This is a genomic window from Streptomyces sp. MUM 203J (assembly GCF_022414595.1).
GTDB lineage: Bacteria > Actinomycetota > Actinomycetes > Streptomycetales > Streptomycetaceae > Streptomyces.
Genome location: NZ_JADWYO010000026.1, coordinates 1 through 57,671, shown reverse-complemented (window position 1 = coordinate 57,671; position 57,671 = coordinate 1). Strand labels below are relative to the sequence as shown.

At 73.6% G+C, this 57,671-nt stretch carries 43 protein-coding genes and 1 pseudogene (1 of these 44 running past the window's edge); 34 read left to right on the top strand and 10 right to left on the bottom strand.

The features are described from left to right. From I3F58_RS15635 to I3F58_RS15590, 10 genes and pseudogenes are all read left to right on the top strand, one after another. On the top strand, positions 1-5,048 hold the 3' portion of the coding sequence (locus tag I3F58_RS15635) for a type I polyketide synthase (RefSeq protein WP_240109205.1). The gene continues 673 nt to the left of window position 1, outside the view; the window shows 5,048 of its 5,721 coding nt (coding positions 674-5,721); its start codon lies off the left edge, out of view; its stop codon occupies positions 5,046-5,048. Between the two features lie 14 nt (positions 5,049-5,062). Then, positions 5,063-6,634 (top strand): annotated as a pseudogene (locus I3F58_RS15630) (fatty acid--CoA ligase); the annotation flags it as partial. Between the two features lie 117 nt (positions 6,635-6,751). Beyond that, complete coding sequence (locus tag I3F58_RS15625) at positions 6,752-7,783, top strand: LLM class flavin-dependent oxidoreductase (RefSeq protein ID WP_240109229.1); 1,032 nt, start codon at positions 6,752-6,754, stop codon at positions 7,781-7,783. Positions 7,784-7,815: 32 nt separating this feature from the next. Continuing rightward, a complete protein-coding gene (locus tag I3F58_RS15620) occupies positions 7,816-8,577 on the top strand; it encodes a thioesterase II family protein (RefSeq protein ID WP_240109228.1) in 762 nt (253 codons plus the stop codon). A gap of 284 nt (positions 8,578-8,861) precedes the next feature. Beyond that, complete coding sequence (locus I3F58_RS15615) at positions 8,862-10,070, top strand: cytochrome P450 (protein ID WP_240109204.1); 1,209 nt, start codon at positions 8,862-8,864, stop codon at positions 10,068-10,070. Between the two features lie 41 nt (positions 10,071-10,111). Next, positions 10,112-11,605: an MFS transporter gene (locus I3F58_RS15610; protein ID WP_240109203.1), complete on the top strand. Its 1,494-nt coding sequence runs from the start codon at positions 10,112-10,114 to the stop codon at positions 11,603-11,605. A 36-nt stretch (positions 11,606-11,641) separates the two neighbouring features. Further along, positions 11,642-12,472 carry an alpha/beta fold hydrolase gene (locus I3F58_RS15605; RefSeq protein ID WP_240109202.1) on the top strand — a complete coding sequence of 277 codons (831 nt, stop codon included), beginning with the start codon at positions 11,642-11,644 and terminating at the stop codon, positions 12,470-12,472. 145 nt (positions 12,473-12,617) lie between these two features. Next, a complete protein-coding gene (locus tag I3F58_RS15600) occupies positions 12,618-13,577 on the top strand; it encodes a diacylglycerol kinase family protein (protein WP_240109201.1) in 960 nt (319 codons plus the stop codon). Between the two features lie 96 nt (positions 13,578-13,673). Beyond that, positions 13,674-14,042, top strand: a complete 369-nt coding sequence (locus I3F58_RS15595; protein WP_240109200.1) for a nuclear transport factor 2 family protein — start codon at positions 13,674-13,676, stop codon at positions 14,040-14,042. Positions 14,043-14,166: 124 nt separating this feature from the next. Continuing rightward, on the top strand, positions 14,167-15,750 hold the full coding sequence (locus I3F58_RS15590; protein ID WP_240109199.1) for an MmgE/PrpD family protein: 1,584 nt from the start codon (positions 14,167-14,169) through the stop codon (positions 15,748-15,750). Between the two features lie 15 nt (positions 15,751-15,765). On the opposite strand, the gene I3F58_RS15585 is transcribed toward I3F58_RS15590, so the two are convergent. Next, positions 15,766-16,503 (bottom strand): ScbR family autoregulator-binding transcription factor, encoded by a 738-nt coding sequence (locus I3F58_RS15585; protein ID WP_240109198.1) that lies wholly within the window; start codon positions 16,501-16,503, stop codon positions 15,766-15,768. A 205-nt stretch (positions 16,504-16,708) separates the two neighbouring features. Here I3F58_RS15585 and I3F58_RS15580 point away from each other — a divergent pair, with 205 nt between their 5' ends. Further along, positions 16,709-17,686 (top strand): ScbA/BarX family gamma-butyrolactone biosynthesis protein, encoded by a 978-nt coding sequence (locus I3F58_RS15580; RefSeq protein ID WP_240109197.1) that lies wholly within the window; start codon positions 16,709-16,711, stop codon positions 17,684-17,686. 26 nt (positions 17,687-17,712) lie between these two features. Here I3F58_RS15580 and I3F58_RS15575 read toward each other — a convergent pair whose 3' ends face one another. Continuing rightward, positions 17,713-18,366 carry a TetR/AcrR family transcriptional regulator gene (locus tag I3F58_RS15575; RefSeq protein WP_240109196.1) on the bottom strand — a complete coding sequence of 218 codons (654 nt, stop codon included), beginning with the start codon at positions 18,364-18,366 and terminating at the stop codon, positions 17,713-17,715. Between the two features lie 37 nt (positions 18,367-18,403). Here I3F58_RS15575 and I3F58_RS29645 point away from each other — a divergent pair, with 37 nt between their 5' ends. From I3F58_RS29645 to I3F58_RS15550, 5 genes are all read left to right on the top strand, one after another. After that, a complete protein-coding gene (locus tag I3F58_RS29645; protein ID WP_240109195.1) occupies positions 18,404-19,672 on the top strand; it encodes an acyl-CoA dehydrogenase family protein in 1,269 nt (422 codons plus the stop codon). Beyond that, on the top strand, positions 19,662-20,324 hold the full coding sequence (locus I3F58_RS15565; protein WP_240109194.1) for an HAD family phosphatase: 663 nt from the start codon (positions 19,662-19,664) through the stop codon (positions 20,322-20,324). The genes I3F58_RS29645 and I3F58_RS15565 overlap by 11 nt, the downstream gene beginning before the upstream one ends. A gap of 66 nt (positions 20,325-20,390) precedes the next feature. Beyond that, positions 20,391-21,911, top strand: a complete 1,521-nt coding sequence (gene miaB / locus I3F58_RS15560) for a tRNA (N6-isopentenyl adenosine(37)-C2)-methylthiotransferase MiaB (RefSeq protein WP_240109193.1) — start codon at positions 20,391-20,393, stop codon at positions 21,909-21,911. Positions 21,912-21,965: 54 nt separating this feature from the next. Continuing rightward, positions 21,966-22,361 carry a hypothetical protein gene (locus tag I3F58_RS15555; protein ID WP_240109192.1) on the top strand — a complete coding sequence of 132 codons (396 nt, stop codon included), beginning with the start codon at positions 21,966-21,968 and terminating at the stop codon, positions 22,359-22,361. A gap of 64 nt (positions 22,362-22,425) precedes the next feature. Beyond that, positions 22,426-23,244 (top strand): hypothetical protein, encoded by an 819-nt coding sequence (locus I3F58_RS15550; protein ID WP_240109191.1) that lies wholly within the window; start codon positions 22,426-22,428, stop codon positions 23,242-23,244. Between the two features lie 178 nt (positions 23,245-23,422). Here I3F58_RS15550 and I3F58_RS15545 read toward each other — a convergent pair whose 3' ends face one another. Together I3F58_RS15545 and I3F58_RS15540 are read right to left on the bottom strand one after the other, a co-directional pair. Next, positions 23,423-23,686 carry an antitoxin gene (locus tag I3F58_RS15545; protein ID WP_240109190.1) on the bottom strand — a complete coding sequence of 88 codons (264 nt, stop codon included), beginning with the start codon at positions 23,684-23,686 and terminating at the stop codon, positions 23,423-23,425. Then, the gene (locus tag I3F58_RS15540; RefSeq protein WP_240109189.1) at positions 23,665-23,976 is read right to left on the bottom strand and encodes a hypothetical protein; all 312 of its coding nucleotides are present in this window, start codon (positions 23,974-23,976) and stop codon (positions 23,665-23,667) included. Before I3F58_RS15540 ends, I3F58_RS15545 begins: the two co-directional genes overlap by 22 nt. A 169-nt stretch (positions 23,977-24,145) precedes the next feature. On the opposite strand from I3F58_RS15540, the gene miaA reads away from it, so the two are divergent. The 6 genes from miaA (at position 24,146) to hflX (ending at position 32,329) form a co-directional block, all read left to right on the top strand. Then, positions 24,146-25,084 (top strand): tRNA (adenosine(37)-N6)-dimethylallyltransferase MiaA, encoded by a 939-nt coding sequence (miaA, locus tag I3F58_RS15535; protein WP_240109188.1) that lies wholly within the window; start codon positions 24,146-24,148, stop codon positions 25,082-25,084. 276 nt (positions 25,085-25,360) lie between these two features. After that, complete coding sequence (locus I3F58_RS15530) at positions 25,361-25,789, top strand: hypothetical protein (RefSeq protein WP_240109187.1); 429 nt, start codon at positions 25,361-25,363, stop codon at positions 25,787-25,789. 76 nt (positions 25,790-25,865) lie between these two features. Further along, entirely contained in the window at positions 25,866-26,738 is an 873-nt protein-coding gene (dapF, locus tag I3F58_RS15525; protein ID WP_240109186.1) for a diaminopimelate epimerase, read from the top strand. 174 nt (positions 26,739-26,912) lie between these two features. Continuing rightward, positions 26,913-29,015, top strand: coding sequence for a bifunctional (p)ppGpp synthetase/guanosine-3',5'-bis(diphosphate) 3'-pyrophosphohydrolase (locus tag I3F58_RS15520; RefSeq protein ID WP_240109185.1), 2,103 nt, complete (start codon positions 26,913-26,915; stop codon positions 29,013-29,015). Positions 29,016-29,202: 187 nt separating this feature from the next. Further along, the gene (locus I3F58_RS15515; protein ID WP_240109184.1) at positions 29,203-30,702 is read left to right on the top strand and encodes a M1 family metallopeptidase; all 1,500 of its coding nucleotides are present in this window, start codon (positions 29,203-29,205) and stop codon (positions 30,700-30,702) included. Between the two features lie 121 nt (positions 30,703-30,823). Next, a complete protein-coding gene (hflX, locus tag I3F58_RS15510; RefSeq protein ID WP_240109183.1) occupies positions 30,824-32,329 on the top strand; it encodes a GTPase HflX in 1,506 nt (501 codons plus the stop codon). A gap of 79 nt (positions 32,330-32,408) precedes the next feature. Here hflX and I3F58_RS15505 read toward each other — a convergent pair whose 3' ends face one another. Next, positions 32,409-33,608, bottom strand: coding sequence for a serine protease (locus tag I3F58_RS15505; protein WP_240109182.1), 1,200 nt, complete (start codon positions 33,606-33,608; stop codon positions 32,409-32,411). 307 nt (positions 33,609-33,915) lie between these two features. On the opposite strand from I3F58_RS15505, the gene I3F58_RS15500 reads away from it, so the two are divergent. Together I3F58_RS15500 and I3F58_RS15495 are read left to right on the top strand one after the other, a co-directional pair. Next, positions 33,916-35,256 (top strand): aminotransferase class III-fold pyridoxal phosphate-dependent enzyme, encoded by a 1,341-nt coding sequence (locus I3F58_RS15500; RefSeq protein ID WP_374207979.1) that lies wholly within the window; start codon positions 33,916-33,918, stop codon positions 35,254-35,256. Positions 35,257-35,293: 37 nt separating this feature from the next. Beyond that, entirely contained in the window at positions 35,294-37,264 is a 1,971-nt protein-coding gene (locus I3F58_RS15495; protein WP_240109181.1) for an ATP-dependent DNA helicase, read from the top strand. 66 nt (positions 37,265-37,330) lie between these two features. Here the strand turns inward: I3F58_RS15495 and lexA are convergent, their stop codons facing one another. Continuing rightward, the gene (gene lexA, locus I3F58_RS15490) at positions 37,331-38,131 is read right to left on the bottom strand and encodes a transcriptional repressor LexA (RefSeq protein ID WP_240109180.1); all 801 of its coding nucleotides are present in this window, start codon (positions 38,129-38,131) and stop codon (positions 37,331-37,333) included. Between the two features lie 620 nt (positions 38,132-38,751). On the opposite strand from lexA, the gene nrdR reads away from it, so the two are divergent. Both nrdR and I3F58_RS15480 read left to right on the top strand, forming a co-directional pair. Continuing rightward, entirely contained in the window at positions 38,752-39,264 is a 513-nt protein-coding gene (gene nrdR / locus I3F58_RS15485) for a transcriptional regulator NrdR (protein ID WP_240109179.1), read from the top strand. Between the two features lie 196 nt (positions 39,265-39,460). Beyond that, positions 39,461-42,349, top strand: a complete 2,889-nt coding sequence (locus tag I3F58_RS15480; RefSeq protein WP_240109178.1) for a vitamin B12-dependent ribonucleotide reductase — start codon at positions 39,461-39,463, stop codon at positions 42,347-42,349. A 62-nt stretch (positions 42,350-42,411) separates the two neighbouring features. On the opposite strand, the gene I3F58_RS15475 is transcribed toward I3F58_RS15480, so the two are convergent. After that, positions 42,412-42,960 (bottom strand): TerD family protein, encoded by a 549-nt coding sequence (locus I3F58_RS15475; RefSeq protein ID WP_374207978.1) that lies wholly within the window; start codon positions 42,958-42,960, stop codon positions 42,412-42,414. Positions 42,961-43,044: 84 nt separating this feature from the next. Then, complete coding sequence (locus I3F58_RS15470) at positions 43,045-44,016, bottom strand: DUF1152 domain-containing protein (RefSeq protein ID WP_240109177.1); 972 nt, start codon at positions 44,014-44,016, stop codon at positions 43,045-43,047. 134 nt (positions 44,017-44,150) lie between these two features. On the opposite strand from I3F58_RS15470, the gene I3F58_RS15465 reads away from it, so the two are divergent. From I3F58_RS15465 to I3F58_RS15450, 4 genes are all read left to right on the top strand, one after another. Beyond that, the gene (locus I3F58_RS15465; protein WP_240109176.1) at positions 44,151-44,756 is read left to right on the top strand and encodes a YdbC family protein; all 606 of its coding nucleotides are present in this window, start codon (positions 44,151-44,153) and stop codon (positions 44,754-44,756) included. Positions 44,757-44,852: 96 nt separating this feature from the next. Further along, the gene (locus tag I3F58_RS15460) at positions 44,853-45,767 is read left to right on the top strand and encodes an ADP-ribosylglycohydrolase family protein (RefSeq protein WP_240109175.1); all 915 of its coding nucleotides are present in this window, start codon (positions 44,853-44,855) and stop codon (positions 45,765-45,767) included. A gap of 211 nt (positions 45,768-45,978) precedes the next feature. After that, the gene (locus I3F58_RS15455) at positions 45,979-46,689 is read left to right on the top strand and encodes a ribonuclease HII (protein ID WP_240109174.1); all 711 of its coding nucleotides are present in this window, start codon (positions 45,979-45,981) and stop codon (positions 46,687-46,689) included. Positions 46,690-46,783: 94 nt separating this feature from the next. Next, entirely contained in the window at positions 46,784-47,470 is a 687-nt protein-coding gene (locus tag I3F58_RS15450) for a hypothetical protein (protein ID WP_240109225.1), read from the top strand. Positions 47,471-48,117: 647 nt separating this feature from the next. On the opposite strand, the gene I3F58_RS15445 is transcribed toward I3F58_RS15450, so the two are convergent. Both I3F58_RS15445 and I3F58_RS15440 read right to left on the bottom strand, forming a co-directional pair. Beyond that, on the bottom strand, positions 48,118-48,744 hold the full coding sequence (locus I3F58_RS15445) for a hypothetical protein (RefSeq protein WP_240109173.1): 627 nt from the start codon (positions 48,742-48,744) through the stop codon (positions 48,118-48,120). Between the two features lie 216 nt (positions 48,745-48,960). Beyond that, positions 48,961-51,141, bottom strand: a complete 2,181-nt coding sequence (locus I3F58_RS15440) for a RecQ family ATP-dependent DNA helicase (protein ID WP_240109172.1) — start codon at positions 51,139-51,141, stop codon at positions 48,961-48,963. A gap of 226 nt (positions 51,142-51,367) precedes the next feature. On the opposite strand from I3F58_RS15440, the gene I3F58_RS15435 reads away from it, so the two are divergent. The 4 genes from I3F58_RS15435 to I3F58_RS15420 all read left to right on the top strand — a co-directional run. Further along, positions 51,368-52,927, top strand: a complete 1,560-nt coding sequence (locus I3F58_RS15435) for a DUF4192 domain-containing protein (protein ID WP_240109171.1) — start codon at positions 51,368-51,370, stop codon at positions 52,925-52,927. Positions 52,928-53,041: 114 nt separating this feature from the next. Further along, complete coding sequence (locus I3F58_RS15430; protein WP_374207977.1) at positions 53,042-55,210, top strand: glycogen debranching N-terminal domain-containing protein; 2,169 nt, start codon at positions 53,042-53,044, stop codon at positions 55,208-55,210. A gap of 127 nt (positions 55,211-55,337) precedes the next feature. After that, complete coding sequence (locus I3F58_RS15425; RefSeq protein WP_240109170.1) at positions 55,338-56,108, top strand: NUDIX domain-containing protein; 771 nt, start codon at positions 55,338-55,340, stop codon at positions 56,106-56,108. A 136-nt stretch (positions 56,109-56,244) separates the two neighbouring features. Beyond that, positions 56,245-57,671, top strand: a 1,427-nt coding sequence (locus tag I3F58_RS15420; RefSeq protein WP_240109169.1) for an ATP-binding cassette domain-containing protein, incomplete at its 3' end; no start/stop codon positions are given.

Below are 57,671 nucleotides of genomic sequence, written 5' to 3'. Positions count from 1 at the left end.
TCCCCGTCATGTTCTCCAACGCCCGGATGCTGTCCCCGGACGGGCAGTGCAAGACCTTCGACGAGGCCGCCGACGGCTACGCCCGCGCGGAAGGCTGCGGTGTCGTCGTCCTCAAACGGCTCAGCGACGCCCAGGCCGCCGGGGACACCGTCCTCGCCCTCGTGCGGGGCACGGCGGTCGGCCAGGACGGCGACAGCGCCGGACTGACCGTGCCCAACGGCCCGGCCCAGGAGAAGGTGATGCGCGCGGCGCTCACCGCCGCCGCGCTCCGCCCCGAGGACATCCAGTACGTCGAGGCGCACGGCACCGGCACGCCCCTCGGCGACCCCATCGAGTTCGGCGCCATCGGGGACACCTTCGCGGACTCGCACACCCCGGACGACCCGCTGCTGGTGGGCTCGGTCAAGACCAACCTCGGCCACATGGAGCCCGCCTCCGGCATCGTCGGCCTCATCAAGGCCGTCCTCCAGATCCGCTCCGGCACGGTCTATCCGCACCTCAACCTCACCACGCCGTCCGCGCGGATCCCCTGGGACCTCTACCCGGTCCGCGTTCCCACCGCCTGCGAGCCGTGGAAGGCGCCCGTGCGCCGCGCCCTCGTCAACAGTTTCGGATTCGCCGGCACCATCGGCGCCGCCGTCCTGGAACAGCCGCCCGCCACCGCTCCGCGGACCGGCGAAGGGCCTCACGCCCCCGCACTGTTCACCCTCTCCGCCAAGAGCGCCGCCGCCTTGACGGAGCAGGCGGCCGCCCACCGGCGGTTGCTCGACGAGCGGCCGGAGGCCACGGTCGAGCAGATATGCCACGCCGCCGGCACCGGCCGTTCCCACCATCCCTACCGTCTCGCCGCCCCCGTCACCGACCGTGCCGCCCTCGCCGCGCTCCTCGACAGGGCGGCCGGGCAGGACGCCGAGGGGCCCTCCGGCATCCGCAAGACCGCCTTCATGTTCACCGGCCAGGGCTCCCAGTACGCCGGCATGGGCGCGGGCCTCTACGAGCGGTTCCCGGTCTTCCGTGAGCACGTCGACACCTGCGACCGGCTGTTCGCCCCGCACCTGGGCCGCTCCGTGCGCGCCCTGCTGCTCGGCACCGCCGAGGACCCGGAGGCGCTCGACCGCACCGCGCTCACCCAGCCCGCCCTGTTCACCCTGGAATACGCGCTCGCCCAGCTGTGGATGTCCTGGGGCGTACAGCCCACCGTGCTCATCGGCCACAGCATCGGAGAGGTCGTCGCCGCCGCCGTCGCCGGGCTGTTCACCCTCCCCGACGCCGTCACCCTGGTCGCCGCCCGGGCCCGCCTCATGCAGGCCGTACGCGCCGAGGGCGGCATGGCCGCCGTCAGCGCCCCCGCCGAGGACGTCGGCCCGCTTCTCGACGCCCACCCGGACCTGGCGCTCGCCGCCGTCAACGCCCCCGACCAGTGCGTGCTCTCCGGCGCCACCGCCGCCATCGACGCGGCCACGGCCACACTGACGGACCAGGGTGTGCGCGTCGAACGGCTCGCCGTCTCGCACGCCTTCCACTCCCCGCAGATGGCCGAGGTGTACGAGGACTTCCGCGCGGCCCTCGACGGTATCGCCTTCCACGAGCCCTCCGTCAGCCTGATCTCCAACGTGACCGGCAGACTCGCCCGGTTCCGGGACATCGCCACTCCCGACTACTGGGTCCGGCACATCGGGGAACCCGTCCGGTTCCTCGCCGGGATCCGGGCCGTGGCCCAGCGCGGGAGGCACGCCCTCGTCGAGATCGGCCCCTCCGCCGCGCTCACCGCGCTCGCCCGCCGCTGCCTCGACGCCGACGACCACCTGTGGCTCACCAGCCTGCGCCGCCGCGACCGCGGTACGGACACCACGCTGCGCGCCCTCGCCGCCTACTACACGGCCGGGCTCCCGGTGTCCTGGTCCGGCTACCACGCGCCCTTCGCCACCCCGGAACGCGTCGGCCTGCCCACGTACCCCTTCCAGCGCAAGCGCTACTGGCTGCCGAACGTCACCCACCGCCGCGCCGGCACCGGCGGCGCCGCACACCACCCGCTGATCGGCGGTGAGGAGCGGTTCGCCTGCGGGGTGCGGGAGTTCACCGCCGAGTTCGTCCCCGAGGAGCTCGGCGCCCTCGCGGACCTGGCCGACGGCGACCGGTGCACCCTGCCCGCCGGGGCGTACGTCGACCTGATGTTCGCCCTGCAGGACCGGGTCGAGGGCCACACCCGCGCCGCCGTCCACGACCTCGCCGTCCTCGAACCGCTCCACATGACCGCCGGGGCTCCGGTCGCCCTCACCTCCCGCTGGCGGCCCGTCAAGGACGGCGGCGCGGAGGTGGAGGTCTTCACACTCGTCGGCGGCGAGGAGAACCTGCACGCCACCGCCCGGATCGCGGGGGCCCGTGAACCCGTCGTGCCCGTCTCCGAACTGGCCGAGCTGGACGCGGAGCTGCCCCCCGCCGACCAGGAGATCGACGACCGCGACATCTACACGGACCTCGCCTCCGTCGGCCGCCCGCACGGCCCGCGCATGCGGCTGCTGCTGCGCGCCGCCCGCCACCAGGACGGCCTCGTCACCGGCGAGCTGACCGGCCGCAGCGCCACCGCCGTGGAACACGTTCCCGCCGACCTGCTGGAGGCCGCCGTCCAGGCGGCCGTCGTCCTCGACCCCGAGGGACCCGTCTTCACGCCGCGTGAGATCGCCTCCGTACGGCACTTCCGCAAGCCTCGCGGCGAGCGCCTGCGGGTCCTCGCCCGGGTGCGGGGCGCCCAGGACCGGCGGCTGGCCGACGTGCTCCTGCTGGAGGACGGGCGGCTCGTCGCGGAGCTGCTCGGGGTCGTCCTGGCCAGGCCCGACGGGCCCGCGGGCCGACGCCGGTTCCTGCACCGGCCGGAGTGGGTACGCCGCCGGCTCACCCGCCCGGCGGCCTCGGGCGCCGCCGCTCCGGGTGCCGCACGGCACGTGCTGCTGCTGGACCCCGGCCCGGACCGCGCCCGGGCCCTGGACGGTCACCCCTCCGTCCGGGTAAGCGCCGTCACCGACCCGGACGCCTGGAAGGCCGCGCTGGACGACCCCACCGTCACGGACGTGTGCTGGACCTGGCGGCCCGCGGACGAGGACGGGGCCATGTCGGCCGCCCGGCTGCGCGCCGAGTGCGAACGCAACTACCGCGAACTGCTGGCGCTCGTCGCCGCCCTGGACGCCGCCGCGCCCGTCCGGCCGCCCCGGCTGTGGCTCGCCACCGAGGGCGCCCAGTGGCTGCCCGGCGACCCGGCGGGCGACGGCACGCACCTCGCCGCGGCCACCCTGTGGGGCTTCGGGCGCGTGCTGCTCACCGAGTACCCGCAGTACCGTGTCACGCTCGTCGACACCACCCCCGGCGGCGACGTCCGCGCCCTGCTCGACGAGTGGGCCGCCCAGCCGGCCGGTGAGTACCAGGTCGCGCTGCGCTCCTCCGGCCGCCACGTGCGGCGGCTCCTCGCGGGCGACGCGCCCCTCACCTGGCGCGGCGGCTACGAGCTGCGCGCCCCCGGTTCCGGCGACCTGTCCGACCTGGCCCTGGTCCCCGCCGCCGAGCGGGCACCCGCCGCCGGGGAGGTCCGACTGCGGGTCCGGGCCGCCGCGGTGACCGCCGAGGACGCCCGCGCGGCGCGGGACGCCGAGCGCGCCGACACCGGCGAACCCGGGCCCGTGCTCGGCCGCCTGGCGGTCGGCACTGTCGTGGAGGCGGGCCCCGGCACCCCGTACACCGAGGGCGACGAGGTCCTCGTACGGCACGAGGGGACGCTCGTCTCCACACTCACCGTTCCGGCCGGCACGGCCGGTCCGGTGCCCGGCAGCGGCACCCCGGGCTCGTCCGCCGCGGGCGGGACCTTCCGGCTGGACGAGACCGGCGAGGCGCTGCGCACCGCCGAGGCCGACCCGTCGGCCGAGGTGTGGGTGGAGCTGCCCGATCCGGACGCGGCCGGGACCGAACCCGTCGGCACCCTGCGCGACGACCGCGTCTACCTGGTCACCGGCGGCCTCGGCGGCCTCGGTCTGGTCACCGCCCGCCGCCTGGTAGCGCTCGGCGCCCGCCACCTGGCGCTCGTCAGCCGCAGCGGCCGGGCCGCCGACGAGGCGTCCGGGCTGCTGGCCGAACTGTCCGCACAGGCCGAGGTCGACGTCGTACGGGCCGATGTGAGCGACCCGGGGGACGTGCGGCGGCTCGCGGAGCGGCTGGCGGCCGGGCCGCACCCGGTCGGCGGCGTCGTGCACGCGGCCGGAGCCTACGACAAGAAGCTGATCGCGGAGCTGACCTGGGAGTCGGTCGAGGAGCAGCTGGCCGCGAAGGCGTACGGCGGCTGGCTGCTGCACGAGGCGTCCCAGGAGCTCTTCCCGGAGCTGGATTTCTTCGTCACGTACTCCTCCATCGCCTCCCTCCTCGGCGGTGCCACCCAGGGCCACTACGCGGCGGCCGGTGCCGCGCTCGACAGCCTCACCGAGTGGCGCACCCGGACCGGGATGCCCGGGCTGTCCGTCAACTGGGGCGCGTGGGCGCGGGTCGGCATGTCCGCCCGGCTGGAGGAGGAGCTGAGCCGGGAGATCGAGCGCAGCGGTGTCCGGTTCTTCTCCCCGACCCGCGCCCTGGACACCCTGTCCCGGCTGTGGGGCCGGCCGCGCACCCAGCGCGTGGTGGGCGAGTTCGACTGGGACCGCTATGTGGCCGGGAACCCGACCGGGGACCTGTTCTACGACCGGCTCGCCCGCCCCGACGACGACGGCGGCGACAGCTTCGACCCGGCGGCGCTGTCCGCCCTGCCGAAGGACGAACGGACGGCCCTGATCGGCCGGGTCGTCCGGGACAAGGTCGCGGCCGTACTGCACATGGACGGCGCGGACGAACTGGACCCGCACACCGAGTTCATCGCCATGGGCCTGGACTCGCTGATGTCCATGACCGTCAAGTCCGGTCTGGAGCAGGCGTTCCGGCTGCCGCTGCCGGCGTCGCTGACCTTCGACCACCCGACCGTGCGGCAGCTCAGCGACTTCCTGGACGCCCGGCTGAGCCCCCCGGCCACGGCGTGAGAGAGGAGCACGAGATGCGCGAGGCATGGACACTGAACCATGCGTCCCGGGCCCACGCCGGGAGCCGCCCGGACCATCCGGCGGTCGTCTGCGAGGGACGGGTCACCACCTACGGCAAGCTGCACCGGGACGCCAACCGGGCCGCCCACGCCCTGCGCGCGAGCGGGGTGCGGCGCGGCGACCGGGTCGCCTACCTGGGCCGTGAAGGCGAGAACTACTACCTGACCATCCTGGCCTGTGCCATGGCGGGCGCGGTGCTGGTGCCGGTCAACTGGCGGCTGACCTCCTGCGAGGTCGACCACATCCTGAGCGACTCCGGCGCGGTGCTGGCCTTCGTGGACGACGAGTTCTGGGACACGCTCGGCAGAGTCCGGCCCCGGCTGCCGTCCCTGCGGACCGTGATCCGCAACGACGGTGTCGACCCGGACGGTGAACCCGCCCCCCGTGCGGGCCTGCCCGCCTGGTACGCGAGCCACCCGGACACCGGCCTGGAGCTGAGCGCGGGCCCCGACGACCCGGTCGTGCAGATCTACACGAGCGGCACGACCGGCCTGCCCAAGGGCGCGGTCCTCGCCCACCGCAGCTTCTTCACCCTGCCCGCGGCGATGCGCGAGCACGGAGTCTCCTGGCTGGACTGGCGGGCCGAGGACGTCAGCCTGATCTCGCTGCCGGGCTTCGGCATCGCGGGCATCGGCTGGTTCCTGCACACGTTCGCGGCGGGCGGGACAAGTGTCGTGATGCCGCAGTTCGACTCGCAGGAGGCGGTGCGGCTGATCCGGCGGCACGGCGTCACCATCACCTTCGCGGCGCCCGCGATGCTCCAGATGATGGCGGGCGAGCGGGATGCGGGACCGGAGGCCTTCGCCTCGCTGCGGAAGATCGCGTACGGGGCGGCACCGATGTCCCCGACGCTGCTGGCACGCTGCCTGGAGGTGTTCCGCTGCGAGTTCGCCCAGATCTACGCCAGCACGGAGACCGGCAGCGTCGCGGTGTGCCTGCCGCCGGAGGACCACCGCCCGGACAGCGCGGTCCTCACCTCGGTCGGCCGCCCCTGCCCCGGCAACGAGGTGAAGGTGGTCGGCCCCGACGGCGAGGAGCTGCCGCCCGGGGAGATCGGCCAGATCTGCGTGCGCGCCCCCTCCCGGATGCTCGGCTACTGGAACCTGCCCGAGGCCACGGCGACGGCCCTGGTGGGGGAGTGGCTGCACATGGGCGACGCGGGCTTCCTCGACGCGGACGGATACGTCCACCTGTGCGACCGCATCAACGACACGATCATCGTGGCCGGCCAGAACATCTACCCGGCCGAGGTCGAGAAGGAACTGGCCGCCCATCCGGCTGTGGCCGACGTGGCGGTGGTGGGCCTCCCCGACCCCCAGTGGGGCGAGACGGTCCACGCGTGCGTGGTCCTGCGCCCCGGCACCCGGGTCACCCCGCGCGAACTGATGCTGTCCCTGCGGGGCCGCCTGGCCGACTACAAGATCCCCTGCGCCTACCACGTGATGCGGGACCTCCCCCGCAACCCGAGCGGCAAGATCCTCCGCCGCGCGGTCCGTGACCGCCTCCAGGAGACGGCGTCCGGCCCGGACGGCGGGGCGGCGGACGCGCAGCTGACGCCGCCGGGCGCGAGCACGCCCGGCGGCCGGCCGGAGGCGGGAGGCGGCCCGACGGAGAGGCGTGTCCGACGAGACCGAGGAGAAGACATGTCCGCGACCCTCCGCGAGACGCCCCACGACGGGGCCCTGCGCATCGGCGTGCTGCTGCCGACCCGGGAGCAGGCCATCAGCGGCGCCTACGCCGCCTCCCCCCTGCTCGACTTCGCGCGGCGGGCCGAGGAACTCGGGTTCGACTCGCTGTGGGCCGGGGACTCCCTGACCGCCCGCCCCCGGCTGGACCCGCTCGTCGTCCTCTCGGCCGCCGCCGCGGCCACCCGGCGCATCACTGTCGGCACCGCCGCACTCACCCCCGCCCTGCGCCACCCGCTGATCGGCGCCAACATGCTGGCCGGCCTCAGCCATGTCGCGGCCGGCCGGCTCGTCCTGGGCCTGGGCTCGGGCTTCCCCATGCCGGAGACCGAGGAGGAGTTCGCCTCCGTCGGCGCCTCCTTCGCCGGGCGGGCCGGCCGCCTCGACGAGATCGCCGCGCTGTGGCGTACCGCCTGGCGCTCCGGGGAGGACGGCGCCCCCACCGCCTTCCACGGCAGGCACTGGCAGGCCGAGCGCCTGGACCGGCTCCCCGCCCCCGCCGTCCCCGGCGGCCCGCCGCTGTGGCTGGCGGGCAGCGACACCCCCAAGGTCCTCGCCCGCGTCGCCGCGCTGTACGACGGCTGGCTGCCGTTCCTGCCGGACAGCGAGGCGTACGGGAGGGCCTGGGCCCGCATCGCCAGACTCGCGGACGAGGCCGGGCGCGGCCCCGGCGCGGTCACCCCCGCGCTGTACGCGACCGTCACCGTCAACAGCAGCCGCGCCGCGGCCCGCGCCGAGCTGGAGCACTACATCAGCCACTACTACGGCCGCTCCCTGGAGCAGATGTCGGCCATCCAGGCCTACGGCTGGGGCAGCGCCGAGAGCTGCGCCGAGTGGCTCGGCGGCTATGTCCGGGCGGGCGCCCGGCACCTGGTCATCCGGGTCGGCTCGCTCGACCCGGAACCGCAGCTGAAGGAGATCGCCGAGGTGCTGCTGCCCGCGGTGCGCGCGCTCGGCCCGTCCACCACCGTTGGGAGTACACGACCGTGACCATCACGACCAGTGCCGCGCTCGGCCGGGAGATGTCCAGCGCCGGCCAGTGGTTCCACCCCGCCGAGCCCTCGCCCGACGCGACGGTACGGCTCTTCCTGCTGCCGCACGCGGGCAGCGGGGCCATCATCTACCGCGACTGGGAACGCCTCCTCCCGCCCGGGATCGCCCCCCAGGCCGTCACCCTGCCGGGCCGTCACAACCGGCGCGAGGAACCCACGTTCGAGGAGTTCGACCCGTTGGTCGACGCGCTGCACGACGCGGTGCTGAACGACCTGGACGACCGCCCCTTCGCCTTCTTCGGCCACTGTCTGGGGGCGCAGCTCGCCTTTCGGCTGACCCTGCGGATGGAGGCGGAGGGCGGGCCGTCGCCCGCGCTGATCGGCATGTCCGGCTGGTCGCCCCAGGGCTTCTTCCAGCCGACCGAGGAGCAGAGCCGGATGCCGGAGCCCGAGCTCATCGAGTGGATAAAGAAGCTGGGCTCCTTCCCGGCCGAGATCTACGACAACCCCGAGATGCTGGCCCTGGTCGTCCCCGCGCTCCGCGCCGACCTGCGGGTCGCCGCACAGTACGTCGACGACGGCGGCGCGGTCACCTGCCCCCTGGCCTCCTACGGCGGACGCTCCGACCCGCTCCAGGAACACCCCGACGCGATGACCCACTGGGCGGGCCGCAGCCCGTCGTACCTGGGGCACAGCGAGTACCAGGGCGGCCACTTCTACATCGACGCCCACGCCCAGTCCGTGACAGCTCACTTCGCGGCGCGGCTGCGACGGTTCGCGACGGGGCGGTAGGAGCCCCCGGCGGTTCCTTCCCCCACCGGGACTCGGGACGTGCGTCCCCGGACCCCCTCCGGCGCCTGAGGAGCGGGGGTTCGGGGCGCCGCCCCCGGTCCGGGAAGGGACGGGGCAGGGGAGGGACAACCGCGGCCCGCACGTGTCAGCGCCGTGTCAGCGCCGTGCGGGACAGTGGCATCCGGCAGGGCCCGGGCGGGCGCGTCAGTCACGCGTCAGGGCCGCGTCCGCGCGGTCGGGGAGAGTCGACGGGCGGTCTCCCCAACCCCCGTGGAGGACAAGCAATGGCACTCTCGGACCACACCACCGTCCTTGACTGGCCTTTCGCCAGGACCCCCGCAGGCGACCCGCCGCCGGTCCTCGCACAGCTCCGCACCGCCCCGCCCTGCGTCGTCCGCATCCCGGAGGGCACCGCCGAGTCCCGCCTGGCCTGGCTGGTGACCCGGTACGCCGATGTCCGGCAGGCCCTCGCGGACCCCAGACTGAGCGCCGACGAGCGGCTGCCCGGCGCCCCGGTACGCATCCAGGTGCCGCCCGGTGGCAACCCCAGCTCCTTCCTCCGGCTCGACGATCCCGAGCACGCCCGCCTGCGCGGCATGATCCAGACCGAGTTCACCGCGCGTCGCGTCAAGAAGCTCCGCGCACCGGTCCAGCGACTGGTCGACGAGCTGCTCGACGGCTTCGCGGAACTGCCGCAGCCCGCGGACCTGCACGCCGCGTTCTCCCGTACGCTCCCCACCCTCGTCATCGCCCGGCTGCTCGGCGTCCCGGACGAGGACTCGCCGTTCTTCATCGAGAAGACCCGGGTCACCATCTCCCAGGAGGACCCGGCCGTCTCCCAGGCGGCGTTCGTCGAGATGTCGGAGTACCTCGCCAAACTGGCCCTGCGCAAGCTGGAGGCCCCCGGGGACGACCTGATCAGCCGACTCGCCGTGAACCACCACGCGACCGGTGCCCTCACCCTCGACGAACTCGTCGGCATCGCCCGCCTGGTGCTGGTCGCCGGACACGAGACGACCACCAACCAGATCGCCCTCAACATCCTTGCCCTGCTCCGTGACGACACCCTGCGCGCCCAGGTCGCCGCCGACGACGGCGCGCTCATACCGAAGTTCATCGAGGAGTCGATGCGCTACTGGTCGATCTCGCAGGACGCGATGGTCCGGCTGGCCGTCGAGGACCTCGAACTGGGCGGCGTGCAGGTCTCCAAGGGCGACGCGGTGGTCATCTCCGTGCCCGCCGGCAACCACGACGAGACCGTGTTCCGCTGCCCCCACCGGATCGACCCGCACCGCGACACCGGCGGCCACCTCCAGTGGGGCTACGGCCCGCACTACTGCCAGGGCGCCCCCCTGGCCCGGCTGGAGATGGAGCTGTCGCTGCGCTCCCTGCTCCGGCGCTTCCCGTCCCTGCGGCTGGCGGCCGACCCCCGGACGGTGTTCCGCCGGGACACCGTCTTCCACGGGGTGACCCACCTGCCCGTGACCTGGTGACGGGCACGACCATTGGAAGAGCTCATGAATGAGGGGTCGTCATGACTTCTGAAGCACGTCCGCGCGTCCTCGCCGAAGGGCAGGGCGAAGGGACGGGCGGGGCGGCACCGGACAGCGCACCGGCCGCCGCCCCCTCGGCCGGTACGCCCTCCGCCGGGGCCCTGATCGTGGTGCTGGTGGGCACCTTCATCACGGTGCTCGACTTCTTCATCGCCAACGTGGCGATCCCCGCCATCCAGGCGGACCTCCACGCCACCTCCGCACAGGCCCAGATGGTCATCGTCGGCTACGGCGTCGCCTTCACCGCGGGCCTGATCACGGGCGGCCGGCTGGGCGACCTGTACGGCCGCCGGAGGATGTTCGCCCTGGGCATGGCCGTGTTCATGCTCGCCTCGGCCGCGTGCAGCTTCGCGGGCACGGCGGACGTCCTGATCGTCGCCCGGATCGCCCAGGGCGCCGGGGCCGCGCTGCTGGTGCCGCAGGTCCTCGGCATCATCGGCACCGTCTACACCGGTCCCGCCCGCGACCGCGCCTTCAACGTGTACGGCCTGGTGATCGGACTGGCCGGAGTCTTCGGCCAGTTCATCGGAGGCGCGCTCATCACCGTCGACCTGGCGGGGATGAGCTGGCGGACCATCTTCCTCATCAACATCCCGCTGTGCCTGGTCTCCCTGGCCTTCGTCCGCCGGACGATCCCGGAGTCCCGAGGCGCGGGCGCCCGCCTGGACCTGGTGGGCGCGCTGCTGGTCACCGCGTCCCTGGGGCTCCTGGTGTTCGCGCTGCTCGAAGGGCAGGAGCGGGGCTGGCCGGTGTGGGTGTGGGAGTGCCTCGCGGGCGCGGCCGTGCTGCTCGCGGTGACCGTCCTGCACCTGCGCAGGCGCGCCGCCGCCGACCGGGGGCCGCTGATCGAGCCGTCGCTGTTCCGGGTGCGGCTGTTCTCGGTGGGGCTCACCGCGACGGTCGTGTACTTCCTCGCCATGGGCTCGTTCTTCTTCATCCTGGCCCTCTACCTCCAGCTCGGCCGGGGCCTGAGCCCGCTGGAGTCCGGTCTGCTCTTCCTGGCCGTGGGCGCGGGCTACTTCGGCGCCTCCATCGGCTCGGCGCGGCTCGCCGCGACCGTGACCGCCCGCCGCGTGGCCGTCGGCCCGCTGGTCCTCGCGGCCGGGTACGGGGCCCTCGCCCTGACCGCCGACACGCTCGGCACCAGCGGCAGCGTGCTGTGGCTGCTGCCGCTGCTGCTGGTCGCCGGGGTCGGCATGGGCCTCACCACGGGTCCGCTGACCAACCTGGTGCTGGGCGGCGCGGCGGGCGAGCACGCCGCCTCCGCGTCCGGGCTGCTCAACACCGCCCAGGAGGGCGGTGCCGCCGTCGGTGTGGCCATCGCCGGCACGGTCTTCTTCCCCGCGCTCGCGGGCGGCGCGGCGGACGCCTACCCGCACGCGTTCTCCCTCACCCTCGTCCCGCTGATCGCCCTGGGGGTCCTCGCCGCCGCACTGGTGCTGCTGGCACCCGGCCGCGCCGCCGCCCGGCCCTGACCGCCGGGACCCCCACCACGTCAGGAGGCCCCCGCCATGCCGTACACGACCACCCGGGACGGCACCCGGCTGCACTACACCGACTGGGGCGACGGTCCCGCGGTGGTCCTGCTCGGCGCCGCCATGACCGACTCCCGCATGTGGGAGTACCAGGCACCGTTCCTCGCCGGACACGGGCTGCGCTGCGTCACCTACGACCGGCGCGGCTGCGGGCGCTCGGACAGGCCCTGGACCGGCTACGACTACGACACCCTCGCCGCCGACCTCGCGGACCTGCTGGAGCGTCTCGACGTACGCGACGCGCTGCTGGTCGGCTACGCGGTCGGCGGCGGCGAGGCCGTACGGTACCTGTCCGGGTACGGGACCGGGCGGGTCGCGAAGCTGGCCCTGGTGGCCTCGACGACCCCGTACCTCATGCGGGCCCCGGACCATCCGGACGGACTCGACCCGGCGGTCCTCGACGAGGTGACCGCCGCCATCCGGAAGGACCGGGCGGCCTTCCTCGGCGCCCTGACCGCGCCCTTCTTCGGCGGCCCGGACGCCGACCCGGACGACCTGCCGGTGTCGGAGGAGTTCGCCCGGTGGCTGGTGCACCTGTGCATGGACACCTCACCTCGAGCCGGACTGGAGGTCTTCCGCACCCTGTTCACGACGGACCAGCGCGCCGAGACGGCCGCGCTGCGCCTGCCCACACTGGTGGTCCACGGCACGGCGGACCTCGGCGCCCCGTACGCGCTGTGCGGTGCCCGCACCGCCGAGCTGGTCCCCGGCAGCCGGTTCCTCCCGTACGAGGGCGCGGCCCACGGCCTGTTCGCCACCCACGCCGAGCGTCTCAACGCGGACCTTCTGGCCTTCGCCAAGGAGTGACGCCGAGGCATGTCCCGCCACGTCAGCCGGATGTCAGCCCCGTGCAAGGGGCGGGCGGCAGAGTGAGAGGAGACGCCGGGGCGCGGGGTTCAGCGCCGGCCGGGACGTCCGGCACCGACCGACGGAGACGAAGGAGTACGCCGCCATGGCAGACACCGTCTTGCCCCCGGGTCCCACCCGGGCGTTCGTGCTGGCCAACCCCGCGTCCGGCAGTCACCGGCCCGAACTCGTCCGACAGGTGCAGGAACTGTGCGACAGCGGCCTCGAAGGGCGCACCGAGCTGCACCTCACCACCGCCCCCGGAGACGCCACCGTCGCCGTGCGGCGCGCTCTGGAGCGGTCCGCGCAGACCCCCGACCTGGTCGTCGCCATCGGCGGGGACGGCACGGTACGGGAGGTCGTCCAGGCGCTCGCCCCCGCCGCCGGGCGTGCCGCGCTCGCCGTCGTCCCCGGCGGCACCGGAAACTCCGGCTACCGGATGCTGTGGGGCGACCGCCCCTGGACCGAATCCCTCAAGGCCGTGCTCACCGACTCCGGCACCGGCGGCTCCGCCCGGCTCCGCCGCCTCGACCTGGCCCGCCTGGCCGAGACGCGGCAGCTCGTCTACCTGGGCGCCTGCTCCGGGGTCATCGCGGACGCGCTCCTCACCGCCCGGGACATCCCGCTGACCGGCCGGGAGCGGTACGCCCGCGCCTTCGCGGACACCGCCGCCGGGTACGCCCCCTACCCCGGCCGCGTCACCGTCGACGGCCGGGTCGTCCACGAGGGCCCGACGGTGCTGGCCAACGTCGGCGGAGGGCGCTACCGAGGCGGCCAGTACCTCGTCCTGCCCGACTCGCTGCTGGACGACGGGCTCCTGGACGTCTGCGTGATCTCCGGGGACGTCGCGGCGGCCGACGTCCCCTGGCTCACCCTCACCGCCGCCCACCTGGAGCACCCGTCCACCGTGTACGCCCGGGGCCGGGTCGTCACCGTCGAACGCACCGACGGCCAACGGCTGCCGCTGGAGCACGACGGTGAGTACCAGCACGGCATCGGCGCAGCCGCGACCTTCGAGGTCCGCCCCGGCGCCCTCGCCGTCTGGGCCCCCACGGACCCCGCCTGAGGGCCCCCGAACTTCGTACGGCTCCGGGCGCCCGCGCGTTCGGCGCCGTACGAACCCATAAGAAACCCGCACGTCACGATGTACAAGGAGAAGGTCATGAGCGACCTGAAGGCCACTGTCGACAATTACCTCGCCATCTGGAACGAGGCGGACGCGGACAAGCGCGCCGCGGCCGCCGCCGAGCTGTTCGCCGCGGACGCCCCGTACATCGACCCGCTCGCGGCCGTGCAGGGCCACGAGGGCTTCGCCGCCGTCGTCGCGGGTGCCCGCGAGCAGTTCAAGGGCCTGTCCTTCGAGCTGCTGGGCGAGGTGGACGCGCACCACGGCATCGCGCGCTTCCGCTGGGGCCTGGTGACCGCGCCGGGAGCCGAGCCGATCGCCATCGGCTTCGACGTCGTCGTCACCGGCGACGACGGGCGGATCAAGGGCGTGTACGGGTTCCTCGACAAGGTCCCCACGGCCTGACCCCCCGACGGCGGCGGGGGCGCGCACGCCGGTACCGGTCCACCGGCCGTCCCACGCCCCCGCCGTCCCCCCACCGCACACCGGATGCCGGCGCGAGGAAGCCTGAAAGGCAGGTGCTCAGGCCATGACGGCCGTACTCAGCGAGAGCATGGCCCGAGCCCTGTGCGAGCAGTGGGAGCGCCCCCGCCCCCCTGACCGCCCCCGCCCCGCCCGCCCGGGCCCCGAGCGCCGCCCCGCCGCGGACACGCCCCTGCGCGAGCTGTCCCACTGGGCCGCCGGGCTCCGCCCCCGGGACGTGCCCTGCCGTGTGCTGAAGCTCGCCGCCAGCCAGGTGCTGTCCCAGGTCGCCTCCATCCGGGCCGGACTCCAGCACCCGCTGGGCCGCAGACTGGTCGCCGCCTTCGGGCACCCGATGCAGCGCGATCCGCGCGCCGCCGCCGGGGTCTTCGCCGCGCTCGGTTCCTGGCTCAACCTCGACGACACCGCGTACGCCGGGCACCTGTCCAACTCCACCGTCGCCGTGCCGCTCGCCTTCGCCTACGCCCGTCAGCTCGACGGCCTGTCGCTGCTGACCGCCGTGGTGGCCGCCAACGAGTGCGCGGCCCGGATCACCGCCTCCGCGACCCTGGGGCCGCTGCGCGGACAGAGCGCGGTGCACACCCATCTGGCCGGCGCGGTCGCGGGCCGGCTGCACTGCGACCGGGCCCCGGCCGCACTGTGGGAGAACGCCTTCGGGCTGGCCTTCGCGATGCCCAACTGGCCCCTGATGCGGGCCTTCCTGGCGAGTGACGCCCGGCTGTTCAACACCTTCACCCCGGTCCGTACGGCCATGGACGCCTGCGACGCGGCCGTGGCGGGGCTGCGCGGCGCGCCCGACATCATCGAGCACCGGGACGGCTTCCTGGCCCGGTTCGCGACCGTGCCGCTCCCCGGTGCGGTGGCCAAGGGGCTCGGGCGCCGCTGGCACACCGACACCCTGTCGTTCAAGATGCACCCCGGCGGTCCCGGCATCGACGCCGCCGTGGACTGCGCCGCCGAGATCCACCGGGAGCTGGGCGCGGTGCGCGCGCAGGACGTGGCGGAGATCGTCGTCGAGGCCTCGCTGTACACACTGTTCGCGGGGGAGCGGGCCGCGCACTATGTGAACGGGCCGGGTTCGCCGCTGGGCGCCCTCGTCCTCGACGTCCCGTACCCGGTGGCGACGACCCTGCTGGCCGGCGAGTTCTCGGTGGACGACTTCTCCTCGCCGCACCTCGACGACCCGGACCGCTGGGCGCTGGCCCGGCGGGTGCGTCTGGTGCACGACACGGAGATGACCCGGGAGCTGTTCCTGTCGGACGCGCCCTTCGGCGAGGCCGTGCGCGAGGCGGGGGAGCAGGCCGTGCCGTGGCTGCGGGCCTTCGGCGGGGACGCTCTGGTGGACCTGGTGGGGACGCTCCGGGCGGACGGCCGCGACTTCTCCCGCTCCACCAAGGCGACCGGCGCCCGGGTCACCGTGCGCCTCACCGACGGGCGCACGGTCAGCCGGGGCCGGCTCATCCCGGTGGGCGCGGCGGGCCCGGAGACCCGTGAACGGCACGCGGACATGGTGCGGGAGAAGTTCCTGGCGGTAGGCGGCTCCCGCGAGGTCGCGGACACCCTCGACCGCCTGCACCGGATGCGCCCTAGGGGCGTCCGGCGCTGGATCGAGGCGGCGTTCCTGGACTGACCCCCGGACCGGGGGTCAGGCGGGCTCGGGTGGCGGCAGCACGGCGATGGCCTTGATGAGCTCTTCGAACCGCTCCACGATGTCGGCCCGCTCCGTCTCCACCCACGAGATGTGCTGGGCGCCGAAGACGGCGGCCACCAGGACCCGTGCCAGTGCCTCCGGCTGCGTGTCCTCCGGGAGGTTCCCGGCCGCCTTGCACTCCCGCAGCAGGTCGGTGAACAGTGTGGTGACTCCCGTGTACCGGACGGGCATCTCCGCCTTGATGTAGGGGCGTTCGATCTGCAGGCGGGCGCCTGCCTTGATGTACGCGTCGTCGCGGAACGCTCGGGCGATGTGCATCAGGACGTCGACGACCGTCCTGGGCGAGGTGCGGTCGCCCTCCAGCGCGGGGGCGATGTGCTCCGCCAGCCGGCGGTAGAACTCCTCGGCCACCGCGACCGCGACGGCCTCCTTGTTGGTGAAGTGGAAGTACACCGCACCCTTGGTCATCTCCGCGCGGTCGGCTATGTCCTTGATGGTGACGTGGGGAAAGCCGTGCTGGGCGAAGATCTCGGCGGCACCGTCGAGGATCGTGCGGCGGGTGCGGATCGCCCGCTCCTGCTTGAGGTGCGAGGTGTCGTCGGACTGCTTGGTCACTAGAAGGCGGGGGAGCTGCGTCGCAGCGCTGTTTTCGCTCATGACACCCATCGTGTTCTGGCGGCCCTTGGGGGAAGAGGTCCGCTGGTTGCGGTGCTGGCCCTGGTCGTCTCCCATCGCCAACTCGCCTCCATCAAGGGGTTGTTGGGCGCCTGAGAGCACGGGTTCCGGCTTGCTATATACCTTCCCGAAGGTATATTAATGGCCTACCGAGAGGTGTCTCGCGTCTGTTTGCTCGCATGGTCTGGATCTTCCAGTCGGGGAGGGCGAAATTCAGATGTCTGTCGCGATCGATGATTGCAGTTCTCCGCAGGCGGCAGCAATGGTGACCGCTGTCGGCTCACTCCGCTTCCTCCAGCCCGTGACCCGTGAGCTGGTCCATCGCAGCTCGGTCGCGGAGGTCTTCCTCACCGACGGGGTACGCGTCGGTGACCAGGGCTTCGTCGTCGCGGCCCAGTGGCCGCGCGACCACGCGCTCTACCACCCGGACGAGAACGGGCTCAGTGATCCCCTGCTGTTCGCGGAGACCCTGCGCCAGGGGATGGTGTACGTCGCCCACCAGCACCGCGGGGTGCCGCTCGGTACCCGTTTCGTCTTCCGCTCCCTGGACTTCGAGGTCACCGACCAGGTGCCGCTGCGAGTCCGGGGGGTGCCGCTTCCGGTGCTGCTGGAGGGGGAGTGGGCCTGGGACGGTGACGGCCCGCGCGGGAGGACGGGAGCGCGGACGGACGTCCGGCTCGTGGTGGGCGGCCGGGTGTGCGGCAGGGGCAGCGCCAGCATGCTCATGGTCGACGACCGGCGTTACGGGATGCTGCGCGAGCTGACCGGCGCCGAGGGCCCCGAGCCGGAGGTCACCGGCACGCTGCTGGTGCCGCCGCACCGGGTGGGGCGGCTGCGCTGGAGGGACTGCGTCCTGGAGCGCGGCTGCGGCGTGGACGGCGCGTGGTGGCTGCGGGTCGACCGCGACCACGCGGTGCTGTTCGACCACCCGACCGACCACATCCCGCTGATGGTGATGCTGGAGGGCTTCCGGCAGCTCGGTCACCTGACCGTGCACGAGGCGGATGCCGGGGGTCCGGCCTTCGCGCTGGCCCGGGCGACGGTCGGCTGTTTCGCGTTCGGGGAGTTCCACCGGCCGACCCGGCTGGTGGTGGAGCAGTACGCCCCGGGCGGAACGGAGCGGGAGATGTCCGGCCTGACGGTCGCCGCGGTGCAGGGCGACACGGTGCTGGCCCGGGCGGAGACGTCCTGGGTCCGCGTGGGCAGCAGGGCGCCTGGGGAGTCCGGGGCCTCCTGGTGACCCCCGGGAGGCGCGATCCCGGGGGGTCACGGCCGGGCCCGGGTGTTCAGGGCGCGTGACAGGACCTCCCAGACGGCGGCCACGCTGGGGCCCGGGCGATCCCCGTCGGCCTCGATGCCGTTCCAGAGGACTCCGAAGAACGCCGCCATGATCAGCTCGGTCAGGGGGCTGGTCGGCAGGGAGGGATCCCAGCGGCCGGCCTTCTGCACCTCGCCCACCAGACCCCGGACGATCGCGTGGGTGTCTTCCATGAGCGGCACCGTTCCCGCGGTCGCCTGCGCGGCCTCGACCTGCAGCCGGAGGGCCGCCAGCGCCCTGCGGTCGGTCTCGAAGAGCTTCCCGAGCCTGAGGATCAGGTCCTGGAGGCGCTCGATGGCCGGGGTGGTGGCGGCCCGCGCCTCCTCCAGCAGTGACCGGGCGGTGCGGGTCAGATGGTCCGTCAGGGCGGCGGCCAGCTCCTCCTTGTTCGAGAAGTGACCGTACAGCGCGCCCTTGGTGAGGCTGATCCGGTCGGCGATGCGCTGCAGGTTCGTGTGCGCGTAGCCATAGCGCGCGAACTCGTGGGCTGCGGCGTCCAGTACACGGTCGTAGGTCTGCAGGGCCCGCGCCTGCTTCGCCACACGGATCACCTCCTTCGGCTCGGGCTCGGCGGAGAGGAGCCTTCGGAAAGATTCGTTCACGAAGGAATTCTAATGGACACGCAAAGGAGTGCGACAGGTGCAGCGGTGTCAAACAGCAAGGCCCCAGGGGGCGGACGGAAGCACGGCGGAGGCGTGGGACGCGGGCACAGGCCCGGCCGTGGCGGACGCGGCCCGGTCGGCCGCCGCCCGCGCGGCGGAGGCCGACATCACGGGACGGCTCGCTCCGGAAACGGTGTCGCTCCTCACCCGCGCGGGATTCGCCCGCCACTTCGTGCCCCGCGTGTGGCGCGGACTCGAAGGCACGTTCGGCGAGCTGCTCGCCCGGGTCGCCGCCGTGGGTGAGGGCTGCGCGTCCGCGGCCTGGCTCGCCGCCCTGTGGGCGACGCACGGACGGTACGCGGCGCAGCTGCCGCCACGAGGGCAGCGCGAGCTGTGGGGTGACTCTCCCGACGTACGGATCGCGGCGGCACTGCGGCCGGCCGGCCTGGCCCGCCGGGAGCGCAACGGATGGCGGCTGACCGGTTCCTGGGACTGTGTCAGCGGCGTCGCGGACGCCGACTGGCTGCTGCTGGCGGCGAGAGAGGCGGAGCACCCGGTGCCGCCCGGCTTACCGGGTGAGGCCCCCAGACTGCTCGCGGTCCCCGCTGACGCCGTCCTGGTACGGGACTCGTGGCGGTGCACCGGAATGCGCGGCACCGGCAGCCACACCGCCCAGCTGATGCAGCCGCTCCTGGTCCCCGAGCACCGCACCTGCCCGATGACGGACGTCCTGGCCGGAGCACCGGGCCCCGGGCTCGCCCGCTGCCACACCACGCCCGCGTACCTGGGCACGGGTCTCCTGCTCTGCGCCGCCGCCCTCGGAGCGGCCCGCCGCGCCCTGGAGGAGTGGACGCACTGGGCGGCCCGCGTCCACGCGAAGGCCCGCGCGGCCCGGCAGGACGACCGCGCCCTGCACGGCTCCCTCACCCGCACATCCGACGACATCGACGCCGCCGCCCTCCTCCTGCGCGACGCCGCGGCCCGCGCCGACTCCGGCACCCGCGCGGAACGGGACGTCCTGCGCAACCGCCGCCAGTCGGCCGCCGCCGCGGACCTGCTGGTCTCGGCGGTCGAGCGGCTCTACCGCACGGCTGGCATGCACGCCTGCGGCACCCCCGGCCTCCTCGAACGCACCTGGCGGGACGTCCACGCCCTGGCCGCCCACCAGGCCCTCTGCCGCGAGACGGCGTCCCTGCTGTACGCGAACGCGGTCCTCGCGCCCATGGAGCCCGCGCCCCGGACCCCGTGCGACGGCGCGGCCCACCGGCCGCAGCCGCTCGCGGAGGCGGTGGCCGGTGCCCGCTGACCCCCGCCTCCTGGTGTTCTGCGACGTCGACGAGACGCTCATCCACTGCAAGAGCGTCCTCGACTTCCTCCCCTACTACTGGACCGGCCGCCACGGCCCCGCCGGCACGCGCAGGGCCGAGGCGATCGTCGCCCGGCTGACGGCCATGCTGGCCGGGGGCGCGCCCCGCGAGGAGGCCAACGCCGCGTACCACCGCTCCTGGCGCGGCGAGGACCTCGCGGACGTCGACCTCTGGGCCCGCAAGTGGTTCGACGAGCGCAGCGCCGCCCCGGACTTCTGGGTCCCCGCCACCGCCCGCGCCCTGCGCCGCCACCGGGCCGAGGGCGCCGCCGTCGTCCTCGTGTCAGGCTCCCTCCCGTCCCTGCTGCGCCCGGTCGCGGAGGCGGTGGGCGCGTACCAGGCCCTGGGCGCCTGCCCGGAGCACGAGAACGGCGTCCTCACCGGCGCGACGCGGGGTCTCCCGGCCGTCGGAGAGGGCAAGCGCGCCCTGGTCCGGGAGGTGCTGGCCCGCCACCCCCGCATCCCGCCCGAGGACTGCTGGGCGTACGGCGACCACCCCTCCGACCTCCCCATGCTCGCCTGCGTCGGTCACCCCCGCCTGCTCACTCCGTCCGGAACCCTGATCACCCCGCCCTGCGCGGTCCGCGCCTAGCCGGGGGCCCGCCCGCGCACGGGCGGCCCGGCACGGGCCACTCCGGGCACCGCCTACCCTTGTTCCATGACCAGCAGCGACCGGAGCCAGGCAGTGGACGTCACACGAACCTACGCAGTACGCACCTACGGGTGTCAGATGAACGTCCATGACTCCGAGCGGCTCTCCGGACTGCTGGAGGACGCCGGCTACGTCCGCGCTCCCCAGGAGGCGGACGGCGAGGCCGACGTGGTGGTGTTCAACACCTGCGCGGTCCGTGAGAACGCCGACAACAAGCTGTACGGCAACCTCGGCCGCCTCGCGCCGGTCAAGGCCCGCAGGCCCGGTATGCAGATCGCCGTCGGCGGGTGCCTCGCGCAGAAGGACCGCGACACCATCGTGAAGAAGGCGCCCTGGGTCGACGTCGTCTTCGGTACGCACAACATCGGCAAGCTGCCGGTCCTCCTGGAGCGCGCCCGCGTCCAGGAGGAGGCGCAGGTCGAGATCGCCGAGTCCCTGGAGGCGTTCCCGTCCACGCTGCCGACCCGCCGCGAGTCCGCCTACGCGGCCTGGGTGTCGATCTCCGTCGGCTGCAACAACACCTGCACCTTCTGCATCGTGCCCGCGCTGCGCGGCAAGGAGAAGGACCGCCGTCCCGGCGACATCCTCGCGGAGATCGAGGCACTGGTCGGCGAGGGCGTCTCCGAGATCACCCTGCTCGGCCAGAACGTCAACGCGTACGGCTCCGACATCGGCGACCGCGAGGCGTTCAGCAAGCTGCTGCGGGCCTGCGGGAACATCGAGGGCCTGGAGCGGGTCCGCTTCACCTCGCCGCACCCGCGCGACTTCACCGACGACGTGATCGCCGCCATGGCCGAGACCCCGAACGTGATGCCGCAGCTCCATATGCCGCTCCAGTCGGGTTCGGACACCGTCCTGAAGGCCATGCGCCGCTCGTACCGCCAGGAGCGTTTCCTCGGCATCATCGAGAAGGTCCGCGCCGCCATCCCGCACGCCGCGATCTCCACGGACATCATCGTCGGCTTCCCCGGCGAGACCGAGGAGGACTTCGAGCAGACCCTGCACGTCGTCCGCGAGGCCCGCTTCGCCCAGGCCTTCACCTTCCAGTACTCCAAGCGCCCCGGCACCCCGGCGGCCGAGATGGACGACCAGATCCCGAAGGCGGTCGTGCAGGCGCGGTACGAGCGTCTGGTCGCCCTCCAGGAGGAGATCTCCTGGGAGGAGAACAAGAAGCAGGTCGGCCGGACCGTCGAGGTCATGGTCGCGGAGGGCGAGGGCCGCAAGGACGGCGCCACCCACCGGCTGTCCGGCCGCGCCCACGACAACCGGCTGGTCCACTTCACCAAGCCGGACGAGGACGTACGCCCCGGCGACGTCGTCACCGTCGCGATCACCTACGCGGCTCCGCACCACCTGCTGGCCGAGGGCGCGGTGCAGGCCGTCCGCCGCACCCGGGCGGGGGACGCCTGGGAGAAGCGCAGCGCCGAGGCGGCCGCGAAGCCTGCCGGGGTGATGCTGGGCCTGCCCGGGGTCGGCGCCCCCGAGCCGCTGCCCGTGGCCGCGGCGAGCGGCTGCGGCTGCGACTGACACAGCGCGGATCAGCTGACCGGCAGACAGGACAGGCGGGGGAGTGAGGCATTCGTGTCCGAGGGCAGATGGGGACTGATCGTCGAGGAGGCCGACGGCTCGGGCGAGCGCAAGGTCTGCTCGGCGAACGTGCTGGAGCATGTCATCGGCACCCGGGAGGAGGCCTTCGCCCGTCTGGAGAAGATCGCCCGCCACTACACGCCGCAACACCCGATGAGCCCGAACAGCACCCGGCTCTACCGCACGGCCGAGGGCTTCCTCCAGGTCAACGAAGGGTCGATGCGCAGCTACGGCTGCCGGTTCAGCGTCGCCGAGCTCCTGTACAGCAGCGTGGAGGAGCAGCACGCGGCGACCGCCGCGCGCGAGGCGGAGCGTCAGGCGAAGGCCGAGCGGAAGGCTGCCGAGAAGGCCGCCGGACGGTCCGCGCGCAGGCGTTGGTTCGGCCGCTGACACACCGGGCCGGGCAGCGTCGGGCGGGCCGCCGCCCGCGCCCGCCGGGGTTACGCTGCGGATCATGCTTGTCGCCGCAGCCGTCTGCCCTTCCCCGCCCCTCCTCGTCCCCGACGTCGCCGCAGGCGCCGCGCCGGAGCTCGCCGACGCGCGTGCGGCGTGTCTCGACGCGCTCGGCGTCCTCGCCGCTGCCCGGCCCGACCGGCTGGTCGTCGTCGGCCCGGACCCCGCCGCCGACTCCGCGGCCCGCTCCGCTGCCGGCTCCACGGCGGACCCCTCCGCGGGTCCCGCGGCAGGGCCCGGAGCCGACGGGAGTGTGCCGGCCGGTGTCCTGGCGTATCCGGACGGTGCGGTGGGCGGTTTCCGTGGCTTCGGTGTCGACCTGGAGGTCAGGCTCGGGCCCGGCGAGCCCGACCGGGAGGCGGGCGCCGTCCCCCGCCGGGCCCTGCCCGCCTCCCTCGCGGTGGCCGCCTGGCTGCTGGGACGTGCCGACTGGGCGGACGCCCCCGTGGAGGGGATCGGGGTGCCCGAGCGGCTGGACCCGCAGCGGTGCGCCGCCGTCGGGCGGGAGATCGCCGGGTGGGCGCCGCGGATCGCCCTGCTGGTGATGGGCGACGGCAGCGCCTGCCGGACGGTCAAGGCTCCGGGCTACCTCGACGAGCGGGCCGCCGGCTTCGACGCGGCCGCCGCCCGTGCCCTGGGGGCCGCCGACGCACCCGCACTCGCGGGCCTGGACGCCGAGCTGGCGCACGAGCTGAAGGCGTCGGGCCGGTCCCCCTGGCAGGTCCTGGCGGGTGCCGCGGCCGGGACGGCACCGACGGGGCGGCTGCTGTACGAGGACGCGCCCTACGGCGTGGGCTACGTGGTGGCGACCTGGTCGTAGCCGCGCGCACGGACCCCTGACGGCCCCACGGGGCTGGTGCCGGGGGCCGTCCGGGCGAGGGCGGCGCGGCCCGTCGTCGCCGTCCTCGGAGACGTGCCGGCGGCGGGGGAACGACGGCGGCGGGCGACCGCGGAGCGTCAGGGGCTCCACGGCCGCCCGCCGCCGTCGGCGGGCCCGGTCAGGCGGTCGGAGGCGGCTCCGGCGGTGCGGCGTCGTCCGCGCCGCCGCCGTCGGTCCTGTGCGAGAACCGGTCGTACGCGTGCTTCGCCTTGCCCGTGCCGGATTCGATCTTGTCGCTGTACCTGCCCTTGGTCGTCCTGTCGACCATCCGCGCGGCCCTGTCGATGCCGTGCTCGAACTGGTCGCCGTGCTGGTGGGCGAAGTCGGAGACCTTGTCCTTGGCCGGAGCCAGCTTGGTCTTCAGCGTGTCCAGGATGCCCATGGCCCACCTTCCTCGATGTGGCCTGCCGACCGCTGCCTGCGGGCGCCTTCTCCGGTCTCGCTGTCCGCCGCGTGCCTGGCGGACCGCTGCTTCGGGACGTCCACGCCGTCCGCCGCCGCGCCGCCGCCCGGCTCGCCGTCGGTGCCGCGCTGAGGGTCCGCCTCCCCGGCGGGCCGGGCCCGTGCGACCTCACCCCTCGCCGTGGCCTGGAGGGCCGCTGCCGCCTCGCTTCCCGTCGCAGCGACGGGCCGTTCCTCCTGCCCGCCCTCGACGCTCTTCTCGCCCTTCATTCGAAACCAGTCAAAAACGCCCGTATGCACTCCCACAGCTTACTCGTGCGGGTGAATTCCCGCGCTGCACCGGAGTGTCCGCTTGCGCCGCCCGACCGGCAACGACACCGCATCCACGCCGTCACGTAACCCGTTCGGGTAATCCCCGGAGGTTTGGGAGACTGGCCCGGTGAGCACCGCAACCCCCACCCCGCGCGTCATCGCCGTCGTCGGCCCCACAGCCGCAGGAAAGTCCGACCTGGGCGTCCACCTGGCCCGGCAGCTCGGTGGCGAGGTCGTCAACGCCGACTCCATGCAGCTGTACCGCGGGATGGACATCGGCACCGCCAAACTGACCGAGGGGGAGCGCGGCGGCATCCCGCACCACCTGCTGGACATCTGGGATGTCACGGAGACGGCCAGCGTGGCCGAGTACCAGCGGCTCGCCCGTGCCGAGATCGACCGGCTGCTCGCGGAGGGCCGCACACCTGTGCTGGTCGGCGGCTCCGGACTCTACGTGCGAGGCGCCATCGACGCCCTGGAGTTCCCCGGCACCGACCCTGAGGTCCGCGCCCGCCTGGAGGCCGAGCTGGCCGAGCGCGGCTCGGGAGCCCTGCACTCCCGGCTCGCGGGCCTCGACCCGGAAGCCGCGCACGCCATCCTCCCCAGCAACGGCCGCCGCATCGTCCGCGCGCTGGAGGTCATCGAGATCACCGGCAGGCCCTTCACCGCCAACCTCCCCGGACACGACGCGGTGTACGACACGGTCCAGATCGGCGTCGACGTCGGGCGGCCCGAACTGGACGAGCGGATCGCCACACGCGTGGACCGCATGTGGGAGGCGGGGCTGGTGGACGAGGTACGTGCGCTGGAGGGGCACGGGCTGCGCGAGGGCCGTACCGCCTCCCGCGCGCTCGGCTACCAGCAGGTGCTGGCCGCGCTGGCGGGCGAGTGCAGCGAGCAGGAGGCGCGCGACGAGACCGTGCGTGCCACCAAACGCTTCGCGCGCCGCCAGGACTCCTGGTTCCGCCGTGACCCGCGCGTGCGGTGGCTCAGCGGAGCCGCCGCAGACCGCCGGGAACTCCCGGACCATGCGCTCACGTTGGTCGAACGAGCGATTACAGCCTGATCACGTGATGGCATCGGGACGCTCCGGCCGCCATTCCGGCGGTGCTGCTCGTGCCATCATCGAGCATCGATCGACCAGTGGAACCGACTGAACCCGACGTTGGGAGGGCGCGTGGCGATGGAGGCCGGCCCTCGCGACAGAGAACGGCGGGACACACCGGACGGCGGCACGGACGCGTCCACACCCGGGACGCGCGAGGCAGGAGAAGAGGCACAGGGGGCGCTGGGGGTGCCTGACGGCGCCACAGCCCCACGGGGCCCGGAAGAGCCGGAGGCCATGTCGGAGACCCGCGGAGCGCCCGATGCGCCGCAGCTGAGCCCGGACGGTCCCGAGCTGACCGAGGACGGCGCGCAGGAGATCACACCCGACGAGGTGGAGGTCGAGCTGCGCCCGCCGCGCCGCCTGAGGATCTGGCAGCTGGCCCCGATCGTCGGCCTGGCCGCGCTCGGCTCGCTGATGTTCGCCTTCCCCCTGGCCTTCGGCTCCGGGGACGGCGGCGCCGTCCTCGCCATGCTGGGCCTGCTGCTGAGCGGCTGCGCGGCCGGCTGGGGCATGATGGCCGCCCGTCGCGTCGGCCACACCTGGCCCGGACTCCCCGCCCGCGGCTCCGGCGAGCGCGCGGACTGGCGGGTGGTCGCGCTGTACGCCGCGGTGGTCACCGTGCTGGTGGCCCTGGCCGTCTGGCGCGTGGCCCGCCTCCGCTGAGCGCCCGCCGCGCCGAGCCGTCCCGCCGGTCGGACACGCCCCGCGGGCGCGCCCGGCCGGGCCGTACGATGGGCGCGTGAGCACCGCACCCCTCGCCTTCCTCAAGGGTCACGGCACCGAGAACGACTTCGTGATCGTGCCCGACCCGGACAACTCCGTCGAACTGCCGCCCGCCCTCGTGGCACGGCTCTGCGACCGGCGGGCCGGGATCGGCGGTGACGGGGTCCTGCACGTGGTCCGCAGCGCGGTCCATCCGGAGGCCCGGCACATGGCCGGCGAGGCCGAGTGGTTCATGGACTACCGCAACGCCGACGGCTCGGTCGCGGAGATGTGCGGCAACGGCACCCGCGTCTTCGCCCGCTACCTGGAGCGCGCCGGACACGTGACCGCAGGCGACTTCGCCATCGCCACCCGCGGCGGCGTCAAGCACATCCACCTCGCCAAGAACGGAGACGTCACCGTCTCCATGGGCCGCGCGGTGCTCCCCGCCGACGGCGTCACCGTCACCGTCGACGGCCGCAGCTGGCCCGCCCGCAACGTCAACATGGGCAACCCGCACGCCGTCGCGTTCGTCGAGGACCTCGCCCACGCCGGCGACCTGCTCACCGAGCCCCCCTACGCCCCCGCGTCCGTCTACCCCGACGGAGTCAACGTCGAGTTCGTGGCCGACCGGGGCCCCCGTCACGTCGCCATGCGCGTTCACGAGCGGGGCGCCGCCGAGACCCGCTCCTGCGGCACCGGCGCGTGCGCCGTCGCCGTCGCGACCGCCCGCCGCGACGGCGCCGATCCCGCCGAGACCGGCACCCCGGTCACGTACACCGTCGACGTCCCCGGCGGCACTCTCGTCATCACCGAGCACCCCGACGGGGAGATCGAGATGACCGGGCCCGCCGTCATCGTCGCGGAGGGCACCGTCGACCCGGCGTGGCTCACCCCGGCCGAGGCATAGGACGCCGGTCACCCAGCGCAACACCACCCGCAGGAGCATCCCTCGAATGGGTGATCCCGTTCACGCTGGGCGAGAGCCGGACTGCGCCACGTGGTGGGCTCGGTAGCATCAAGCACCGGCCGGGCGGACACGCCTTGCCCGCCCACCGCCGGTCGACGCAGCCGGAGGTGCCCCATGAGCGCAGAGGCCACCAACCCCAGTGCCCCGCCCGCTGTCCCCAGCCGCAGGCGCGGCCTCGGGCGCCCCAGAATCGAGCTGCGCAGACTCGGCCGCGCCGCCCTGCTCGGCGGTACCGGGCGCGACCGGCTCCCCGATGCCCTGGGCCATGTCGCGGACGTCCACCGCGCCCATCATCCCGACGCCGACCCGACCGTCCTCGGCCGGGCGTACGAACTGGCGGAGTCCTCCCACCGCGGCCAGTTCCGCAAGAGCGGTGAGCCCTACATCACCCACCCCCTCGCGGTCACCCTCATCCTGGCCGAACTCGGCGCCGAGACCACGACCCTGACCGCCAGCCTCCTCCACGACACCGTCGAGGACACCGACGTCACCCTGGACCAGGTGCGCGAGCTGTTCGGAGACGAGGTCGCATACCTCGTCGACGGGGTCACCAAGCTGGAGAAGGTCGACTACGGAGCAGCCGCCGAACCCGAGACCTTCCGCAAGATGCTCCTCGCCACCGGCAACGACGTGCGGGTCATGTCCATCAAGCTCGCGGACCGGCTGCACAACATGCGCACCCTCGGCGTGATGCGCCCCGAGAAGCAGGCCCGCATCGCCAAGGTCACCCGCGACGTCCTCATCCCCCTCGCCGAACGGCTCGGCGTCCAGGCGCTCAAGACCGAGCTGGAAGACCTCGTCTTCGCCATCCTCCACCCCGTCGAGTACGAGTGGACCCGCGCCCGCGTCGAGGAGAACGCCGCCGGTGCCGCGGGGGACGCCCTCACCCGGGTGGCGGACTCGGTGCGCGCGGTGCTCCGTGACGCCGACACCACCGCCGACGTCCTCGTCCGGCCCCGCCACCTCGTCTCCGTCCACCGAGTCAGCCTCAAACGCGGTGAGCTGCGGGGCACCGACTTCGGGCGGCTCCTCGTCCTCGTCGCGGAGGACGCCGACTGCTACGGGGTGCTGGGCGAACTCCACACCTGCTTCACCCCGGTCATCTCCGAGTTCAAGGACTTCATCGCCGCGCCCAAGTTCAACCTGTACCAGTCGCTGCACACCGCGGTCGCCGCCGAGGACGGCGCCGTCATCGAGGTCCTCATCCGCACGCACCAGATGCACAAGGTCGCGGAGGCCGGCGTCGTCGCCCTCGGCAACCCCTACGCTCCCGCCGAGCCCGACGCCGCGGCCGAGGCCGTCGAGGACCGGGCCGACCCCACCCGCCCCGGATGGCTGTCCCGGCTGCTCGACTGGCAGCGCTGCGCTCCCGACCCCGATACCTTCTGGAGCACTCTGCGCGCCGACCTCGCCCAGGACGGCGAGATCACCGTGTTCCGCCCCGACGGCGGCACCCTCGCCCTCCCCGCCGGGGCCACCTGCGTCGACGCCGCCTACGAACAGCACGGCGCCGACGCCCACGCCTGTGTCGGCGCCCGCGTCAACGGCCGGCTCGCCACGCTCGGCACCGTCCTGCGCGACGGCGACACCGTGCAGCCGCTGCTCGCCGGAGACGCGGGATCCGGGCCCTCCCCGGACTGGCTCAGGCACGCCCGCACGCCCGCCGCCCGCATCGCCATCAGCGGCTGGCTCACCGCCCACCCCCCGCAGGACCGCGCCCCCGCCGACGCCCCGGACGCGGACCCGCGCCCCGCGGCCGCTGTCGTCGCGGACCGGCGGCGCAGCGCCAACGCGGTCGTCGACGCCCCGCACACCGCGGTCCGCCTCGCCGGGTGCTGCACTCCCGTCCCGCCCGACACGGTGACCGGCTTCTCCGTACGCGGCGGCGCCGTCACAGTCCACCGTGCCGAGTGCCCCGCGGTGCACCGCATGGAGAACCTCGGCCGCACTCCCGTCGCCGTGCGCTGGGACGGCGCCGACGCCTGCCGGGTCACTCTGGTCGCTGAATCGTTCGGCCGCCCCCGGCTGCTCGCCGACCTCACCGAGGCGATCGCCACGGCCGGAGCGGCCATCGTCTCCGCGACCGTCGCCCCGCCCACCGAACAGCGGGTACGCCATACGTACACCCTGCACCTCACCGATCCCGGGGAGCTGCCGGGGGTGATGCGCGTGATGCGGGAGGTCCCGGGGGTGTACGACGTGAGCCGCGCCTTCTAGTCCGCCCGGCACCCGGGGGCGAGCGCTGCCGAGCACGTCACGCGGCGGGCACCTCCCAGGGCGTGACGAAGGGGGCCTGGGGGAGAGCCCTGGTGCGGGGGGAGAACTGCACGGCTCCTCCCTCGTTCGGGTGGCCCGGGCGCGCGCCGCCCCGCCCCCGGAGGGTCCCGCTGGTAAGCGAAGGGCCATGGCCCACACCTCCCGACGAGCCCGCCGCCTCCGCGCCGGTCTCCGTGCCGCCGGCCTCGCCGCCGCCTCCGCCGGTCTCCTCGCCGCGGCTGTCCCCGCGCCCCAGCCCCTCGGCATCGGGGACCCGCTCTTCCCCCACCTCGGCAACCCCGGCTACGACGTCCTCGCGTACGACATCGCCTTCACCTACAGCGGCGACAACACCAAGCCCCTCGACGCCCTCACCAAGATCGACGCACGGATCACCGACCGGCTGGACCGCATCAACCTCGACTTCGCCCACGGCACCGTGAAGGACGTCAGGGTCAACGGCCTCCCCGCCGCCCACACCCTCACCGGCGAGGACCTGGTCGTCACCCCCGAACACCCCGTCCAGCCCGGCGGCAGGGTCACCATCGCCGTCCGGCACACCAGCGACCCGGCCGCCCCCAAGGCCGTCGGGGGCTGGCTCCGCACCGCCGACGGCCTCGCCATGGCCAACCAGGCCGACGCCGCCCACCGAGTCTTCCCCTGCAACGACCACCCCGCCGACAAGGCGTACTTCACCTTCCGCATCACTGCCCCCAAGGACCTCACCGCGGTCGCGAACGGCCGCGCGGTCGGCCGCACCGTGGCCGGACCCCGGGCGACCTGGGTGTACCAGGGCGTCCATCCCATGGCCACCGAACTCGCGCAGGTCTCCCTCGGCCGCTCCGCCGTCCTCCGCCGCACCGGCCCGCACGGCCTGCCCCTCAGGGACGTCGTCCCGGTCGCGGACACCGAGCGCATGGAGCCCTGGCTGAAGAAGACCCCGGGCCAGATGGAGTGGATGGAGGAGAAGGTCGGCCGCTACCCGTTCGAGACGTACGGCCTGCTCATCGCGGACGCCACCACCGGCTTCGAGCTGGAGACCCAGACCCTGTCCCTGTTCGAGCGCGGACTGTTCACCCACCCCCGGATCCCCGCCTGGTACGTCGACTCGATCATGGTCCATGAGCTGGCCCACCAGTGGTTCGGCAACAGCGTCACCCCGCGCGCGTGGTCCGACCTCTGGCTCAACGAAGGCCACGCCACCTGGTACGAAGCCCTGTACAACGAGGAGCACGGCCACCCCGGCACCCTGGAGGCCCGGATGCGCAACGCGTACGCCTCCTCCGACCAGTGGCGGGCGGCGGGCGGCCCCCCGGCCGCGCCCCGGCCCCCCGCGCCCGGCCGGAAGATCAGCCTGTTCCGCCCGGTCGTCTACGACGGCAGCGCCCTCATCCTGTACGCCCTGCGCCAGGAGATCGGCGCCACCGCCTTCGACCGGCTGGAACGGCGCTGGGTGAACGAGTACGCACACGGAGTCGCCGGCACGGCCGACTTCATCCGGCTCGCCTCCGAGCAGGCGGGCCGCGACATGGCGCCCTTCCTCAAGGCGTGGCTGTACGGCGAGAAGACCCCGCCCATGCCGGGGCACCCGGACTGGAAGGCGAAGGCCCCCCGGGCCGGTCAGGCCGAGGGGCGGAAACCCGAGTGACGCCCGCCGCGCGGCCATGCGACCATCGACCTGTCGGCGTGCCGCCGGGCAGCCGGGAATCATCCGGCGCGGCCGGTCGTTGTGGCTGGCACAAACGAACTTCCATCGACGTAAGGATCCAATGACCTCCTCTTCATCCTTCTCCCAGGACGCGCAGCGCCTCGACGAGCAGAGCCGCACCGAGAGCCTTCGGGCCGACGCCCTGATGGAAGAGGACGTCGCCTGGAGCTTCGAGATCGACGGAGAGCGGGACGGCGACCAGCTGGACCGCGCCGAGCGCGCCGCACTGCGCCGAGTCGCGGGTCTCTCCACCGAACTCGAGGACGTCACCGAGGTCGAGTACCGGCAGCTCCGCCTGGAGCGGGTCGTACTCGTCGGTGTGTGGACCTCGGGGACCGTGCGGGACGCGGAGAACTCGCTGGCCGAGCTGGCCGCCCTCGCGGAGACGGCCGGTGCGGTCGTCCTGGACGGCGTCATCCAGCGGCGTGACAAGCCGGACCCGGCCACGTACATCGGTTCCGGCAAGGCCGACGAACTGCGCGACATCGTGCTGGAGACCGGCGCCGACACCGTCGTCTGCGACGGCGAGCTGAGCCCCGGCCAGCTGATCCACCTCGAGGACGTCGTCAAGGTCAAGGTGGTCGACCGGACCGCGCTGATCCTCGACATCTTCGCCCAGCACGCCAAGTCCCGCGAGGGCAAGGCCCAGGTCGCCCTGGCGCAGATGCAGTACATGCTGCCGCGGCTGCGAGGCTGGGGTCAGTCGCTGTCCCGGCAGATGGGCGGTGGTGGCTCCGGCTCCTCGGGCGGCGGCATGGCCACCCGTGGTCCCGGTGAGACCAAGATCGAGACGGACCGGCGGCGGATCCGCGAGAAGATGGCGAAGCTGCGCCGGGAGATCGCGGAGATGAAGACCAGCCGCGACCTCAAGCGGCAGGAGCGGCGGCGCAACAAGGTGCCCTCGGTCGCCATCGCCGGGTACACCAACGCCGGGAAGTCGTCCCTGCTGAACCGGCTCACCGGCGCGGGTGTGCTGGTGGAGAACGCGCTGTTCGCCACCCTCGACCCGACCGTCCGCCGGGCCGAGACGCCCAGCGGACGCCTCTACACACTGGCCGACACCGTCGGGTTCGTCCGCCACCTGCCGCACCACCTGGTGGAGGCCTTCCGCTCCACCATGGAGGAGGTCGGGCAGTCGGACCTCATCCTGCACGTGGTGGACGGCTCGCACCCGGCGCCGGAGGAGCAGCTGGCAGCGGTGCGCGAGGTGATCCGCGACGTGGGCGCGACGGACGTGCCGGAGATCGTGGTGATCAACAAGGCGGACGCGGCCGACCCGCTGGAGCTCCAGCGGCTGCTGCGGGTGGAGCGGCACGCGATCGCCGTGTCTGCCCGGACGGGCCGGGGCATCCCGGAGCTGCTCGCCCTGATCGACGCCGAACTGCCGCGGCCCGAGATCGAGATCGAGGCGCTCGTGCCGTACACACACGGCGGACTCGTCTCACGGGTCCACGACGAGGGCGAGGTGCTCTCCGAGGAGCACACCGCGGACGGCACACTCCTGAAGGCGCGGGTCCACGAGGAACTGGCGGCGCTGCTCACGCCGTACACCCCGGCGACGGCCTGACACAGCAGAGAGGAAGGCGGGTCTCCCGCGGCCGGTGTGGCCGCGGGAGACCCGCCTTCCTCATGTCCTTCCGGAACTCCTACCGGCCCGCGAACTTGTCGCTGACCGCCGTGTAGACGCCCTCGGCCTCGTCACCGAGCCGCGGCCCGGCCAGCCACCCGGCCGTCAACGCCCCGATCGAGGTGTTCGACACCAGCGCACGCTCACCGTCCTCGCCGGTGTGCACCCAGCCGCCGCCCGACGAACCACCGGTCATGCTGCAGCCGATCCGGTACATCGTCGGCTGGGCGGCCTGCACGGACAGCCGGCCCGGCTTGTCCGCGCAGCCGAACAGCTTCGCTCCGTCGTACGGCGCCGACGCCGGGTACCCGATCGCCTCCACACTCGCGATCCGCTGCGCGGCGGGAGCCTCGAAGTCGACAGCCAGTGCCGAACCGACGGTCTCCTCCAGCGACTTGCCGTTCCCGCCCTTCTCCGGCTTCACATGGATGACGGCGAAGTCGTACGGGGCGCCCTGGCCGCCGCTCCCGGTGCCCTGGCCGATCCACTGCTCGGAGGTCTGTGCCCAGTCCGCCCACCACAGGCCGTACGGCGCGACCTGCTCGCGCGTCGTCTTCTCCAGCTGGGCGGAGGTCAGACCGCTGTCGTTGTACGAGGGGACGAAGGCGATGTTCCGGAACCAGCCGCCGTCCTTGCCCGCGTGGACGCAGTGACCGGCCGTCCACACCAGGTTGGACCTGCCCGGGTTCCTCGGGTCCTTCACCACGGTCGCGGAGCAGACCATCGAGCCCTTGGGGCCGTCGAAGAGCAGCTTGCCGGCCTCCGGCGCGCTCTGGTGGTACGGGGTCTTCACCGGCCGCGCGGTCTTCCGCTCCGGCGCCGGGTCGGTCACGGCGTCGTCGCCGCCGCCGGAGATGTCCTCGTCCTCGACCGGCTCGTTCGGCTCGTCGGCCTCCCGTATCCGGTCGGGGTCCCAGAGGTCCTCGATGACCGGGTTGACGAAGTCCTGGGCCTCACGCAGCCACTTGTCCCTGTCCCAGTTCTTCCACTCGCCGTCCCGCCACTTGTCGAGGTCGAGACCGTGCTCCTTGAGACGCTCCTTCAGCTCCTCCAGGTTCTCCGGGACCTGGACGGGCAGCTTCGCGTCCGGAGTGACAGCGGTGCTCGCGGAGGCGGTGGGCGCACCGCCCGCCTCGTCCTCGCTCGGGCCGCACCCCGTGGCCGTCAGCGCCAGCGCCGCCACGACGGCTGTGGCGAACAGCGGACGAATCCTTCGCATGTGTGTGATCCCCCTGGGACTTACTGTCAAGTGCGTACCGGGCCGGGCACGTTCGGGCGCCCGCGCCGGGAGGCGGGCTCCGGGACGTGCGGCCCCCCACTATGCCGGTGCCCTTGGGGACGGTGTGAGCCAGGTCCGTGGTTCCCGGAGGTGAGGATCTTCGATCGGCCCGTGATCCCCGGCCGGGCCGGTCGTTGGTACGGATGGGGGACGACCTGTGGGCCCCGCAGGGACCTGTGGGGCATGCCGGAACGGCCCACAAGGGCACACAGTGGACACCAGGACCGCACCGGGAGGACGCACGCACGTGGCCGGGACCGAGACAGCAGCTCCAGACGTACCGTCCGCCCAACCCTCGGGACCGCCATCCGGGCCGTCAGGGAACGGACTTGCCGGTCCCGAGGGCATTCTGCGACGGCAGTCGCTGCGGGAACCCGCCGCTCGTACGTACGCCCGCTCGCTGCCCATCGTTCCCGTACGGGCCCGGGGACTGACCATCGAGGGCGCGGACGGGCGCCGCTATCTGGACTGCCTGTCGGGTGCGGGCACGCTCGCCCTCGGCCACAACCACCCCGTGGTGCTGGAGGCCATCAAGCGGGTCATCGACTCGGAGGCGCCGCTGCACGCCTCCGACCTGGCCTCACCCGTCAAGGACGCGTTCACCACGGAGCTGTTCGCCGCCCTGCCCGAGGCCTTCGCCCGGGACGCGCGCATCCAGTTCTGCGGCCCGGCCGACGCGGACGCCCTGGGGGCCGCGCTCGCGCTGGTGCGGAGCGCGACCGGGCGCGACGGGCTGCTCACCTTCGCGGGCGCGCGCCAGAGCACCCCGTACGGGAGCCTGAGGGTGACCCGGCTCCCGTACCCCCGCGACTACCGCAGCCCTTTCGGGACGGGCGGGGTGCGGGGCGCCGAACTGGCCGTCCGCTGGACGGAGGAGCTGCTGAACGACGCCGAGGGCCCCGAGCCCGCCGCGATGCTCGTCGAGCCCCTCCAGTGCGAGGGCGGTGTGCTTCCCGCCCCCGACGGCTGGCTGCGGCGGATGCGGGCGCTCACCGAGGCCCGGTCCATCCCGCTCGTGGCCGACGAGATCGACACCGGGGTGGGACGCACGGGTGCCTTCTGGGCGGTCGGCCCCAGCGGCATCGTGCCCGATGTGCTGGTCCTGTCCAAGGCCGTCGGGGGCTCGCTGCCGCTGTCGGTGATCGTCTACCGGTCGGCGCTCGACGAGCCGCGCGAGACCGGCCCCGGCGGGGGCCGCCAGGCCTCGCGCGGCAACCAGCTCGCCATGGCCGCCGGGGCTGCCACCCTCGCGTACGTACGGGAGAACCGGCTCGATGAGCACGCGGCCACGCTGGGCGCGCGGATGCTCGGGCGGTTGCGCGAGGAGACCGCCGCGCTCCCCTGTGTGGGGGACGTCCGCGGACGCGGGCTCATGATCGGTGTCGAGCTGACCGAACCGGCGCAGGCCGCCGCCGTGCGGCAGGAGTGCCTGAACCGGGGCCTGATCGTGGACGTCTGCGGCCGTCACCCCGGAGTCGTACGGCTCCTGCCGCCGCTGACGCTCACCGAGGAGCAGGCCGCCGCGGTGCTGGACCGGTTCGCGGAGGCACTGGCCGCGGTGGAGCGTGCCGCCGAGACGCTCGGGTGAACCGGTTGTCGGTGCCGACCCGTAGGGTGGACGGGCTATGACGAAGCCATCCCTCCGCGATCTCCTCCATGCCGCCGTCACCGCTGTCGGCGGTGTGGAAAGGCCGGGCCAGGTCACCATGACCGAGGCCGTCGCCCAGGCCGTCGACGACGGTGCGCATCTGCTGGTCCAGGCGGGCACCGGCACCGGTAAGTCCCTGGGCTATCTGGTGCCCGCCCTGGCGCACGGCGACCGCGTGGTGGTGGCGACCGCGACGCTCGCCCTGCAGCGGCAGCTCGTCGAGCGGGACCTGCCGCGCACGGTCGAGGCGCTGCACCCGCTGCTGCGCCGCCGCCCCGAGTTCGCGATGCTCAAGGGCCGCTCCAACTACCTGTGCCTGCACCGGATGCACGAGGGCGTGCCGCAGGAAGAGGAGGAGGGGCTCTTCGACCAGTTCGAGGCGGCCACGCCGACCAGCAAACTCGGCAAGGACCTGCTACGGCTGCGGGACTGGGCCGACGAGACGGAGACCGGCGACCGCGACGACCTGACGCCCGGCGTCTCCGACCGTGCCTGGTCGCAGGTCTCCGTCACCTCCCGGGAGTGCCTGGGTGCCACCAAGTGCGCCTACGGCGCGGAGTGCTTCGCGGAGGCGGCCCGGGAGCGGGCCAAGCTCGCGGAGATCGTCGTCACCAACCACGCGCTGCTCGCGATCGACGCCATCGAGGGCGCCCCGGTGCTCCCTCAGCACGAGGTGCTGATCGTGGACGAGGCGCACGAACTGGTGTCCCGGGTGACCGGCGTCGCCACCGGAGAGCTGACCCCCGGGCAGGTCAACCGGGCGGTACGACGGGTGGCGAAGCGGGTCGACGAGAAGGTCGCGGACCAGCTCCAGACGGCCGCCGAGGGTTTCGAGCGGCTGATGGAGCTGGCCCTGCCGGGCCGGCTGGAGGAGATCCCGGAGGACCTCGGTTACGCGCTGGCGGCGCTGCGGGACGCGGGCCGCAACGCGGTGTCGGCGCTGGGCGCGACCCGGGACCGGTCCGTGCAGGACGAGGACGCGGTGCGCAAGCAGGCGCTGGCGTCCGTGGAGAACGTGCACGCGGTCGCGGAACGCATCCTGGGCGGCAGCGAGTACGACGTGGTCTGGTACGAACGGCACGACCGCTTCGGAGCGTCGCTGCGGGTCGCGCCGATGTCCGTGTCCGGACTGCTGCGGGAGAAGCTGTTCGCGGACCGTTCCGTGGTGCTGACCTCCGCGACGCTCAAGCTGGGCGGGGACTTCAACGGGGTGGGCGCCTCGCTCGGTCTCGCCCCGGAGGGTGTCGAGGGCGACGACCTGCCGGTCTGGAAGGGCATCGACGTCGGATCGCCCTTCGACTACCGGAGGCAGGGCATCCTCTATGTGGCCCGGCACCTGGCCACGCCCGGCCGGGAGGCGGGCCGGGCCGACATGCTCGACGAGCTGGCGGAACTGGTGGAGGCCGCCGGGGGCCGGACGCTCGGCCTGTTCTCGTCGATGCGGGCCGCGCAGGCGGCGGCGGAGGAGCTGCGGGGCAGGCTGGACAAGCCGATCCTGCTCCAGGGCGAGGACACGCTCGGTGAGCTGATCAAGAACTTCGCGGGTGACCCGGAGACCTGCCTGTTCGGCACGCTGTCGCTGTGGCAGGGCGTGGATGTGCCGGGGCCGGGCTGCCAGCTGGTCGTCATGGACCGTATCCCGTTCCCCAGGCCGGACGACCCGCTGATGAGCGCACGGCAGAAGGCCGTGGAGGAGGCCGGCGGCAACGGTTTCATGTCGGTCGCCGCGACCCATGCCGCGCTGCTCATGGCGCAGGGCGCGGGCCGTCTGGTGCGCGCGACCGGAGACCGGGGCGTCGTCGCCGTGCTGGACCCCCGGCTGGCGAACGCCCGCTACGGCAGCTTCCTGAAGGCGTCCCTGCCGGACTTCTGGTACACGACGGACCGCGACCAGGTCCGCCGCTCCCTGGCCGCGATCGACGCCACAGCCAAGGCGGACGGCAGGTAGCCCGAACAGAGAGCAACCCCGGGACCGGCGCAGAGGTCCCGGGGCTGGTAGGAGCCGACGGATGGGTCACACCCGTCGCAGTACCGCCACAACCTTGCCGAGGATGGTGGCCTCGTCGCCGGGGATCGGCTGATAGGCGGCGTTGTGCGGGAGCAGCCACACGTGGCCGTCCTCCCGCTTGAAGCGCTTGACCGTGGCCTCGCCGTCGAGCATGGCGGCCACGATGTCGCCGTTCTCGGCGACCGGCTGGCGGCGTACGGTCACCCAGTCGCCGTCGCAGATCGCGGCCTCGATCATCGAGTCGCCGACGACCTTCAGGACGAACAGCTCACCGTCGCCCACGAGCTGCCGGGGCAGCGGGAACACGTCCTCGACCGACTCCTCGGCCAGGATCGGGCCACCGGCCGCGATCCGCCCCACCAGCGGGACGTAGGAGGCGGCGGGCTTGCCGGAGGTGTCGGTGGGCTGCGTGCTCGGCTGGTCCGAGCCGCGGACCTCGTACGCGCGCGGGCGGTGCGGGTCGCGGCGGAGGAAACCCTTCCGCTCCAGCGCCATCAGCTGGTGTGCCACGGAGGAGGTGCTGGAGAGGCCCACGGCCTGGCCGATCTCCCGCATGGACGGTGGGTAGCCCCGCCGCTGGACGGAGTCACGGATGACCTCGATGACCCGGCGCTGCCGGTCGGTGAGGCCGGAGCTGTCGGCCCGGATGCCGGGAGGTCGTCCGGGCAGTGCCCGCGCGGGCTTCGGCGGCTCGGGGCTCACGGTCGCCTCGTTCGCCTTTTTCACGTTCATGGCATGCACCGGGTCGAATCGGCCCTGGGAGCGTTCCTGGGCGGTGATAGTGGCACTGTCTGCGGTGGTGGTCACGTCGGCGGCCCCTCTCGAATGGTCTCCCTGGCTGGCACAACGGTAGTTGCTTTCGAAAGGTTGCGCCAAACACACGTTCGAGTGAAAAAACCCGAAAACGCTTACGTGTGTACGAGTCGAGGTGTATGGGCGGCCTCTCGCTCCCTGGTGGCCGGGCGGCCTCGCCGGTACTGGATCATGACGAGGCAATTCGCATCATTACGGTAGCGTTCTTTGTCGGCCCTCCCGTTGGCGGGGGCGCGTGGCGCGGCATTCCCGCCGGTTCTGTGCGCGGCGCTCCGGCCTCCGTCCGGTGCCTTTCCCCTCTCCCCGCGGGGGCCGTCCGAGGGGTTCTTCGATGGGGGCGTGTCCGCCCCGCGCCGGGTGACCCGGAATTCGGGCCGCCGGGCTGTGCCGTAGTCTCGTGGCCGGCCGTGATCCGGCGGGACCGCGCGACACGCGCTCCACAGTGAATGAGCGGTCAGACACCACATGTAGTGGTTCCATGGGGCCCGCCGCCCACAAGTTGTGGTCCCTGGTCCGTAGGGGTGCGGCGATCGCCTATGCTGGTGGCTGCTTCGGGAGGCCCGCGAGGGACGGCCGGGGCTGTTCGGTCATGCTGCGAAGGAGGCTTGGGAACCATGCACTGCCCCTTCTGCAGGCACCCCGACAGTCGCGTCGTCGACAGTCGCACCACCGACGACGGGACGTCCATCAGACGTCGCCGCCAGTGCCCCGACTGCTCCCGCAGGTTCACCACAGTCGAGACCTGCTCGCTGATGGTCGTGAAGCGCAGCGGAGTGACCGAGCCCTTCAGCCGGACCAAGGTCATCAACGGGGTCCGCAAGGCGTGCCAGGGCCGTCCGGTCACCGAGGACGCCCTCGCCCAGCTCGGCCAGCGCGTGGAGGAGGCCGTCCGGGCCACCGGCAGCGCGGAGCTGACCACCCACGACGTCGGCCTGGCCATACTCGGGCCGCTCCAGGAGCTCGACCTCGTCGCGTACCTGCGCTTCGCGAGTGTCTACCGGGCCTTCGACACGCTTGAGGACTTCGAGGCCGCCATCGCGGAACTGCGCGAGCAGCGGCCCCCCGCGCGGGAGAGAGGGGCCGGCGAGACCGCCGGGGTCCCGGTGCCCGCGGGTGCCGCCGACTGACCGGCTGATCCGGCCCGGACCGCACCACCGGTGACCGGGCGGACAGCCGGTCACCGACCGGCGCCGCAGGCTGCCCGACGGCGGCCACGGAACGTGTGACGGGCGCTGCCAGCAGCGCTCGTCGCAGCAGACACAAACCGTGCCTTGGGAAGATCTGGGCACATCAGGGCGTTTTTGCCCGTATATGGGAGGCGGCATGACAGAGACGACGAGCGGCCCGGCACGAGGCTCCCGCTCCAAGGGATCCAAGGCGAGCAAGGGCATGCGTATCGAGCGCGTCCACACGACCCCGGGTGTGCACCCGTACGACGAGGTCGTCTGGGAGCGCCGTGACGTCGTCATGACCAACTGGCGCGACGGCTCGGTCAACTTCGAGCAGCGTGGCGTCGAGTTCCCCGACTTCTGGTCGGTGAACGCGGTCAACATCGTCACCAGCAAGTACTTCCGGGGCGCCGTCGGCACCCCCCAGCGCGAGACGGGCCTGAAGCAGCTCATCGACCGCATCGTCAAGACGTACCGCAAGGCCGGCGAGGACCACGCCTACTTCGCGTCCCCCGCCGACGCCGAGATCTTCGAGCACGAGCTCGCCTACGCCCTCCTGCACCAGGTCTTCAGCTTCAACTCGCCGGTGTGGTTCAACGTCGGCACGCCGCAGCCCCAGCAGGTCTCGGCCTGCTTCATCCTGTCCGTCGACGACTCCATGGAGTCGATCCTCGACTGGTACAAGGAAGAGGGCATGATCTTCAAGGGCGGCTCCGGCGCCGGCCTGAACCTCTCCCGTATCCGCTCCTCCAAGGAGCTGCTGTCCTCCGGCGGCAACGCCTCCGGCCCGGTCTCCTTCATGCGCGGCGCCGACGCCTCCGCAGGAACGATCAAGTCCGGTGGCGCCACCCGCCGCGCCGCCAAGATGGTCATCCTGGACGTCGACCACCCGGACGTCGAGAACTTCATCGAGACCAAGGTCAAGGAGGAGGAGAAGATCCGCGCCCTGCGTGACGCGGGCTTCGACATGGACCTGGGCGGCGACGACATCACGTCCGTCCAGTACCAGAACGCCAACAACTCGGTCCGCGTGAACGACGAGTTCATGAAGGCCGTGGAGGCGGGCGGCCAGTTCGGTCTGCGTGCCCGGATGACCGGCGAGGTCATCGAGGAGATCGACGCCAAGTCGCTCTTCCGCAAGATGGCCGAGGCCGCCTGGGCCTGTGCCGACCCGGGTATCCAGTACGACGACACGATCAACCACTGGCACACCTGCCCCGAGTCCGGCCGCATCAACGGCTCGAACCCGTGCAGCGAGTACATGCACCTGGACAACACCTCGTGCAACCTGGCCTCGCTGAACCTGATGAAGTTCCTCAAGGACGACGGCAAGGGCAACCAGTCCTTCGACGCCGAGCGCTTCCAGAAGGTCGTCGAGCTGGTCATCACCGCGATGGACATCTCGATCTGCTTCGCGGACTTCCCGACCGAGAAGATCGGCGAGAACACCCGCGCCTTCCGCCAGCTCGGCATCGGCTACGCCAACCTCGGCGCCCTCCTGATGGCGACCGGCCACGCGTACGACTCCGACGGCGGGCGCGCGCTCGCCGGCGCGATCACCTCGCTGATGACCGGCACCGCCTACCGCCGCTCCGCCGAGCTGGCCGCCGTCGTCGGTCCGTACGACGGCTACGGCCGCAACGCCGAGGCGCACAAGCGCGTCATGAAGCAGCACGCCGACGCCAACGAAACCGCCAGGCGCATGGACGACCTGGACACCCCCGTCTGGGCCGCCGCCACCGAGGCCTGGCAGGACGTGCTCCGCATCGGCGGCAAGAACGGCTTCCGCAACTCGCAGGCCTCCGTCCTCGCCCCGACCGGCACCATCGGCCTCGCGATGAGCTGCGACACCACCGGTGTCGAGCCCGACCTGGCGCTGGTCAAGTTCAAGAAGCTGGTCGGCGGCGGCTCGATGCAGATCGTCAACGGCACCGTGCCGCAGGCTCTGCGCCGTCTCGGCTACCAGGAGGAGCAGATCGAGGCGATCGTCGATCACATCGCCGAGCACGGCAACGTGATCGACGCCCCGGGCCTCAAGCACGAGCACTACGAGGTCTTCGACTGCGCCATGGGCGAGCGGGCCATCTCCCCGATGGGTCACGTCCGCATGATGGCCGCCATCCAGCCGTGGATCTCCGGCGCCATCTCCAAGACGGTCAACATGCCGGAGACGGCGACCGTCGAGGAGGTCGAGGAGATCTACTTCGAGGCCTGGAAGCTCGGCATCAAGGCCCTGGCGATCTACCGCGACAACTGCAAGGTCGGCCAGCCCCTCTCCGCGAAGAAGAAGGAGGAGGAGAAGAAGGCCGAGCCCGAGAAGGCCGTCGAGCCCGCAAGGGTCGAGAAGGTCGTCGAGTACCGCCCCGTCCGCAAGCGCCTCCCCAAGGGGCGTCCCGGCATCACCACCTCCTTCACGGTGGGCGGCGCCGAGGGCTACATGACCGCCAACTCCTACCCGGACGACGGCCTCGGCGAGGTCTTCCTGAAGATGTCCAAGCAGGGTTCGACCCTGGCGGGCATGATGGACGCCTTCTCCATCGCCGTCTCGGTCGGCCTCCAGTACGGGGTGCCTCTGGAGACGTACGTCTCGAAGTTCACCAACATGCGCTTCGAGCCGGCCGGCATGACCGACGACCCGGACGTGCGGATGGCGCAGTCGATCGTCGACTACATCTTCCGCCGCCTGGCGCTGGACTTCCTGCCCTTCGAGACCCGCTCGGCGCTCGGCATCCACTCGGCCGAGGAGCGCCAGCGCCACCTGGAGACCGGTTCGTACGAGCCCGTCGACGAGGACATGGACGTCGAGAGCCTCGCCCAGTCCGCGCCGCTCGCCCAGGAAGCCCCGAAGGCCGCCCCGGCGGTGAAGGCCGAGGCCGGGACACCGGTGCCCCAGCCGCAGGCGCACACCTCGGCGGAACTCGTCGAGATGCAGCTCGGCATCCAGGCGGACGCCCCGCTGTGCTTCTCCTGCGGCACGAAGATGCAGCGCGCCGGCTCCTGCTACATCTGCGAGGGCTGCGGCTCGACCAGCGGTTGCAGCTGACGCCCCTGCGGTGACACGCCGAGACGGGGACCTGTCCACAGGCAGGTCCCCGTCTCGGCGTGTCAGGGCCGCTCGGCGCCCATGAGGCGGGCGAAGGCCGGCGGGTCGGCGTCGAAGCCGTACACGCAGGGGCGGAACCGCCAGGCCCCCGAGCCGTCACGGCTGAACTCCGCGACGGTCGCCGCGGTGGACTCCCGTACCGCGCCGAAGTCGTCCGTGAGCAGCTTCTGGTACCCCTCCCGGACCGTCACCTCGCGCCGTGCCACGTCCCCGAACACGACCCGGCCGCCGCCCTGCTGGATCGCCACGCCCACGACCACGCGCGCGTAGACGGTGGACAGCCGGTACAGCTCCAGGGTCATCGACTCGTCGACCCCGAAGCCCCGTCCGTCGCGGCTGTCCCGGCTGAGGAAGATCGTGCCGTCCGGCGAACGGCTGTCGAAGTGCACCAGGTGGACCGGATCCCCGAAGGGGTCCTCGGTCCGGTACACGGCGGCGATGATGTCCAGGTCGTGAACCGGTCCGCCACCGGTGTTCGGGTCCCACTTGAGGTCCACCTCCACCTTCTCGGACCCCTTGTTCAGGCTGTTCAGGTTGTTCGGACTGCTCATCTGCTCCCCCTCTCTGAGCCCCGCTGAAGCGGAGCGGTCAACTCCGTTTTGTCTCGGCCTCTTTGTCCATGGTGTCACGGAGCGTCAGTGCGGAATCCGGCGAGGGGACCGCTGACGCGCCACGTCGTCCTCCCGGAACTCCGCGATACGGCTGCTCACCTGGCGCATCAGGCGGGTGTCCTCGATCCGGTCGAGATACAGGCACCGGCGGGCCACGCCCGCCAGCTCGAACGTGAAGTACAGCCCCATCAGAGGGTTGATGAACAGCTCGCTGTCACGTGTGCGGGAGGTGAACCGGACGTCCCCGAAGGAGCCGCGCACGGCCTCCGCTATGGAGCCGCTCACGATGCTGGGGCGGTCGGGGGTACGGCTCCGGGCATACGCGACCGCGTCGAGGAACAGCGCGCCCTCGCGCGTGTGGCGCGACACAGAGAAGGCCCCCAGATAGGCTCCCTCCCGCTCCAGCGCCGCGATGTTCTCCAGCACCAGGCCGTGGCTCACTCCGTGATACGCGTCGACCCCGAAGCCGATCGCGGCGACGAAGCACTCGGGCGGGTCCGGGAGGTCCAGCCCGGCGAGTGCGGCCACGCTGGTCAGGTCCTCCTCCGGCGTGCCGAGCCCGGATTCGTCACCCCGCATGAGGATGTCCGTACCGCCGTCGACCAGCACCACCGCCTCGATTCCGTGGTGCTCGATCAGCGCCCGGTAGGCCGCGCGCAGCGGCTGAACACCCGTCTGCGGAAAGGCGTACACGGTGCTCGGCAGCCGGTGCAGCCGCAGCCACTCCGCGAGCACCCGTTCGGGGAAGTAGCTCTGGTGCGGCCCCGTCTCCGGGGTGACCGCCGCGACATCCGGCGCCAGCCAGTCCTCTCCGGGCAGCCCCGCAAGCGCGGCGAAGGACAGGTTCGCCAGATGGACCTCCTTGCCCTGGTCCCGCAGCGACAGGGCCAGAGGCACTCCCGCGAAGACGTCGAAACCGCCGCCCGCGCCCGCGACCAGGATCCGGCGGGCCGAACTCAGGCGGGCGAAAAGGGGGTTCAGGTGCAGCGAGCTCATGGCGGCCATTGTGCCGGGACGGCTCACGCGGGCGCGCCCCGGTTTCCCGGGGCGCCCGGTCACGCACCCGCCCGTGGCGGTACGGCTCCGCCATGGCCGGGACCGGGCGCCTTCCAGGGCCGTACGATGGCGCGGTGCTGGTCAAGTGGATTCGCTGCAGCGTCGTCGACCGCCGGGGGTTCGAACGGGGGCAGCGGAAATGGGCGGGGCTGCTGGGGGAGCCCGGCTTCCGGGGGCAGGGCGGCGGATGGAGCCGGCTGCGCCCCGGCGTGGCGCATGTCTTCTCGTTCTGGGAGAGCCGCGCCTTCTACGACTCCTTCATGGCAAGGTCCCACGACCGGCTGGCCGCCGCGCAGTCCGGCACGTACACCGGTGCCCAGGTCAAACTGTTCGACTACCGCTTCGATGTGAAGACCGGCTTCGAGCCCCGCTTCACCGACGCCGACGTCGTACGGGTCGCCCACAGCAGGATCCGCGAGGACCGGGTCGAGCACTACGCGCTGATGCAGGAGAAGGTGTGGAACCCGGCCATGGCCGGGTCCCCCGGCATGGTGCGCGGTCTCTTCGGCGAGGCGGCCGGGAACGAGTTCGTCGTGCTCTCCATGTGGCAGTCCGCCGCCGAGCACGGAAAGTACCGGGCGGAGCGGGTGGAGCGGCTCGCGCTGCGCGCCCAGCTGGCCGCCGACGTGGTGGGTCTCACCGGCGACGTGGTGGACCTGGAGGGCGGCTGGACCGTGTGACCTGCGCGGGATCCGCACGCGGGCGCTGTCCGTGGGGTCCGGCACACAGTCCGTAGCCTGGGTGATATGTGCCTCACCGGATAGAGTGGCCGTGCGATGACCGCTGACTCCTCCACCGCCCAGCGCTTCCAGCGCGCCCTGGCCAGCCTGCGGGGGCTGGCCGTGGGAGACGCCCTGGGCTCCCAGTTCTTCGTCCCCGCCAACTACCCGCTGCTGAAGCGGCGTGCGCTGCCGCCCGGCCCCTGGCAGTGGACCGACGACACGGAGATGGCCTGCTCCGTACTGGCCGTCCTCGCCCTGCACGGCCGGATCGACCAGGACGCCCTCGCCCGCTCCTTCGCGGAGCACCACGACTTCGACCGCGGCTACGGCCCGGCCGTCAACCGCATGCTGCGGCTGATCAGGGAGGGCGGCGACTGGCGGGAACTCGCCGCCGGGCTCTTCAACGGCCAGGGATCGTGGGGCAACGGCGCCGCCATGCGCATCGCGCCGCTCGGCGCCTGGTACGCGGACGACCCCGAGCAGGCCACCCACCAGGCCGAGATCTCCTCGTACACCACCCACCAGCACCGCGAGGCGGTCGTCGGCTGTATGGCGGTCGCAGCCGCCACCGCGCTGGCCGCCGCGCCGCCGGGCCCGCCCAAGGCCGCGGACTTCCTGGACGCGGTGGTCGCCCTCGTGCCGCGCAGCGCCGTCGGAGCCGGGCTGCGGCGGGCCCGCGACATGCTCGACTACGGCGATCCGCAGACCGTCGCCGCCGTCCTCGGCTGCGGGCGGCGCACCAGCGCCCACGACACCGTGCCGTTCGCCCTGTGGTCGGCGGCCCGGGCCCTGGGCGACTACGAGCAGGCATTCTGGACGACAGCGCAGGCGGGCGGTGACGTCGACACCACCTGCGCCATCGTGGGCGGGGTGGTCGGGGCCACGGGTGCGGGGACCCCTCCGGCCGCGTGGCGGGACCAGACCGAGGCCCTGCCGGACTGGCTGCCGGACGGGCCGCCCGGCCGCTGACGGGGGCTGCGGGCCTCGCGGGCCGCGGGCCTACGATGGAGGGGAAGAGGTGCGGCGGTCGTGACGGCCGCCCCGCCACCGCCGTTCACCGTTTTCCGGACTGCCCTGGTCCGCATACCGGGTTCGCGGACAGTGCCGCACCCCTCGTGCAGCATGGAAAGCGAATCCGGGTGTCGCGGGCGGGGACGGGCGGCGTAACCTGTCAGGCGCCATGCCGTACGAACCTCCCACCCACACCGTCGAACGCTCGATCCGGGCGACCACCGGTGCCAAAGTCATCGCCGGAGTCGACGAAGTCGGACGCGGGGCGTGGGCGGGTCCCGTCACCGTCTGCGCAGCGGTCACCGGACTCCGTCGGCCACCGGCCGGACTGACCGACTCCAAGCTCCTCACCCCCAAACGCCGCGGCGAACTGGCCGGGGAACTGGAGACGTGGGTCACGGCACACGCCCTGGGGCACGCTTCGGTAGAGGAGATAGACGCGCTCGGTATGACCGCCGCACTGCGGCTCGCCGCCGTACGCGCGCTGGAGACCCTTCCGGTCCGGCCGGACGCGGTCATCCTCGACGGCAAGCACGACTACCTCGGGGCACCCTGGCAGGTCCGTACGGTGATCAAGGGCGATCAGTCCTGTATCGCGGTGGCCGCGGCCTCCGTGATCGCCAAGGTGCGGCGGGACGCGCTCATGGCCGCACTGGAGGCCGAGTCGGACGCGTACGTGCCGTACGGCTTCGCCTCCAACGCCGGCTACCCGTCGCCGACGCACAAGGCGGCGCTCGCGGAACGGGGTCCCACCCCGTACCACCGGCTGTCCTGGGCGTACCTCGACGCGCTGCCCCGGTGGCGGCATCTCAAGAAGGTCCGTGTCTCTCCGGACGCGGCCGCACTGGAGAGCGGGGGCCAGCTCGGCTTCGACTTCTGAAACCTGACCCCCCGTCGGTTCCGGTCGCAGGACCGGAACCGACCGGTAAGACCCGCCGGTGCCACCCGCAGCGGCGTTTGATACATATGCATTCATCCCCGAGGAGCCTCAGATTCACGAGAGTGCCCAGGGTCCCCGCGCCACGCCGGCCGCCGGCCGCACCGCGCCGACCCCACGTCCCGTACCCGGTCCGCGTCCCGTACCCGGACCCCGCTCCGCGGCCTCGCCGCGCCCCGGTTCTCCGGTGCCGACCGCGGCCAGGCCCGCGCCTCCGGCGGCACGGCAGCCCGGCGGTGCCGCCGACGGCAAGCCGCGGCCTCCGGCGGCCTCGCGGCCCGAGCCCCGGCCGGAGAATCGTTCCGGGTCCCCCAGGCCCGGGTCGGCGGCCTCCCAGCCGCAGATCCAGCTGATCCCCGCCCCGGTGGAGGGCGCGGTGGATGCCGCGGAGGAGGCGGTCGACCTCCTGCTGGAGTCCGGCCGTGCCCCCGGCGACATCCTGGTGCTCACGACCGGCGAGCAGCACCCCTGGGCGGCGCACGAGCTGTCCTTCGGCGAGGCCGCGTACTGGGCCCAGCACGACGCGCGCGAAGACGTGTTCTTCGCGGACGCGGGTGCCATGGACCGCGCGTCGGCCCGGCCCGTGGTGGTCGTCGCCGTCAACGGCGGCGGCGACACCGCCGCGGCCCGCGCCCTGCCCGCGGCGATGAGCAGGGCCGAAGCGCTCCTGGTGGTGTGCGGCGAACCCCAGCGGATCAACGCGGTGCTGGGCGCCGGCGTCTGACGCCGCCCTGCGGGCCGCGGCGCGGGGCCCCGGTCCACGGGCCGGGGCCCGCGGCGCCGCTCCGGGCTGCGGGCGAGGGCCGCGCCATGCGGGACTGCGTCCCCGGGCCCCGGGACGGCTGAGCGGTGCGACGGACGGCACGAGCGCCCTTGGAGGCCGGTGGTTCGGTCACGCCCTGCGTGCCGCGTGCGGTGGCGCGGGCCGGCGCGGCGGACGCCGCGGGCGCCCGCGTGGGCCGACGGTCCCGGGCGGGCGTGCCCTGGGCGGGGTGCCGCTGCGGTGGTGCTGTACCAGCGCGCCGTCCGGCCCGCCGCAGGCGGGGGTTCGGCGACCGGCTCGCAGACCGCTGCTCGTCCCGCGCGGACACGCCGCAACCCGGACGGTGCGGCTGCGATGCCTTCGGGGCCGCGGTGCCGCCCGGCCGTCGTCCGGCGCGACTTGAGCCCGGGGTGACCGGGTGGGTCTCCGGCATGGCGGGGCAGCGGCGCCGGGTCGGTGGTCCGGTACAAGGAGCCGCACCGGACGGGCCGCACTCCCCGGCCGCCCCGCCGGAAGCGGGCCGACAGGCCCGGCGCCGGTGGCCCCGGAGGGCGCCGTCCGTACGGTCCGGTGGCGCCGACACGGATTCCCGTGGCCGTCCCGGCAGGTCAGCGTGCCGCCGTACGGCGCAGCGGCTCGGCCGCGCCGCTCACGCTGCGCGGAGCCGCCGGGGCGTCGGCCACCGCCTCCGCAAGGTCGAGCGGCGGCGACGCCGAGTGGGGATGCCGCCCGCCGCGCCCCTCGCCCAGCACCTGCCATCCGCCACTCGTCAGCGTGATGTACGCCCCGCAGCGCAGCCCGTGCAGCGTGCAGGCGTCCCGCAGGCCCCACATCCAGGCCCCGTCCTCCTCGGTCCATCTCTCGTCGCCGTCACGGCAGTAGAGCAGTACGGCGGTGCGGACGGGGACGCGGCGCCGCAGGTCGTGCGGGACGACGCGACGCAGACGCGCGAGCAGGGCGTTGCGGAACTCCCACCCGTCGGCACACGCCGACCGAAACCCGAACGAGGCGCTGGCCGAGAGCCGTTCCTGATGGTCCAGCACGGCGATGACGGCGGTTCCCGGCACCGGCCGGTGCCGGGCGTGCAATCCGGTGACGACCTCACGGGGATTGCCCAGCAAGGGAATTCTCGCGGCGGCCCACTCGGCCGGTTCGAGAATGCGCGCGAGCCGGTTGGCGGAGGCGGTCGGCGTGGTCGACGAAGCGGCTGTGGGCGGAGCGAATCCGAAGGTCACGGTCCTCCCTTCGCATACGCGCCCACAGTGCGGGCAGGGTTGGGTGAGGGCGCGCCGCGACACAGCCCTTCGGGACCGCGAATCGGCCGTGCAGGGGCGGAATCCAATTCTTGCGGGCGGTACGGGCGGGCGGCAACGAGCAATTGGGGCCCCTGACGGAAATGCGCCGGTATGGGGCCCATTTCCCGCGCCAGGAATTCGGGCAGCCCGGCCTGCTCACCCCGCGACCGCGAGGACCAGCGGAAACACGCCGCCCGCTCCGGCCCTTCGCAGCAGCCTCGCCGCCACGGCCGCCGTCCACCCGCTGTCCGCGAAGTCGTCGACCAGCAGCACCGGACCGTCCAGCGACGCCAACTCCCCGGCCAGCCCGGGGGGCACGGTCAGAGCCCGGTGCAACCCGCACAGCCGCTGGGCGCTGTTGGTGCGGGAGATCCTCGGCTCCGCCTCCTCCGGCACGTACGCGAGGGAGCCCAGCAACGGCATCCGGCCCACCGCGGCGATCCGCGCGCCCAGCGAGCCGACCAGCTCGGGGCGGCTCCGCGACGGGACGGTGACGACCCCGACGGGCCGCGGCGGCGCGTCCTTCGCGCCGGACGCCCAGCCGCCCGGCCCCCTGGCCCAGTCCGCCAGTACCTGGACGACCGCGTCCGCCACATCGTCCGGAATCGGCCCGTCCGGCGCCTGTCCGGCCAGCATCGGCCGCAGCCGGTTGCCCCAGCCGATGTCCGACAGCCGCCCCAGCGCACGGCCCTGAAACGCCTGCTCCCCGGCCGGGATACGCCCCTTGAGGTTCACCCCCACCGCCGCGAGCCCGGTCGGCCACATCCGGCGCGGCTCCAGCTCCACACCCGGCCTGCGCAGTTCACCGCGCGCCAGGTCCAGCGCGGCAGCCGACACCTTCGGGTCGAAACGCGGCCCCGCGCAGATGTCACAGCGACCGCACGGACCGGCCTTCTCGTCGTCCAGCTGCCGCCGCAGGAACTCCATACGGCAGCCCGGGGCCTCGACGTAGTCCCGCATGGCCTGCTGCTCGGCGGCCCGCTGCCGCGCCACCCGCGCGTACCGCTCGGAGTCGTACGACCAGGGCCGGCCCGTGCTCGTCCAGCCGCCCTTGACCCGGCGCACCGCTCCGTCCACGTCCAGGACCTTGAGCATGATCTCCAGCCGGGCGCGCCGCAGCTCGACCCGGGGCTCCAGGGCGGGCAGTGACAACGGGCCCTCCGCGTGGGCCAGGACGTCCAGGGTGCGCCGCACCTGCTCCTCCGGGGGGAAGGCCACCGACGCGAAGTACTCCCAGATGGCCTCGTCCTCACGGCCCGGCAGCAGCAGCACCTCGGCGTGTTCGACCCCGCGCCCCGCGCGGCCGACCTGCTGGTAGTAGGCGATGGGGGAGGAGGGCGAGCCCAGATGCACCACGAAGCCCAGGTCCGGCTTGTCGAAGCCCATGCCCAGCGCCGAGGTCGCGACCAGGGCCTTGACCCGGTTGGCCAGCAGGTCCTCTTCGGCCTGCTGCCGGTCGGCGTTCTCCGTACGGCCCGTGTACGACGCGACCGTGTGCCCGCACCGGCGCAGATAGGCGGTGACCTCCTCGGCCGCCGCGACGGTCAGCGTGTAGACGATGCCGGAGCCCGGCAGCTCCCCGAGGTGGTCCGCCAGCCAGGCCAGGCGGTGCGCCGCGTCCGGCAGCCGGATCACACCCAGGCTGAGGCTCTCGCGGTCCAGCGGGCCCCGCAGGACGAGGGCGCCGGTCCCAGACGCCCCGGTGCCGGTGCCCAGCTGCTCCGCCACGTCGGCCGTCACGCGTGCGTTGGCGGTGGCAGTGGTCGCCAGGACGGGCACGCCCGACGGGAGGTCCGCCAGCATGGTGCGGAGCCTGCGGTAGTCGGGGCGGAAGTCGTGGCCCCAGTCGGAGATGCAGTGTGCCTCGTCGACCACCAGCAGGCCGGTCGCCGCCGCGAGACGGGGCAGGACCTCCTCGCGGAAGCCCAGCGAGTTGAGCCGCTCCGGTGAGACGAGCAGGACGTCGACCTCGCCGTCCGCGATCTCCTGCTGGATCGTGTCCCACTCCTCGGTGTTCGACGAGTTGATGGTCCGGGCGCGGATCCCGGCCCTGGCCGCCGACTCCACCTGGTTCCGCATGAGCGCCAGCAGCGGCGAGACGATCACCGTGGGCCCGGCACCCGCGGCCCGCAGCAGGGATGTCGCGACGAAGTACACCGCCGACTTGCCCCAACCGGTGCGCTGCACGACCAGAGCCCGTCTGCGGTGCGCGACGAGCGCCTCGATCGCCCGCCACTGGTCCTCGCGCAGCCTGGCCGCGCCGGTGGGGTCACCGACGAGACGGGCGAGCACGGCGTCGGCCGCCGCACGGAGGTCTCCCGGGTTCGTGTCGTCCATGCCTCACATGGAACAGCACGGCACTGACAACGAGCGAACCGCCGGTGCGTGCCGGGTACGCGGGCAGCCGCCGCACCGGCCGCCGACGTACCTTGTCGGGCCCCGTCGGGTCCCGTCGACCCCTGTGGACAACGGCGGACAGCAGGGCACGGTTCTGAGCGAGGGGTGACGCCGGAGTTGTCCACAGGGGTCGACGGGGCGCCGGGGGGCACGGGACCGTCGAGCCATGAACGAGCGACACGAGCAGACCCACCGTCCCGACGACCCCTCGACGCCGAGTGCGACACAGCACACGGAGAGGAGCGGACCACACAAGATCGACAAGCCGTGGAGCCTGGACAAGCAGAGCAGCGGCGGCACCGCCGAGAAGGCGCCGCCTCCTCCCACCCCGTCGACCCCTTTCCCCGCCGAGGCGGCGGGCTTCGCGGGGGAGCCGCAGATCACCCTGCGCGGGCCCGCGGAACTGGCGGACGCGCTGCCCTACATGTTCGGCTTCCACCCGACCGACTCGGCGGTGCTGCTCGCCCTGCACGGCGAGCACGGCCGGTTCGGCGGCCGGCTCAGGATGGGCATCCCCCGCTCGCCGCGCGAGTGGGAGCCCGTCGCACAGCAGCTCGCGGAGTGCCTGGTGGACGGCAGCACACGGCGCGGCGCCCGGCCTGACGGCATCGTCGTCTTCCTCTGCCAGGACCCGGTGGAGGGCGAAGACGGCAGGCGCGTCATGGAGCGGCTGCGCCCCCTCGCCCACCGGCTGCGCACGGCGTGCGGTGCGCTCGACGTGCCCGTGTACGAGGCGCTGTGCATCTCCGGCGGCCGGTTCTGGTCGTACTGCTGCCCCGACAGCGACTGCTGCCCGCCCGGCGGCAGGGAGCTGGCGCCGCCCGGTACATCGGTGATGGCCGCCGCCGCGGCGTACGCGGGCATCCATGTCCGGGGCTCGCTGCGCGACATGGAGGCCCGGCTGAAGCCCGGAGCCACCGGGCCGGCGATGGCCGAACAGACCCGGGCCCTCGACACCGCGAGCGCGGCGCTGCTCCACCGGATGGTGGGCGCGGAGGCCTGCGAGCGGGTGCGGGAGGAGACGATCCGCGGCGCCGAGGAGCTCATGCGACGGTTCGCGGAGCTGCCGGAGGCGCCCGACCCGGCCGACGCCGACGACGCCGACGACGCGCTCCTCGCCCACACGGAAGCCGCGGCACTGATCATCGGGCTGCAGGACCGGATCACCAGGGACCGGGCCGCCGAGTGGATGGAGGGCACAGAAGCGGGCCCCGCGCTCCGGCTCTGGCGGGCGCTGGCCCGGCGCTGTACGGGTGCCTACGGCGAACACGCCGCCGCGCCGCTCGCCCTGGCGGGATGGGTGGCCTGGTCGACCGGCGACGAACCCGGCGCCCGAGTGGCCCTGGGGCTCGCGCTGGAAGCGGACCCGGAGTACGTGTTCGCGAGACTGCTGCACCAGGCGTGCAACGAACAGCTGGACCCGGAGTCGCTGCGGCAGTGCCTGCGCGGGGAGCGCACTGCCCGGAAGACGAGGACTGCGGGGACCGGCGTACGGGCCGGGACCGCACACGGTGCGTCGGCACGCCGAAGGCCCGGCACCCGCGCCCCCAGGACCGCCACCCCGACGAGGACACCCGGGACGGCACGCCCGGGCGCGGGAACCGGCGAGGCGGGGCGCGGCACCCGGAGCCGCACCGGCGGCCGCCGTGCTGCGCGCCCCGGTGCACCGGTCGGCGCCCGTACCGAGGGCGGCACGGGCAGGCCGCCGGAAGGAGCCGGGCGATGAGAGCGTGACCCGGGTGCGTGCAACGGCGTTCACGTCTGTGGCGGAGTCGCCCGACCCGTGCCGCCGTATCTCCAGCGGCTGTCCGGAGCGCACAGAAGGCCCAGCAGACGACCCATGGAACGCACAGCACCCTCCATCCCCGCTGACGCTCCCCCCGCGGAGCGGCCCGGTGGGCCGGGGCCCACCGGCACGCCCCGGATCCCACCCGCCGGGCCGGTGGGTCCCGCGGTGCGGCCCGAGCCGACTGGGCTGACGGCGACCGGACTGACCGCGACTGCGCGGCCCGCCGGGTCGGCCGGGGCTGCCAGGGCGGGGCAGGGCGGGGCGCAGGGGCTCCGGGAGGCACCGTCGGTGCACGGAGTGCTGGTCTGTGTGGCCCTGCCGTGTCTGGCGATGTCGGCCGAACACGGGCAGCTCCTCGGGCACGGGCTGGAGGGGGTGTACCAGTCGGGGCGGAGGCTGCTGTCCCGCTCGCGGCTCCGGGTGTTCGAGCGGGAACCGGTCACCCTGCAGGGGCGGATGATCGCGGCAGACCGGGCGCGCTTCACCGGCGTCGTCCGCACCCCGGCCGACCCCGGACCGGACCCGGGCGTCTCCGTCGAGCGCACCCGGGACGCCGACGGCACCGAGCGGATCACCTTCCGCAACGGCACGGGGCGCCCGCTCCGGCTCCCCGTCGAGCTGGTGCTCGGCACGGACCTCGCCCCGCTCGGTGCCGTCGCCGCAGGGCGGACCGGACCGGAGCTGCGGGCCACGGTGCACGGGTCCGGGCTGCGCTGGTCGGCGCCCGACGGTGCGCTGGCGGTCGTCACCGCCGACCCTCCGCCGAAGGACGCCCTGGCCTCCCTGGGTGCGCTGCGCTGGGAACTGGACCTCGCCCCCGGGGCCCGGCACACGGTCGAGCTGACCGTCCAGGCCGGGCGGCCCGTGCGCCCGGTCGCCCGGAGCGGCGGGCAGGGCTTGCTGGGAGCGCGGGCGGAGGGCGACGACCCGCGGGTGGAGCGGTTGCTGGGCACCGGGGTCGACGATCTGCGGGGGCTGCTGGTCCGGGACCCCGCGCATCCGGCAGACGTGCACCTCGCCGCCGGGGTGCCGTGGCGCTGCGGGGCCGCCCCCGCCGAGGCCCTGTGGGCCGCGCGCATGGTGCTCCCGCTCGGTACCCAGATCGCCGCGGACACCCTGCGCGGCGTCGCTCGGGCCGTGCGTTCCGGCGCCGGAGCGTCCGGGGGGCGCGTGCCCGGCCCGTTGCGCGACGCGGGGCCGCACCTTCCGCCGGCGTGCACCGGCATCGAGGCCACCCTGGCCTTCCCCGCGGTGCTCGCGGAGGCCCGGCTGTGGGGTCTGCCCGAGCAGGATCTGGCCGAGCTGCTGCCTGTAGCCGAGCGCTGCCTGCACTGGCTGCGGGCCGCGTCCGACAAGGACGGGCTGGTCGCGGAACCGGGGCCGGGCGCAGAGGTGCGGCGAGCCGAGACCCAGGCCCACGCCCATCGCGCCGCCCTCCTCGGCGCGGGTCTGCTGGAGGCCTGCAACCGGCCGGGGGCGGACGGGTGGCGGGACTGGGCGTACGCGCTGCGCCACAGGTTCCGGGGCGCATTCTGGCTCGACGACCCGTCCGGCGGCCGGCCGGCCGCCGCGCTCACCGCTGACGGCCGGCCCGTGCCCGCGCTCGGCGGTGCGGTGGCGCACCTGCTCGACACCGGGCTGCTCGGCGCGGGGCGGCTCGCGGAGGGGCTGCTGGACAAGGTGCAGACGGAACAGGTGGCCAGGCTCCTCGGCGGCCCGGCACTCGACAGCGGCTGGGGGCTGCGCGGGCTGGGCGCCAAGGAGCCCGGATACAACCCGTTCGGCCACCGGGCGGGGGCGGTACGGGTCCACGAGACCGCGGTCGCTGTGGCCGGGCTCGCCACCGCCGGGTACGAGAAGGAGGCGTCCGGACTGCTGAGGGGACTGCTCGACGCGGCCGCGGCCTTCTCGTACCGGATCCCGGAGATGTACGCGGGGGAGCAGCGCACCGCGGGGAGCGCCCCGGTGCCCCATCCCGCCGCCTGCCGCCCGGCCGCCGTCGCCTCGGCTGCGGGCGTCCACGTGCTGGCCGCGCTGGTCGGCATCCGGCCCGACGCGCCGGCCGGGACGGTCGCCCTGCACCCGGTGCGCTGCGCTCCGCTGGGGGCCGTCAGGCTGTCCGGTCTGCGGGTGGCGGGTGAGCCCTTCGCCGTAAGGGTCAGCAGGCTGGGCCTCGGCATGGTGGAGGAGGCGGCTCCCGGACTCCAGCTGGGGGTGTGACCGCATGCGTACGTCCACACGGGGAGAGCACACCCCCGAACAGCATCCACCCGAAGAGCGGCCGGAGGAGCGGCGGGAAGATCGCCGGGGGACTGTTTATCGTCAGGCAGACGACTATGATCGCGGCATGCCCCCCTACGACCCCTCGGCCTTTCCGCCCTTCGCCGTGACCGTCGACCTGGTCGTCCTCACAGTCCGCCGTGACGCGCTGTGCGCCCTGGTCGTACGGCGGGGCGAGCCGCCCTTCCAGGGGCGCTGGGCGCTGCCGGGGGGCTTCGTACGGCCGGACGAGGACCTGGACACCGCCGCAGCGCGGGAGCTGGCGGAGGAGACGGGGCTCTGCGTCCACGAACCGGGTGACCCGGTGCCCGCGCCCGGCGCCGGTGCCCACCTGGAGCAGCTCGCCACCTACGGCGACCCCGAGCGGGACCCGCGGATGCGGGTGGTCAGCGTCGCGCACCTCGCGCTCGCCCCCGACCTGCCGGCGCCCCGCCCCGGCGGTGACGCCAACAGCGTGCGCTGGGCGCCCGTGGGGGAGCTGCTCAAGCTCGGCTCCGTCCTCGGGAGGGACGGCGAGGCGCTCGTGCCGCTCGCCTTCGACCACGCGCGCATCCTCTCCGACGGGGTCGAACGGGCCCGTTCCAAGATCGAGTACTCCTCACTGGCCACCGCGTTCTGCCCGCCCGAGTTCACCGTCGGGGAGCTGCGGCGGGTGTACGAGGCGGTGTGGGGAGTGGCCCTCGACCCACGCAACTTCCACCGCAAGGTCACCGGCACGCCCGGCTTCCTCGTGCCCGCGGGCGGCACCACGACCCGGCAGGGCGGACGTCCCGCCCAGCTCTTCCGCGCGGGCGGCGCGACCCTGCTCAACCCGCCGATGCTGCGCCCGGAGGTGTGACCGCGGCGGCCGGTCAGGAGGCGCCGCTGCTCGAACGCCCTGCGCGTCAGGCTCCGCTGAAAGTCCGAAATGTGGCGTTATCGTGCTGCGGTAAGCGCCCTGCCGCCGAGCGGTCTCATCTACCGCGAGAGAAGCGATGCTCCAGGCAATCGGACTCACCAGCACCCCGCGCCGGAACCGCCCGCCGGCCGTGCACGATCTCACCTTCCAGGCACGCCCCGGCCGTGTCACCGCCCTCTTCGGAGCCCCGGGATCGGGCAAGACCACGGCCCTGCGGCTGCTGCTCGGCCTCGAACCGGGGCGCGGCGTCACGTACTTCCGCGGCCGCCCGCTGCACCGTGCCGCCCACCCTTCGCGCGAGGTCGGCGCGTTCCTCGGCGGCGTGCCCGGTCACCCCGCCCGGAGCGTGCGCGGACAGCTCCGGATGGTCTGCGCCGCCGCCGGAGTACCCGCCGCCCGGGCCGACGAACTGCTCGACGCGGTCGGCCTGGCCGAACTCCGCGACCAGCGGCTCGGCACCCTGTCCCTCGGCATGGAACGCCGGCTCGGCATCGCCGCCGCCCTGCTGGCCGATCCGCACGCGCTGGTCCTCGACGAGCCCGCCGCCGGGCTGTCGCCGCGCGACAGCCGCTGGCTCCCGGGCCTTCTGCGGGCCCATGCCGACGGCGGTGGCACGGTCCTGTTCACGACCGACGATCCACGGCAGGCCGCCCGTACCGCCGATCACGTCGTCGCGCTGGCCGGGGGGCGTCTGGTCGCCGACCAGGAGGCGGCGGTCTTCGCCCGCTCCCGGCTGCGCCCGTGCGTGACCGTCCACACCCCGCACGCCGCCCGCCTCGCCGCCCACCTCACCCGTGAGGCCCGCGCCGCCCGCCGCTCCCTGGAAGCCGTCACGGACACCGGCAACCGGCTGCACGTGTACGGCGGGACCTGCGCGGAAGTAGGCGAGGCGGCGTTCCGCCACGGCATCCTCATCCACCGCCTCGCCCCCGGAACGACTCCCACCTCCGCCGATCCCGCACCCCCGCCGACCCGCCGGTCCCCACCCGCACCGTCGGCGGACCCCGGCCCGGTCGGGCCTCGCCCGGGTGCCGACGCTGCCGGTGGGCCGGGGGCCGGTGTGCCGTCGGTGGCGCACACCGGTGCCCCCGTGGCCGCGTCGGCCCTGCCGTATCCGGCCGGGCCGGGGGTGGCGGACCTCGGCCCGGCCGTGTCCCGTCCCGACGCCTCCACGTCCACGGTGCGTGGGGCCGTGCGCGGTGCGCTGCTCGCCGCGCAGGGCGGCGGCCCCACCCCGCCCCTGCCGTTCCCGGTCGCGCCCGGCCGCGTGCCGCCCAACCGCGGCCGGGCCCCGTCCGATGCTGTCGAGGTCGGCGGGCCGGCAGGGGATGTTCCCCACACCACCCCGTCGTGCGGGTCCGGAGCGGGCCCGCACGGTCCGGGCGCCGTCCGCCGTGGGGAACGCGGATGCGGGGCGGCCCCGTCCGGCCCGCACGGTCCGGGCGTGGCCCGGGAAGGCTCCACGGCCGGGAGCGCGGGCCGTGGGGGCGAGCCCGCGGGGGG

Bases quoted from the DNA above. Each gene is read 5' to 3' on its own strand.
- I3F58_RS15545 (WP_240109190.1), bottom strand. From the start codon at position 23,686: ATGGGCATCCTGGACACGCTGAAGACCAAGCTGGCTCCGGCCAAGGAC.
- I3F58_RS15520 (WP_240109185.1), top strand. From the start codon at position 26,913: ATGAGCGCAGAGGCCACCAACCCCAGTGCCCCGCCCGCTGTCCCCAGC.
- I3F58_RS15600 (WP_240109201.1), top strand. From the start codon at position 12,618: ATGGCAGACACCGTCTTGCCCCCGGGTCCCACCCGGGCGTTCGTGCTG.
- hflX (WP_240109183.1), top strand. From the start codon at position 30,824: ATGACCTCCTCTTCATCCTTCTCCCAGGACGCGCAGCGCCTCGACGAG.
- I3F58_RS15615 (WP_240109204.1), top strand. From the start codon at position 8,862: ATGGCACTCTCGGACCACACCACCGTCCTTGACTGGCCTTTCGCCAGG.
- I3F58_RS15425 (WP_240109170.1), top strand. From the start codon at position 55,338: ATGCCCCCCTACGACCCCTCGGCCTTTCCGCCCTTCGCCGTGACCGTC.
- I3F58_RS15550 (WP_240109191.1), top strand. From the start codon at position 22,426: ATGCTTGTCGCCGCAGCCGTCTGCCCTTCCCCGCCCCTCCTCGTCCCC.
- miaB (WP_240109193.1), top strand. From the start codon at position 20,391: ATGACCAGCAGCGACCGGAGCCAGGCAGTGGACGTCACACGAACCTAC.
- I3F58_RS15620 (WP_240109228.1), top strand. From the start codon at position 7,816: ATGTCCAGCGCCGGCCAGTGGTTCCACCCCGCCGAGCCCTCGCCCGAC.
- I3F58_RS15595 (WP_240109200.1), top strand. From the start codon at position 13,674: ATGAGCGACCTGAAGGCCACTGTCGACAATTACCTCGCCATCTGGAAC.
- I3F58_RS15610 (WP_240109203.1), top strand. From the start codon at position 10,112: ATGACTTCTGAAGCACGTCCGCGCGTCCTCGCCGAAGGGCAGGGCGAA.
- I3F58_RS15455 (WP_240109174.1), top strand. From the start codon at position 45,979: ATGCCGTACGAACCTCCCACCCACACCGTCGAACGCTCGATCCGGGCG.
- I3F58_RS15475 (WP_374207978.1), bottom strand. From the start codon at position 42,960: ATGAGCAGTCCGAACAACCTGAACAGCCTGAACAAGGGGTCCGAGAAG.
- I3F58_RS15505 (WP_240109182.1), bottom strand. From the start codon at position 33,608: ATGCGAAGGATTCGTCCGCTGTTCGCCACAGCCGTCGTGGCGGCGCTG.
- I3F58_RS15480 (WP_240109178.1), top strand. From the start codon at position 39,461: ATGACAGAGACGACGAGCGGCCCGGCACGAGGCTCCCGCTCCAAGGGA.
- I3F58_RS15590 (WP_240109199.1), top strand. From the start codon at position 14,167: ATGACGGCCGTACTCAGCGAGAGCATGGCCCGAGCCCTGTGCGAGCAG.
- I3F58_RS15585 (WP_240109198.1), bottom strand. From the start codon at position 16,503: ATGGGAGACGACCAGGGCCAGCACCGCAACCAGCGGACCTCTTCCCCC.
- I3F58_RS15530 (WP_240109187.1), top strand. From the start codon at position 25,361: ATGTCGGAGACCCGCGGAGCGCCCGATGCGCCGCAGCTGAGCCCGGAC.
- I3F58_RS15625 (WP_240109229.1), top strand. From the start codon at position 6,752: ATGTCCGCGACCCTCCGCGAGACGCCCCACGACGGGGCCCTGCGCATC.
- I3F58_RS15495 (WP_240109181.1), top strand. From the start codon at position 35,294: ATGACGAAGCCATCCCTCCGCGATCTCCTCCATGCCGCCGTCACCGCT.
- I3F58_RS15580 (WP_240109197.1), top strand. From the start codon at position 16,709: ATGGTGACCGCTGTCGGCTCACTCCGCTTCCTCCAGCCCGTGACCCGT.
- nrdR (WP_240109179.1), top strand. From the start codon at position 38,752: ATGCACTGCCCCTTCTGCAGGCACCCCGACAGTCGCGTCGTCGACAGT.
- I3F58_RS15515 (WP_240109184.1), top strand. From the start codon at position 29,203: ATGGCCCACACCTCCCGACGAGCCCGCCGCCTCCGCGCCGGTCTCCGT.
- I3F58_RS15605 (WP_240109202.1), top strand. From the start codon at position 11,642: ATGCCGTACACGACCACCCGGGACGGCACCCGGCTGCACTACACCGAC.
- I3F58_RS15460 (WP_240109175.1), top strand. From the start codon at position 44,853: ATGACCGCTGACTCCTCCACCGCCCAGCGCTTCCAGCGCGCCCTGGCC.
- I3F58_RS15430 (WP_374207977.1), top strand. From the start codon at position 53,042: ATGGAACGCACAGCACCCTCCATCCCCGCTGACGCTCCCCCCGCGGAG.
- I3F58_RS15540 (WP_240109189.1), bottom strand. From the start codon at position 23,976: ATGAAGGGCGAGAAGAGCGTCGAGGGCGGGCAGGAGGAACGGCCCGTC.
- I3F58_RS15470 (WP_240109177.1), bottom strand. From the start codon at position 44,016: ATGAGCTCGCTGCACCTGAACCCCCTTTTCGCCCGCCTGAGTTCGGCC.
- I3F58_RS15435 (WP_240109171.1), top strand. From the start codon at position 51,368: ATGAACGAGCGACACGAGCAGACCCACCGTCCCGACGACCCCTCGACG.
- I3F58_RS15440 (WP_240109172.1), bottom strand. From the start codon at position 51,141: ATGGACGACACGAACCCGGGAGACCTCCGTGCGGCGGCCGACGCCGTG.